Source organism: Saccharothrix sp. 6-C, from assembly GCF_016695385.1.
GTDB lineage: Bacteria > Actinomycetota > Actinomycetes > Mycobacteriales > Pseudonocardiaceae > Actinosynnema > Actinosynnema texasense.
The window spans coordinates 6,431,319-6,488,989 of record NZ_CP064192.1; the positions used below are offsets into that span (position 1 = coordinate 6,431,319).

Consider the following 57,671-nt stretch of genomic DNA (forward strand, 5'->3'; position numbering starts at 1 on the left):
GTCGCGGGCGTCCACCACCTCGGCCCGCACCGCGCCGCCGGCCAGCGCGCGCTGCCGGAACGCCTCCGGGTCCTCGCCTCGGTCGAGGTCCACCGCGACGGCGACGACCCCGGCGCCGGTCTCCTCGGCGAGCCGGTGGATCCCGACCGCGCTCGTCGCGCCGCCGGGGCACACGAGGACGACCCGCTCACTCATCGGCGTCACCCTGCGGCGACTGGTCGTCGCCCGCGGCGAGGGCGGTGACCCGGGCGGCCAGGTCGGCGCCGGTGAGGGGTTCCCTGGCCACGGCGAGGATGGTGTCGTCGCCGGCGATGGTGCCGACGATGTCGTGCAGCGCGGCCCGGTCCAGCGCGCTGGCCAGGAACTGGGCCGCGCCGGGTGGGGTGCGCAGCACGGCCAGGTTGCCTGAGTGGTCCACCGACACGAGCAGTTCGGCGAGCACCCTGGTGAGGCGGGACGTGCCGCCCTGCACGCCCCGCACCGGGCTGCCGTCCTCGGGGATGACGTAGACGGGCGCGCCGCCGTCGGGTCCGCGCAGCTTGACCGCGCCCAGTTCGTCCAGGTCGCGCGACAGCGTGGCCTGGGTGACCTCGATGCCTTCCACCGCCAGCGTCTTCGCCAGCTCCGACTGGCTGCGGATGGCGCGTTGGGCGACCAGTTCGACGATGCGGGCCTGCCGCGCGGTCCGGGTCATCGGCGCGTTCCGCCCGAGTTCTCCAGCAACCACACGAGCAGGGCCTTCTGGGCGTGCAGCCGGTTCTCCGCCTCGTCCCACACGGCGCTGTCCGGGCCGTCCAGCACGTCGTCGGTGATCTCCTGGCCGCGGTGGGCGGGCAGGCAGTGCAGCACGGTCGTCTTCACGCCGGTCGCGGCCACGAGGTCGGCGTTGAGCTGGTAGGGCCGGAACGGGCGCATCCGGTCGCGGCCGTCGTTCTCCTGGCCCATGGACGTCCACGTGTCGGTGACCAGCACGTCGGAGCCGTCCACCGCCTCGCGCGGGTCCTCGATGACGGTCACCGAGCCGCCGGTGTCCGCGGCGCGTTCGCGGGCGTCGTCCAGCACCCACGGCAGGGGCTGGAACAGCGCGGGCGCGGCGATCCGCACGTGCATGCCCGCCGTGACGCCACCGAGCAGCATCGAGTGGGACATGTTGTTCGCGCCGTCGCCCAGGTAGGTGACGGTGAGGCCGGCGAGCCTGCCGTGCACGCGCCGGATGGTCTGGAGGTCGGCCAGCACCTGGCAGGGGTGGAACTCGTCGGTCAGCGCGTTGATCACCGGGATGCGGGACACCGACGCCATCGCGTCGATGCGCTTCTGCGCGAACGTCCGCCAGATCACCGCGTCCACGTACCCGGACAGGATGCGGGAGGTGTCCTCGATGGTCTCCTCGCGGCCGAGCTGCATGGACCGGCCGTCGATGATCACCGGGTTGCCGCCGAGCTGGGCGATGCCCACCTCGAACGACAGCCGGGTGCGGGTGGAGTTCTTCTCGAAGATCACCGCGACGGACTTGGGCCCGGTCAGCGGCTTGGCGGTCAGCCGGTCGGCCTTGTAGTCGTCGGCGAGGTCGAGGACCGCGGCCTGCTCGTCGGGGGTCAGGTCGTCGTCACGCAGGAAGTGGCGCACCATCACGGCTCCTGGCCTGGGGAGGGGAGGAACGACGGCAGGTCGGCCACCAGCCGGTGGGCGTCCGCCTCGTCCAGCACCAGCGGCGGCGCCAGGCGGATGACGTCGGGCTGGATCGGGTTGATCAGGTAGCCGGCCCGCTGCGCGGCCGCCGCGGCCTTCGCCGAGACCGCCTCGCGCAGCGTGATGCCGAGCAGCAGGCCGGCGCCCCGCACACCGGAGATGAGCGGGTGGTCCAGCGCCTCGACACCGGACGCGATCTCCTTGCCGACCGCGGCGGTGTGCTCCAGCAGGCCGTCGGAGGCGATCGTGTCGAGCACCGCGAGCGCGGCGGCGCAGCACACCGGGTTGCCGCCGAACGTGGTGCCGTGCTGGCCGGGCTCGAACAGGTCCTTGGCCGCGCCGACCGCGATGCACGCGCCCAGCGGCAGCCCGCCGCCGAGGCCCTTGGCCAGCGTGATGACGTCGGGCACGATGCCGACCTGCTGGAACGCGAACCAGGTGCCGAGCCGGCCGACGCCGGTCTGCACCTCGTCGAGGATGAGCAGCGCGCCGTGCTCGGCGGTGATCCGGCGGGCCTCCTGGAGGTAGCCCTCGGGCGGCACGACGACGCCGTTCTCGCCCTGGATCGGCTCCACGATGAACGCGGCGGTCTCGTCGTCGACCGCGGCTTCCAGGGCGGCCACGTCGCCGTACGGGACGTGCACGACGCCGGGCACCAGCGGCTCGAACGGCTCGCGCTTCTTGGGCTGGCCGGTCAGCGCCAGCGCGCCCATGGTGCGGCCGTGGAAGCCGCCGTCGGTCGAGACGACCTTGGTGCGGCCGGTGCGGCGGCTCAGCTTGAACGCTGCCTCGTTGGCCTCCGCGCCGGAGTTGGCGAACAGGACCCGGCCGTCACCGTCCACCCCGGACAGGTCGAGCAGCCGTTCGGCGAGGGTGAGCGCGGGCTCGTTGATGTAGAGGTTGGAGGTGTGGCCGATCTTGCCGATCTGCTCGGTCACCGCGGCCACGATCGCCGGGTGCGCGTGGCCGAGCGCGTTGACCGCGATGCCGGTCAGCAGGTCCAGGTAGCGGTTGCCGTCGGCGTCCCAGACGTGCGCGCCCTCGCCCCTGGTCAGGGTCAGGCCGGGCGTGCCGTAGTTGTTCATCATCGCGGCTTGCCACCGCTGCTGGTCGCTCATGCCTCGTCCGCCCCAGTCCGCTCGGTCACCATCGTCCCGACACCCTCGGAGGTGAAGACCTCCAGCAACACCGAGTGCGCCAGCCTGCCGTCGATCACGTGCGCCTCGGGGACGCCGCCGCGCACCGCGCGCAGGCAGGCCTCCATCTTCGGCACCATGCCGCTGTCCAGGCCCGGCAGCATCTCCTCCAGCCGGTCGGCGTCCACCCGGTGCAGCAGCGAGCTCCTGTCCGGCCAGTCGGCGTACAGGCCCTCGACGTCGGTGAGCACGACCAGCTTCTCGGCCTTCAGCGCCACCGCCACCGCGCCCGCCGCCGTGTCGGCGTTGACGTTGTGCACCACGCCGTCGACGTCCGGCGCGACCGTGGACACGACCGGGATGCGGCCCGCGCGCACGATGTCGAGCACCGCGTCCGGGTTGACGTCGACGATGTCGCCGACCAGCCCGATGTCGACCGGCTCGCCGTCCACCACGGCCGGTCGCCGGGCGGCGGTCAGCAGGTGGGCGTCCTCGCCGGACAGGCCGACCGCGAGCGGGCCGTGCGAGTTGATCAGGCCGACCAGCTCGCGCTGCACCTGGCCCACCAGCACCATCCGGACCACGTCCATGGCCTCCGGCGTGGTCACGCGCAGGCCGCCGCGGAACTCGGACTCGATGCCGAGCCGCTTGAGCATCGCGGCGATCTGCGGCCCGCCGCCGTGCACCACGACCGGGTGCAGGCCGGCGAGCTTGAGGAACACCATGTCCTGCGCGAACGCCCGCTTCAGCTCGGTGTCCACCATGGCGTTGCCGCCGTACTTGACGACCACGATCGCGCCCCGGAAGCGCTGCAACCACGGCAGCGCCTCGATCAGGATCCCGGCTTTGGCCTGCGGTGTGATCACGAGCTGTACGCGCTGTTCTCTTCGACGTACCCGTGGGACAGGTCGGTGGTCAGCACGGTGGCCGTGCCGTCGCCCAGGTTCAGGTCCACCACGATGGCCACGTCGCGGCCGGACAGGTCGGCCTCGCTGCGGTCGGCGGCCTTGTGCCCGTCCGCGAACAGCGTGACGCCGTTGATCGTGATGCCGAGCTTGTGCTGGTCCACGGTGGCCTGCGAGCGGCCGACGGCCATCGCGATGCGGCCCCAGTTCGGGTCGGAGCCGAACAGCGCGGTCTTGACCAGGTTGTCCTCGGCGACGGTCTTGGCGACCACGACGGCCTCGGCCTCGGTGAGCGCGCCGTTGACCGTGATGGAGACCTCCTTGGTGACGCCCTCCGCGTCCCCTTGGAGCTGCTTGACCAGGTCGTTCGCCACGGCGGTGAGCACGTCGGCGAACTGCTCGGCGCTCGGCGCGACACCGGAGGCGCCGGAGGCGAGGACGAGCACGGTGTCGTTGGTGGACGTGCCGCCGTCCACGTCGAGCCGGTCGTAGGTCTTGGCGGTGACCGCGCGCAGGGCCGCGTCCAGGGCGTCGCCCTCGATCACCGCGTCGGTGGTGATGACGCTGAGCATCGTGGCCATGTTCGGCGAGAGCATCCCCGCGCCCTTGACGAACCCGCCGACCGACCACCCGTCCGGGTGGTCCTGCCAGCTCTGCTTGGGGTGGGTGTCGGTGGTCATCACGGCGGTGGCGGCGTCCAGGCCGGACTGGTCGCCGGCGCCCAGCTCCTGGGCCGCCTTCTCCACGCCCGCCTTGAGGTTGTCCATCGGCAGGCGCTCGCCGATCAGGCCGGTGGAGCACACCGCGACCTCGACCGCGCCGATGTCCAGCACCTCGGCGACCTTCTCGGCGGTGGCGTGGGTGTCCTGGAAGCCCTCGGGCCCGGTGCACGCGTTCGCGCCGCCGGAGTTCAGCACGACGGCGTGGAGCTTGCGCTCCCGCAGCACCTGCTGGGACCACAGCACGGGCGCGGCCTTCACCTGGTTGGTGGTGAAGACGCCCGCGGCGGCCTGGCCGGGACCTTCGTTGACGACCAGCGCCAGGTCGAGCGCGCCGGACTCCTTGATGCCGGCCGCGACACCGGCGGCCTTGAAGCCCTTCGGTCCCGTAACGCCTTTGTTGCGGTTCAAGGTGCTACTCCCACGGTGGACAGGCCGGTGGTCTCCGGCAGGCCGAGTGCCAGGTTCATGCACTGCACCGCGGCGCCCGCGGTGCCCTTCGCCAGGTTGTCGATCGCGGCCACCACGACCAGCCGGTTCACGTCGCGGTCGACGGCCACCTGGAGCTGCACGGCGTTCGAGCCGAGTACCGCGCCCGTGGTCGGCCAGTGGCCTTCCGGCAGCAGGTGCACGAACGGCTCGTCGGCGTAGGCCTTCTCGTACGCGGCCCGGACGTCCGCGTCACCGTCCTCGAGCGTCGCCGAGCAGGTCGCCAGGATGCCGCGCGGCAACGGCGCCAGCACCGGGGTGAACGACACCCCCACCGGCCCGCCGGCGACCTTGGCGAGGTTCTGCGCGATCTCCGGGGTGTGCCGGTGCGCGCCGCCGACGCCGTAGGCGCTGAGCGAGCCCATCACCTCGGAGCCGAGGAGGTTCGGCTTGAGCGCCTTGCCCGCGCCGGACGTGCCGGACACGGCCACCACCGTCACCTCGGGCTCGACCAGCCCCATCGCGGGGGCCAGGGCCAGCGAGGACACGGTCGGGTAGCAGCCGGGCACGGCGACGCGGCGGGCGCCGCGCAGCTCGTCGCGCTGACCGGGCAGCTCGGGCAGGCCGTAGGGCCAGCTGCCCGCGTGCGCGCCGCCGTACCAGCGGTCCCAGGCGGCGGGGTCGGTGAGCCGGTGGTCCGCGCCGCAGTCGACGACGAGCGTGTCGTCGCCCAATCGGGCGGCGATCTCGGCCGAGCGGCCGTGCGGCAGGGCGAGGAAGACGACGTCGTGGCCCTTGAGGGTGTCGGCGGTGGTCTCCTCCAGCACCCGGTCTGCCAGCGGCAGCAGGTGCGGCTGGTGGGCGAGCAGCGGGGAGCCCGCGTTGCCGCCGGCGGTGAGCGCGCCGATCTCCACGTCCGGGTGACCGAGCAGGAGGCGCAGCACCTCTCCCCCGGCGTACCCGCTGGCCCCGGCGACCGCGATCCGTACCGTCATGCGGATAAGTATGCACGCTGATGCAAAGGTACTCAAATCCTTTGCGGATCGGCTGGGGCGGCGCGGGCCCCCGGTGTCGTGCTTTCCTGGAAGCGGACTGGGGGGTTCATCGTGATGCACCATCCGCACGACCACGCACGGGGGCGGGTTTCAGCAGGCAGGCGACGGCCGCGCGACGGCCATCCGGTCGCCGCACGGCCGTGGGTGAAGGCGCTCGCCTGGGTCGGCGTGCTCACCGCGATCGTGGGCATGACCGTCATCGGCCTGGACGTGGTGTGCGACGCCGCCCCGACGCCCGACCTCCGCTCGATGCACGCCAACGGGTTCCCGGGCCGCGACCCGTTCCCGGGCGCGCCGATCCCCGCCGACGACCGGCTCGACGGCCACCCGCCGACCGGGGCCCGACCGGCGCGGCCGGGCGACGCGGGCGTCGGCCTCGCGCTGGTCTTCGGCGGCTTCGCGCTGGCGGCCGGCGCGGGCCTCGGGCACCCGCGCCGCCGTCACCACGTCACGGGCAGCGACCCCAGGCCGTAGACGACCTGCTGGGAGCGGTAGTCGGGGTCGGGTCCCACCGCGCGCAGCCCGGGGAACCGGCGGGCCAGGGCGGGGAACGCGATCCGCATCTCCATCCTGGCCAGCGGCGCGCCGAGGCAGTGGTGCACGCCGTGGCCGAACGCGACGTGGCCGCCCGCGTCCCGGGTGATGTCCAGCACGTCGGGGTCCGGCACGAGGCCGGGGTCGCGGTCGGCGGCGGGCAGCGAGCAGACCACCAGCTCGCCGGGACCGAGGACCTGACCGCCCAGCTCCACCTCCGCGACCGTGACCCGGGGCACGCCGGTGTGCACGACGGTCAGCCACCGCAGCAGCTCCTCCACGGCCGCGTCGGCGCGTTCGGGCTCCTCGCGCAGCAGCCGCAGCTGGTCGGGGTGGCGCAGCAGGGCGAGCACGCCGAGGCCGAGCATGTTGGCCGTGGTCTCGTGGCCGGCCAGGAGCAGCAGGTCCGCGACGCCGACCATCTCCCGGTCGTCGAGGGCGGCGGTCTCGTCGCGGGCGAGCACGCCCAGCAGGTCGTCCCCCGGCTCGACCCTGGCCCGCGCGACCAGCTCGGCCAGGTAGGCCTTGGACTCGTACTGGATGGCGAGCCGCTGCTCGAACGTCAGCGTCACGTCGAAGAACCTCGTGTAGCGGTCCTGGAAGGCCTCGCGGTCGGCGAAGGGCACGCCGAGCAGCTCGCAGATCACCAGCGCCGGCACGGGCAGCGCGAAGTCGGCCACCAGGTCGGCGGGCGGCCCCTGGCGCTCGATCGCGTCGAGGTGGTCGCGCACGATGTCGTGGATCCGCGGTTCCAGCCGGCGCATCCGGCGGGCGGTGAACTCCGGCGCCAGCGTCCGCCGCAGCCGGGTGTGCTCGGGCGGGTCGAACGCCAGCAGGTTGCCCGGCCGCACGGCGGCCAGCTCCTCGTCGCTCAACGCGGGCGCGCCCGGCACCAGGTGGTGGGCGGAGATGCGGAAGCGCCGCGTGTCGCTGTAGACGAGCCGGACGTCCTCGACGCGGGTGACCAGCCACACCGGCCCGCCCAGGGCGGGCGAGTCGACCCGGCGCACCCCGCCCCGGTCGCGGATCTCCGCCAGGTCGGGGTGGGGGTCGAACCCCAGCCGGCGGAAGTGCAGGGGCGTCGTCGGCATCGCGGCCATGCCGCCTCCAACCGTCGAGGGTCCTGCGAAAAAAGTAGCGACCCGGCGGAGTGGTGCGCGAGCCTTCACCCGAGTGAGGCCCAGCTACTCACCGTGACCACAGGGAGTGCCCGATGACCGGACGCCTGCGCGCCGTGATCTTCGACTGGAGGGGGACGCTGGTGCTCGCGCCCACGTTCCGCGGGTGGGTGTCGGAGGCGTTGCGCCGGCTCGGCCGCGACACCGACCGGACCTCCGACGTGATCGCGTCGCTGGACCTGTCCTCACTGGACGTGCCCGGTCTCGACGCGGACGCCGCGCTGCACCGGGCGACGTACTACCGGGCGTTCCGGGCGGCCGGGCTGGACGAGGAGCTGGCCGACTCGCTCTACGCGGTGGAGGCCGACCCGGCGTTCACCCCGTTCGCGGTGGACGCCGGGCCGACGTTGCGGGAGCTGCGCGCCGCGGGCGTGCGGATCGGGGTCCTCAGCGACATCCACTTCGACCTCCGGCCCGCGTTCGCCGACCTGCCGGTCGACGCGTTCGCGCTGTCCTTCGAGCACGGCGTGGCGAAGCCCGACCCGGCGATCTTCCACGTCGCCCTGCGCGAGCTGGGCACGGCGCCCGGCGAGACGCTCATGGTCGGCGACCGCTCGACGCACGACGGCGCGGGCGTCGAGGCCGGCCTGCCGACCTTGCTCGTCCCGCCGCTGCGGGACGTCGAGGACGCCCGGCTGCACCTCGTCACGAGACTGCTCGGGTGATCAGGAGCCGAAGCGCTCCAGCGCGCGCATCTTGTTCGTGGCGTCCAACGCGGCCACCTTGTACGCCTCGGACAGCGTCGGGTAGTTGAAGACGGTGTCCACCAGGTAGTCCACCGTGCCGCCGCACGCCATGACCGCCTGGCCGATGTGGACCAGATCGGTCGCGCCGGTGCCGAACAGGTGCACGCCGAGCAGCTTGCGGTCCGCAGTGGACACCAGCAGCTTGAGCATGCCGTAGGCGTCGCCGACGATCGAGCCGCGCGCCAGCTCGCGGTAGCGCGCCAGCCCCACCTCGTACGGCACCGCGGACGACGTCAGCTCGGCCTCCGTGGCGCCGCAGTAGGAGATCTCCGGGATGGTGTAGATCCCGATCGGCTGCAACGCGGACAGCTCGCGCGCCCGCTCGCCGAACGCGTGGTAGGCGGCGAGACGGCCCTGGTCCATCGACGTGGCGGCCAGCGCCGGGAAGCCGATCACGTCGCCGACCGCGTAGATGTGCTCCACGGGCGTGCGGTAGTGCTCGTCCACGGCCAGCCGGCCGCGGTGGTCGGCCTCCAGGCCCGCCTGGGCCAGGTCCAGCGCCTCGGTGTTGCCCTGCCGGCCGGCCGAGTACATCACCGCGGCGGCCGGGATGCGCTTGCCGCTGGCCAGCGTGGTGACCGTGCCGGAGTCCGACACGTCGACGTTGACGACCTTCTCGCCGAACCGGAAGGTCACCGCCAGGTCGCGCAGGTGGAACTTCAGCGACTCCACGATCTCCGGGTCGCAGAAGTCGAGCATCCGGTCGCGCTGCTCGACCACCGTGACCCGGCTGCCCAGCGCGGCGAACATCGACGCGTACTCGATGCCGATCACGCCCGCGCCCACCACGACCAGGGACGACGGGATCTCCTCCAGCGCCAGCACCTCGTCGGAGTCCAGCACCCGGACCTCGTCGAAGTCCACCTGGTCCGGTCGCGCGGGCCGGGTGCCGGTGGCGATCACCATGTGCCCGGCGGTGACCACGTGGTGCTCGCCGCGCTGCCCGCCGTCCACCGCGACCGTGTGCGGGTCGACGAACCTGGCGGTGCCGGTGAGCAGGTCGACCTGGTTGCGGTGCAGCTGCGCGCGCACGACCTGGACCTCGCGGCCGATCACGTGCTGCGTGCGGGCGAGCAGGTCGCTGATCGTGATGTCCTGCTTCACCCGGTAGCTCGCGCCGTACAGGTCGCGCTGGCTCAGGCCGGTCAGGTACATCACCGCCTCGCGCAGCGTCTTCGACGGGATGGTGCCGGTGTTCACGCACACCCCGCCCACCATGTCCGCGCGGTCCACGATCGCGACCCGCTTGCCGAGCTTGGCGCCCGCGATGGCCGCTTTCTGCCCGCCCGGGCCCGAGCCGATCACCAGCAGGTCGTAGTCGTACTCGCTCATACGCCGAAGCGTCGCACACACCGCCGTTCCGCGGTGGCCGCGTGAGCGGACTCGTGCCGGCGATCCGGCAGGCCTGGCCAAGCCGTTCCCCGGCGTGCCCGAGCCGGTGCGGGCGCGGGCTGTCGGCGCCGGCCAGGCGGGAGGCCTTGGAGCACCTCTAGGTGCGGGCCGCCCGACCCGAGTACGTCAGCGGGAACACGAGGTCCGTGCACGCGTTCGGCACGTCGTGCGCGATCCGCACGACCATCGCCACGTCGACCGCGCCGGCCGGCGGGATGGTGACCGGCTCCGCCATCGGCGCGACGGACAGCACGGCCGACGGGCAGCCCGGCACCCGGTTGTGCGCCGCGTCCAACGGCTGGCCCGGCTGCGCCTCCAGCGTGAGGACCACGATCTCCACGTTGTTCGGGTTCGACAGCCGCACCGTGCGGGCGCCCTCGCTGCCCGGCGTCAGCTCGACCGCGCCGCCGGAGATGTCGGTGATCCCGAACGGTTCGAGCTCGGACACCTCACCGCCGCTGATCGAGTACGCCATCGCGGGCAGCTCGGGTTCCGGCCAGGTCAGGTGCATGGCGGTGACGACGGCGGCGCCCACGCCGAGGATGGTCATGGCGACGGCGACTTCCATCCGCGGGCCCAAGCTGCGCATGAGGCAACCTCACTCGATTGCTGCTCCAGGCGGTGGGTTCGCCGTTAGCTCCCCGTCGGACCGGCGACCAGACTCGCCCGGCGGTTCATCGCTTCGCCCCTCGGCCCAGCGGGCCGCGAACCAATCTTGGAGAACGTTCAACCTGTGCGCAAGGACCTGGCCGGCCCGGAAAGAAAGGTCTTTGGGCCTCTTGACACGACACGCGACACCGCGTGAGCTGCACGTTCGCCTTTCACCACCGCCGGGCGGTTCACCCGGGCGGCGTAGTCCCGGACCCGCACTGGTGCGGATCCGGGACGTCTTCCGTCAGCTTCTCAGCACCGCGCCGAAGCGCTCCGCCGCGGCGGCCACGGCCGCGTCCCGCGCCGCCGTCGCCTCCTCCACGGTCAGCGTGCGGTCCGGCGCGCGGAACCGCAGCGAGTACGCCAGCGACCGCTTGCCGTCGCCGACCTGGTCACCGGTGTAGACGTCGAACAGCCGGATGTCCTCCAGCAGCGCGCCACCGCCGCCGCGCAGCACCCGCGCCACCTGCTCGGCGGGCACCTCCGCGGGCACGACCACGGCCACGTCCAGCAGCACCGGCGGGTACGCCGACACGACCGGCGCGGGCCGGTTGTCGCTCAACGGCAGCGCGTCGAGGTCCAGCTCCATGGCCACGGTCCGCTTCGGCAGCCCCAGCGCCTCCACGACCTTCGGGTGCAGCTCGCCCGCGTGGCCCACCGGCCAGTCGCCGACGCGCAGCTCCGCGCACCGGCCGGGGTGCCACGGCGCGAGGTCGGAGGCGACCGCGGTCAGCTCCACCCCGTAGGCCTGGCCGACCAGCCGCGCGGCCTGCACCGCGTCCGCCCAGTCCGCCGGCCTGCCCTTGCCCCACCAGCCGGCCTGCTCGCGGTGGCCCGCCAGCACGGCCGCCACGTGCACCGGCTGCTGCGGCAGCGCCGCCAGCAACGACGCCACCTGCGCGTCCGAGGGCCGCTCGCCGACACCGACCTGCGGCACCGGCACCTGCTGCGTGCGCGGCAGCGTCACCTGGGCGACGGTGTAGACCGCGACGTCCTTCTGGCCGCGCGCCAGGTTGCGCTGCACCGTCTCCAGCAGCCCCGGCACCAGCGTGGTGGCCAGCGCGTGCTTGTCCGACTCCAGCGGGTTCAGCACGCTCACCGTGTTGCGGCGCACGTCGCCCTCGGGCAGGCCCAGCGCGTCGAACGCCGCGGGCGCCACGAACGGGAACGGCTTGACCTCGACGAACCCGTTCTCCGCCAACGCGCGCGACACCGTGCGGCGCCGGCGCTGCTGCTCGGTCAACCCGCGACCGGCGGGCGCGGGCGGCAGCGTGGACGGGATCGTGTCGTAGCCCTCCAGCCGCAGCACCTCCTCCACCAGGTCGGCGGGCTGGGTCAGGTCCGAGCGCCACGTCGGCGGCACCGCGGTGACCATGGTCGCGCCGTCGTCGCCCGTGGTGACCTCGACCTGGCAGCCGATCTGGCCGAGCCGGCGCGCGGTCACGCCGCGGGCGTAGTTCACCCCGGCGACCCTGTCCGGCAGGTTGATCGGCATCGACACCGGCCGGGGCGCCGCGGGCGTGCCCACGTCCGTGCGGCCGGGCTTGATGCTGCCGTCGCCGAACATGTCCAGCAGCCGGGCCGCGCGCTCCAGCGCGACCGGCGCCAGCGCCGGGTCCACCGTGCGCTCGAACCGCTTCGCCGCCTCGCTGGGCAGCTTGTGCCTGCGCACCGTGCGGGCGATGGACGCGGGGTCCCAGTTCGCCGCCTCCAGCAGGATGTCCGAGCTGGTCGTGGACACCTCGGTGCTCGCGCCGCCCATCACGCCGGCCAGCGAGATCACGCCGCTGTCGTCGGCGATCACGATGTCGTCCGGGTCCAGCGCCCGCACCTGCTCGTCCAGCGTGGTCAGCTTCTCGCCGGCCGCCGCGCGCCGCACCACCAGGCCGCCCTTGACCGACGCCGCGTCGAACGCGTGCAGCGGCTGGCCCAGCTCCAGCATCACGTAGTTGGTGACGTCCACCGGCAGCGAGATCGACCGGATGCCCGCCAGCATCAGCCGCCGGCGCATCCACCACGGCGTCGGCGCGGTCGGGTCCACCCCGCTGACGCGGCGGGCCACGAACCGGGAGCACGCCGCCGGGTCCTCGATCGCGACCGGCAGGACCTCGCCCTCGCCCTCGGGCACCTCGGCCGTGCCGGGGTCGCGGTAGGGCACGTCGAACGCGCACGCGATCTCGCGGGCCAGGCCGCGCACGGAGAACGCGTAGCCGCGGTCGGGGGTCGGCGCGACCTCGATCACCGTGTCGCCGAGGCCGAGCAGCTCCAGCGCGTCGTCACCGGGCTGCGCGGTGCCGCTGGGCAGCACCATGATCCCCGCGTGGTCGTCGCCGAGGCCCAGCTCGCGGGCCGAGCAGATCATGCCGTTGCTGGTCTTGCCGTAGGTCTTGCGCGCGGAGATGGTGAAGTCGCCGGGCAGCACCGCGCCGGGCAGCGCCACCACGACCGTGTCGCCCTCCTGGAAGTTCGACGCGCCGCAGACGATGCCGTTGACCTGGTCCGGGCCGACCTCGACCTGGCAGTAGCGGATCGGCTTCTTGAACTCGGTCAGCTCCTCGATCTCCACCACGCGACCCGCGACGAGCGGACCGGTGACCGAGTCGAGCCGGCTGACGTCCTCGACCTCGATGCCGATCCGGACGAACGCCTCGGCGAGCTGCTCGGGCGTGGGGGTCTCGGCGAACTCGAGGTTCTCGACCAGCCAGGTAACCGGAATGCGCACCGGTCAGGCCTCCGTTCCGAATGGCTGGGTGAAGCGGACATCGCCTTCGACCATGTCCCGCATGTCGGGCAGGCCGTTGCGGAACTGCAGCGTGCGCTCCAGGCCCATGCCGAACGCGAACCCCGAGTACACGTCGGGGTCGACGCCGCAGTTGCGCAGCACGTTGGGGTTGACCATGCCGCAGCCGCCCCACTCGACCCAGCCCGCGCCGCCCTTCTTCTCCGGGAACCACACGTCCACCTCGGCGGACGGCTCGGTGAACGGGAAGAAGCTGGGCCGCAGGCGGGTCTTGGAGTCCTCGCCGAACATGGCGCGGGCGAACGCGTCGAGCGTGCCCTTCAGGTGCGCCATCGTCAGGCCCTTGTCCACGGCCAGGCCCTCGACCTGGTGGAAGACGGGCGTGTGGGTGGCGTCCAGCTCGTCGGTGCGGAACGTGCGGCCGGGGCACACCACGTAGACGGGCGGCTCGCGGTCCAGCAGCGTCCGCGCCTGCACCGGGCTGGTGTGCGTGCGCAGCACCAGGCCCGAGTCGGCGGGGCCCACGTAGAAGGTGTCCTGCATGGTGCGCGCCGGGTGGTCCTTGCCGAAGTTCAACGCGTCGAAGTTGAACCACTCGGTCTCCAGCTCCGGGCCTTCGGCGACCTCGTAGCCCATGGCCACGAACACGTCGGCGATGCGTTCGGCCAGGGTGGAGATGGGGTGGCGGGCGCCGCGCGGCACCCGGTCCCACGGCAGCGTGACGTCGACCGTCTCCTCGCGCAGCACCCGGTCGTCGCGCTCGGCCTGCAACCGGGCGCGGCGCTCCTCGAACGCGGCCTTGACCGCGTTCTGCGCCTCGTTCACCCGCTTGCCCGCCTCCGCCTTCGCGGCGGGTGGCAGCGCGCCGATCTCGCGGCGGGCCAGCAGGACCGGCGAGCGGTCGCCCAGGTGGCTCGGCTTCACGGCGGCGAGCTCGTCGAGGTCGGCCGCCTTCGCGAACGCCTCACGAGCCTGCTCGACCGCCGCGCCGAGCGCTTCCGGGGAGAGCGCCGCGACCTGCTTGGGGTCGTACGGGTCGTTGGCTCCGGACATGGTTGGTGGACAGCTCCCGTCACGGACAACTGGTGGTCAACCCTCCGCACGGCATGCGGAGCGGCGGGTCGATCCTAGGTGATCGGCGGAACCGCGGGTCCACCGCCGCCCACCGGGGGCGCATCACGTGACGTCGCCCTCACCGCGGGCGGCGCGGTCCCGGCCGGTGCGCCCCGTGACGCGTCACGAACCGGGGTCGTTCGACCGGATGGAGGCCGGGCCCGGCCGGGTGACCGCGCGACTGGCCGCCGCGAGGCGGGCCACCCCGGACCGGCGCCGCGACGTGCGGCCGCCGTCAGGTGGACAACGAGGACGAGGAGTCATCATGCGCGGAGCGACTGGTGTGCGGCGGCGGATCGCGGTGACCGCGGCCGCGGCGGGTCTGGTCGTCGGCACGGCCCTGGCCGCGGCCGGCACGGCCTCGGCGGACCCGGGGCTCATCAGCCCGGAGAGGTGCGAGGCCGGCGGCGGCATGGTGGTCGGGCACCCCGTCGAACCGCCGCCGTCCTACGGGTTGTGCGTCGGCGGGATCTTCGACGGGTGGATCGTGGTCCTGTGAGGTGACCGCCGGGGAGGGTGCGGCGACCTCTGGCCGCCGCACCCGTCCGCTCGTTCCGAGTCGTCGGGGTCGCGGCCGAAGTGGTGGTGCCCGGCGGTCATGCCGTCGGCCGCGCCGAGCACGGCTTCGCACTCCTTCAAGCCCGTCTCGTACATGGTCCACACCAGGACCCCGGCCCTCCCGAACACCTTCACCGCGGTGACCGCGTCGCCCCGGGAACCGACGCCTTCCAGGGGCACGCCGTCGGCGTCCGCGGCGGTGAGCCTCGACGAGAGGTCGGCGCAGCCGGGACCGCCGAGGGTCGGCTTGTTCTTCCAGTAATCATCGCCGGTCAGGTCGTGGAGCATCCAGTCCGGTGGCGCCCGCGGCGAGGGCGCGGCGCGACCGTCCCTCCCACCCGTCACCGGTGACATCGCATTCCTCCCGGTGCGCACCCGCGCCAGGCGTGCGCGGAACCGCCGGGGCGAACGGCGGGCGAGCACCGCGGCCGGGGCGGCTCCCGCGCGCGATCCGTCCCGGTCGGCCGGAATTGTCGGTGGGCCGTGGCAGTCTTGACCCCGCGAGCAGGACCCCGGCGGGCGATCAGCGGAAAACCGGGTCACAAGCCGCCGGCACGCCCTTAGAATCTCGTCCCTCCCCCGTGACCTGACCCGAGGTGAACTCCAGTCCCATGGCACACACCTTCGGTGTCGACCTGCGCGGGATCATCGACCTGCTCAGCCACCACCTCTACAGCAGCCCTCGCGTGTACGCGCGCGAACTCCTGCAGAACGCGGTGGACGCGATCACCGCCCGCCGCGCGCTGGAACCGGACGCGCCGGGCGAGGTCGTGATCGAGCCGGTCGGGTCCTCCGGCGGCACCCTCCGCATCACCGACACCGGCATCGGCCTCACCGAGCGCGAGGTGCACGACCTGCTGTCCACGCTCGGCCGCACCTCCAAGCGCGACGACCTGGGCTTCGCCCGCCAGGGCTTCCTCGGCCAGTTCGGCGTGGGCCTGCTGTCGGCGTTCCTGGTCGCCGAGCGCATCCGGCTCGTCAGCCGCTCGGCCAGGGGCGGCCTCGCGGTGCGGTGGACGGCCGACGCGGCGGGCAACTACGAGGTCGAGGTCGTCGGCGCGGACGCCGGGGTCCCGGTCGGCACCACCATCGAGCTGGTGCCGCACCGCGACTCCGAGCACTGGCTCGAGCACGACGTGGTGAAGGCGCTCGTCACCGAGTACGGCGCGCTGCTGCCGGTCACGGTCCGGGTCGGCGACGAGGTCGTCACGCACGGCGGGCTGCCGTGGGCCGAGGACGCGCTGGGGTACGGCGAGCAGGTGCTCGGCGTGCGCCCGTTCGACGCGATTCCGGTCGAGGTGCCCGCGGTCGGCCTGAAAGGCGTCGCGTACGTGCTGCCGAGCGGCGTGCACCCCGGCGCCCGCCAGTCCCACCGCGTGTACCTGAAGCGGATGCTCGTCGGCGACTCCATCGAGGGCCTGCTGCCGGAGTGGGCGTACTTCGTGCGCTGCGTGGTCGACTCGTCGTCGCTGCGGCCGACCGCGAGCCGCGAGTCGCTCTACCAGGACGAGACGCTGCTCGCCGTGCGCGAGGAGCTGGGCCGCCAGGTCCGCGACTGGCTGGTCCGGCTCGACGCGACCGACCCCGACCGCACCCGCGCCCTGCTCGACGCCCACCACCTGGGCATCAAGTCCCTGGCCAGGGTGGACGACGAGATGCTGCGGCTGGTCGAGCGGTGGCTGCCGTTCGAGACCACCGACGGCCCGCAGTCGCTGCGCCAGTTCCGCCGCAAGCACGGCGTCATCGCGCACGTGCCGGACGTGGACGAGTTCCGCCAGCTCGCGCCGGTCGCGCACGCGCAGGGCATGGGCCTGGTCAACGCGGGCTACGCCTACGACGCGGAGATCATGGAACGGCTGGTCGCCCTGGACGGGCCCGCCGCCGCGCGCCGGGTCGCGCCGAGCGAGGTGCTGGCCGCGCTGGGCGACCCGGACGCCGAGCTGGAGCGCGCGTTGCGCGAACGGCTCACCACCGCCAAGGACGTGCTGGAGCGGCACGACTGCGAGGCCGTGCCGCGCGACTTCGACCCGGGCTCGCTGCCCGCGCTGCTGGTCACGAACGTGGAGGCCGAGCGCAAGCGGGACGCGCGGCAGGTCGGCGAGCAGGCCGACCCGCTGTGGGCGGAGCTGCTGGGCAGCCTGGTCGAGTCGACGTCGGACGCGGCGCAGCGGCTCGTGCTCAACTGCCGCAACCCGCTGGTGCGGCGGCTCGCGCAGCTCACCGACCCGGCGCTGGTCGAGCTGACCGTGGAGTCGCTGTACGTGCACGCGCTGCTCCAGGCACGGCGCCCGATGCGCCCGAAGGACACCGCGGCGCTGAACCGTTCGTTCCTGGAACTGCTGGACCGCGCTGTGGGTAGCCAAAAAGGGTGATGCCGCTGTGAACGAGGACAAGGACGCCGCCGAGCGGCAGTTCGTCGAGGCGTACCACATGCCGGAGGGCATGGCGCGGCACGAGGCGCTGGAGCGCGCGGCCCGGTCCGCCGACGCCCTCGACCACCTGCCGCTGGCCGTGAGCTGCCGGATCGCGCTGATCCGCTCCGCCTACGACCTGGGCCGCTACGACCTGATGCTGGCGCCGTTCGCCTGGTGCGGCACGGCCGAGCAGCGCGACCCCACGGCGTTCGACGAGTGGGAGACGCACAGCTACGACTGGGCGCACAAGTGGATCGTCAGCGGCCTGATCGCCGACCCGCGGTTCACGCTGGCGCAGATCGGCTCGTTCGTCGACCAGCTCGCCGAGCGCTACCAGCGGCTCGGGTACTCGATGCAGCCGGTGCACGGCGCGCGGGCCGACCTCGCCGCGCACGTCGGCGACGACGAGGCGTACCGGGAGCACTTCGCGAAGTACCTGGCGATGGACCGCGGCCCGATGAGCGACTGCGAGGCGTGCGTCATCGAGGAGCAGGCCGGGCACCTGATCCGGCAGGGCAGGCACGCCGAGGCCGTCGCGCACGCCGAGCACCAGCTGGAGCAGGACACCGGCTGCGCGACCCAGCCGCAGGGCATCCTGACCACGTTGACGCCCGCGTTCGTGGCGCTGGGCGACGTGGACCGGGCGCGGCAGGCGCACGTGGTGGCGTACCGGCTGGTGCGCGACGACCTGGTCGGCGGCTACCTGGACGACCACCTGGAGTTCTGCGCCACGTCGGGCAACGTGCGGCGCGGGGTGGAGCTGCTGCGCGGCCACCTGCACCGGGTGCACCACTCGACCAGCCCGTCCCGGGCCATGCACTTCGCCGCCGGTGCGGCGCTGCTGCTCAGCCGGGTGTCCCCGGACGAGGAGTTCGCCGTGCCGCGCGACGGGCGGACGACCGTGCTGACCGCGCCGGAGCTGCGCGAGCTGCTCCAGGCGCAGGCGCTGGAGATCGCCGCCAGGTTCGACCAGCGCAACGGCAGCGACGCGGTGAGCACCCGGGTCCGGCGGACGCTGGCCGCCGAGGACACGATCCCGGTGGCTCTGGCCGTGCCGATCTCGTCCGCGCCCGCGCCCGCCGCGGACGAGGAAGACCCGGTGACCGTCGCCGACCCGGTCGAGCTGGCGCAGCAGCTGTGCGACGCGTTCGACAGCGGCGAGTTCGTCACCGGCATGCGGCTGCTGCGGTCGTTGCCGGAAGACCTGGACCCGCTGCTGCCCGAGACGCTGGGCGCGCTGGTCGCGGCACGGCGGGCGATCGTCAGCGCCCACCTGCGGCCGAAGGAGGAGGTGCTGGCCGAGCTGGACGCGGCGGTCGATCGGCTGGTCGCGTGCGGCGAGCACGACCTCGCCAACCGGTTCCGGGCGCGGGGCGCGGGGCTGCGCGCCGAGGAGGACGGGCCGGCCGAGTCCGTCGCGGCGGCCCGCACGTGCCTGGCCGAGGCGGAAGCCGCGGGCACCCCGTACACGCGGGTGCTCACCCGGCTGCTGCTCGCGGACCTGCTGGTCGACGACGACGAGACCGACGAGCCGGAGGCGTTGACCGCCGAGGCGCTGGAGCTGGCCCGGGCCGAGGTGCCGGAGCTGGTGTCACGGGCGCGGTGCGACCGGGCGCAGCACCTGGCCACCGCGGGCCGGCTGGACGAGGCGCACGCCGAGGTCGTGGACGTGCTGTCGGACTCGCCGTCCGCGTCGGTGCGGTTCGACGCGCTGCGCCTGCTGCTGAAGATCCAGACCGTGCGCGGTGACGAGGAGGCGGTGCGGGTGGCCGCCGAGTTCGTCGGCGCGTTCAGCTCGCCGCGCGGGCCGTGGACGGCCGAGGCGCACCGCCAGCGGGTGGCGTCGGTCGAACGGCTGGGCCTGGAGGCCGAGCACCTGGCGGACCTGCGTGACGCGGTCGCCATCGGGCACGACGTCGGCGTGCCGGACGACGTGGCGAAGGCGTGCTACGCCCTGGCCGGCGGCTACCTGAAAGCGGGCCGTTTCGTCGAGGCCGCGGAAGCCCTGGAGGAAGCCGTCCGCGTGATCGACGGCGGCGACGTGGACCCGGACGTCGTCGTCCCCGTCCGCTACCGGCTGGGTCAGGTGTGCGCCCGGCTGGACGAGACCGAGACCGCCCGCCGACACCTGGAAGTGGCCCTGGGCCTGGTCCCCGCCGACGAGCCGTGGCGGCGGGCCATGGTCCTGGACGTCCTGGCCGGTGTCCTGCGCCGCCTGGACCTGCCGCTGGAGGCCGCGTCCGCCTACCAGGGCGCCGCGGCGGCGTGGCAGGCGGTGTCCGAGCCCGCCGAAGCCGCCGGTTCCCTCGTCGAAGCCGCCGCCGCGCTGCCGAACGAGGAAGCCGCCGAGTGCGCCACCACGTTGACCGAGGCGGAACAGCTGCTGCCCGAGGTGGACGACCCCGACCACCGCACCCACCTGACCGCGAGGATCGCCGCGATCCGGGCGTTCCTGCACGTCCAGGCGGGCGAGCACGCGGCGGCGATCGAGCAGAACGGCATCGCCGAGGAACTGGCCGCCCAACTGGGCGACCTGGACTGGCAGACGTTCCTGGTGGCCCGGGGAGCCCGGTTCCTCCTCGAGTCGGGCGACCAGGTCAACGCCGAAGCCGAAGCCCGCCGCGCCGGGAGCCTCATCACCGACGAGACCCCGCCGCAGATCCTCGGCGACATCGCGAACGTGCTCGAAGAGGCCCTGCGGACCCGGGGCAAACCGACGTCGGGCGACCCCCTGCTCCGCGGCCTGACCAGCCGGCTGGACTCGTGAGACCAGCGGCGTGCCGCCCACCGGACCCGCTGGGCAGCACGCCGCCGCGGTCGAGCGGAGCACACGCCACGGAACCGAGCGCGGTCCGGCTGAGCCGCGGACCCGCCGGACCTCAGGCCCGCTGAGCGCGAGCGGAGGCGTAGAGGCACACGGCGGCGGCGGTCGCGAGGTTCAGGCTTTCCGCCTCGCCGTAGATCGGCACCTTCAGCGACGCGTCCAAGGCCGCGACGACGTCATCCGGCAGACCGTGCGCCTCGCTGCCGAACACCCATCCCGTCGCCACCGCGAGATCACCGCGCAGGTCGGCCGTCACCAGGTCCTCCGGCGCGTAGCCGTCCGCCGCGACCAGCCGCAACCCCGCGTACCGGCACGCCGCGAACGCCTCGTCCGCGTCCCGGACCCGCGCGATCGGCAGGTGGAACACGCTGCCCGTGGACGCGCGCACGCACTTGCCGTTGTGCGGGTCCACCGCGTCACCCGCGAAGATCACCGCGTCGGCGCCGGCCGCGTCCGCCACGCGCACCACCGTGCCGGCGTTGCCGGGGTCCGCCACGCCGTGCAGCACCGCCACCAGCCGCACACCCGGCGCGAGCGCCTCCGCCACGGGCACGTCGACGAGCGAGCACACGGCCACGATGCCCTGCGGCGTCACGGTTTCCGACAGCGCGGCGGCGGCCTTGTCGGTCACGGCGCTCACCGGCACACCGGTGTCGACGGCGGCCCGCACCAGCGAGTGGTTGCGGGTGGCGGCGTCGGCGGTCGCGAAGAGCTCGTGCACCCGGCCGCGCCCGGCTGCCGCCCAGGCCAGGGCCTCGCGCACGGCCTGCGCGCCCTCGGCCAGGAAGCGTTCGGCGCGGTCGCGACCGGAACGCCTGGTCAGCCGCTTAGCGGCAACGACCCGGGGTGTCCGTTCGGTGAACGGAGCATCCCCGGGTCGTGGTGCGCGATCGTCCGCGCTCAGGCCTTGTCCTCGACGGGCGCGTTGACGTCGCTCGGCAGAGCGGCGCGAGCGGCCTCGACCAGCGCGGCGAACGCGCCGGCGTCGCTGACGGCCAGCTCGGCGAGGATCTTGCGGTCCACCTCGATGCCGGCGAGCCGCAGGCCCTGGATGAAGCGGTTGTACGTCATGCCGTTGGCGCGGACACCGGCGTTGATGCGCTGGATCCACAGCTTCCGGAAGTCACCCTTGCGGGCGCGACGGTCCCGGTAGGCGTAGTTGAGCGAGTGGAGCACCTGCTCCTTGGCCTTGCGGTACAGCCTCGAACGCTGGCCGCGGTAGCCGCTGGCGAGCTCAAGGGTGGTACGGCGCTTCTTCTGGGCGTTCACTGCCCTTTTGACGCGTGCCACGGGTCCATCCTGTCGATCTCGTGGGGTCGGTGGGGGCCGACCCCGTGGTGTTCAAGGGGGTGAAGGTCTGGCCTCGGAGGCTCGGACGGCCTCGGACGATCAGAGGCCGAGCAGCTTCTTCAGCCGCGGCACGTCGTTCTTCGCGACCTCGGTCGTGCCGGCGAGACGACGCGTCAGCTTGCTGGACTTCTTCTCCAGCAGGTGGCGCTTGCCGGCCTTCTCGCGGACGAGCTTGCCGCTGCCGGTGACCTTCACGCGCTTGGAGGTCCCGCTGTGGCTCTTGTTCTTGGGCATTTCCGTCCTCAGTCTCGTGCAGCCACCGGGGATGGGGGCGGCCATGCTGGCTCCCGGCCCGGAGGCCGGGAGATCACTCTTCGACAGACTCGTCCGTCGCCTCGTCGGCGCCGTCGTTCCTGATCGGACGGGTCTTCGTGGTCTTGTGCGGCGCCAACACCATGATCATGTTGCGGCCGTCCTGCTTCGGATTCGACTCGACGAACCCCAGCTCCGCGACGTCCTCGGCGAGCCTCTGCAGCAGTCGGTAACCCAGTTCCGGCCGGGACTGCTCACGGCCGCGGAACATGATGGTCACCTTGACCTTGTTCCCGTGCGACAGGAAGCGGGCCACGTGGCCCTTCTTCGTCAGGTAGTCGTGCGGGTCGATCTTCGGCCGGAGCTTCTGCTCCTTGATGACCGTCAGCTGCTGGTTGCGGCGCGATTCACGGGCCTTCTGCGCGCTCTCGTACTTGAACTTGCCGTAGTCCATGAGCTTGCAGACCGGCGGCCGAGCCTGTGCGGCGACCTCGACGAGGTCGAGATCCGATTCCTGGGCGAGTCGGAGCGCGTCCTCGATGCGAACGATCCCGACCTGCTCGCCGTTCGGCCCGACCAGACGAACCTCGGGCACGCGGATGCGGTCGTTGATGCGCGGCTCGGTGCTCACCGGAGCACCTCGGTTCGAGGGACTTGTCATTCACGTCCTTTGTGACTCGTTGTGCGCCAAAGACAAGAGGCCCCACACCTGCCCGGTGTGAGGCCCGCTTCCTACCGATCGCACAACGAAGGGCGCAGTCGACCCCTCGATGGACCGGACCCGGCCACCTGCACGAAGCGGCAGACTCGGGTGGGAGCGGGGCTCCACTTGCCGTCCCCACAGGTGCGGGGACTGGTCGCGCGGAGAATAGTAGCAGATGGCCTTGTCAACCCCCGAATCGGCGACCGGTCGGGGGCGGTTGCGAGAATGGCTCCCGTGACCGACCTGCCTTCGAACAACGTCCGCGACCTGTCCGATGTTCCCAGCGTCGAGGTGATCAGCAAGGCGGCGATCATGCTGCTCTCCTCCGCCGCCGAACGCCTCGGCCTGGCCGACGAAGACCCCGAGCACAGCCCGCGCCGCGACCTCGACGAGGCGCGCCGCCTGATCACCGCGCTGGCCGGCCTGGTCACCGCGTCCGCCGAGTACCTGGGGCCGCACGCCGGGCCGCTGCGCGAGGGGTTGCAGTCCGTGCAACGGGCGTTCCGCGAGGCGTCGGCGTACCCGGACGAGCCGGGCCAGGGCCCGGGCGAGAAGTACACCGGCCCCGTGTACTGAGCCCGCCGGACGTGCCGGAGCGCCGACATGCCGGTGCGTCGGGGTGCGAGCGTTCAACTCGGGGGTCCTGAACGTAGGACACGCGCGTTCCGAACGTAGGACACGCGCGGTGGGGAGGTAGGGCTCCCGAGGCCGAAGGGTCGTGCGCGGGCGCCGAAGGGGTGGCGCGCGGGGTCTGGAGGATCGGCGCGCGGGCGTGCCAGGGTCGAAGTGGTTCGCGCGAACTCCTGATCCTCGACCCCTGCACGAGGGAGAACCCGACATGGGAGAGTTCCGCGCGCCCTGGATCCGATGGGCCCGAGCGGTCGGCGTCGGTGCGTCGGCGGTGCTGGTGGCGGCGCTGGCGATGACGCCGGCGCAGGCCGCCGAGCCGCAGATCCGCGACGCCGGCGGCCCGACGGCCGTTCCGGGCAGCTACATCGTGGTGTTGAAGGACGGCGCCGGCGTGGACGTGGCGGCGGCCAAGGTGGGCGCCCGCGTCACCCACCGCTACCGCTCGGCGCTGAACGGTTTCGCCGCGACCATGAGCGAGGGCGCGGCCAAGCGGTTGGCGGCCGACCCGGCGGTGGCCTACGTCGCCCAGGACCGGCGGGTGGAGGCCCTGGCCGACCAGCCGAACCCGCCGTCGTGGGGCTTGGACCGCGTCGACCAGCGCGACCTGCCCCTCAACGCGAACTACGGCTACGCCACCACGGCGGGCAACGTGCACGCCTACATCATCGACACCGGCATCCGCACGACGCACGCGGACTTCGGCGGGCGGGCCAGCTTCGACGCCAACACCACCGGTGACGGCAACAACACGGACTGCAACGGTCACGGCACGCACGTCGCGGGCACGGTCGGCGGCGCGGCGCACGGTGTGGCGAAGGGCGTCCGGCTGCACGGCGTCAAGGTGCTCTCGTGCTCCGGTTCGGGCACGATCGCGGGCGTCGTGGCCGGGGTGGACTGGGTCACGGCGAACGCGCAGAAGCCGGCCGTGGCGAACATGAGCCTCGGCGGCGGCGCGAACGACGCGCTGGACGAGGCCGTGCGCCGGTCCATCGCGTCGGGCGTCACGTACGCCGTGGCGTCCGGCAACTCGAACGCCAACGCGTGCTCGTACTCGCCCGCGCGGGTGGCGGAGGCGATCACGGTGAACGCCACGGACAGCTCCGACGCGAGGGCCACGTTCTCGAACTGGGGCACGTGCACGGACGTGTTCGCGCCGGGTGTGGGCATCACGTCGACGTGGAGCACGAGCGACACGGCCACGAGCACGATCAGCGGCACGTCGATGGCGTCGCCGCACGTCGCGGGGGCCGCCGCGCTGGTGCTGGCGGGCAGCCCGGGCGCGTCGCCGCAGCAGGTGCGGGACGCCCTGGTGTCGGCCGCGACGCCGAACAAGGTGGGCAACCCGGGCACGGGCTCGCCGAACGCGCTGCTGTTCACCGGGTCGGCGCCGGCGCCGCAGCCGGGCGCGGACACGCTGGTCCGGGGCGAGAGCCTGGGGGCAGGGCAGGCCAAGGTGTCGCAGGACGGCCGGTTCACGCTGGTCATGCAGGGTGACGGCAACCTGGTGCTGTACACGGCGGCCGGTCAGGCGCTGTGGCACACGAACACGCACGGCACGGGCGCGGCGTACGTGGTCCTCCAGCTCGACGGCAACCTGGTGATCTACACGGCGGCCGGTCAGCCGGTGTGGCACACGAACACGCACGGCACGGCGGCCGACCGGCTGATCGTGCAGAACGACTCGAACGTGGTGCTCTACGGCCCGACGGGCCAGGTGTTCTGGCACCGCATGGCCTGATCGCAGCGTGACGCCGGGGTCGGTGGCGGCCCCGGCGTCACGGCCGGACGCCGCTGGCCCGCAGTCGTCGGGCGGCGAGCGCCTCGACGACCTCGGGGTCCTGACGCCGCCAGCCCTCGGCCGGGTCGCCGGGGAACGCCGCCAGGTCGCGCAGCGACAGGGTGGTCAGCGCGTGCAGCGCGAGCAGGTCGAGCCGGCCCTGGTCGCGCAGCCGGCGCGCCACGGCGGCCCGCCGGGCGAACCGCAGCCGCAGCGGCAGCCAGGTGATCAGCACGAACGCCAGCGGGATGGCGATGAGCGCGACGGTGAGCCACAGCGCGGTGGACTCGACGGCCTGCACCTGGGCCTGGCCCGCGTCGGTCAGGGTGCCGCCCGCGGACCGGCCGCGTTCCAGCGCGTCGGCCAGCCTGCCGCCGACGAGGGGCACCTCGCGGGCCTTGGCGGCGGCTTCGCCGAAGGTGTCGGACAGGTTGTGCCCGGCATCGGACAGGCCGTCGCCGGGCGCGCGCAGCGCGCGGACCGCGTCGCCCGCCGCCGTGGCGACCTTCACCCAGGTCAGGGTCCAGACGAGTGCGAGCAGGTCGGCGAGCACTTGCCACACCAGCCGGGCCGGGCGATCCGCGTACCACTTCATGAGGTGTGGTCTTACCACCTCGGCGTTACCGGGAACCGACGTGACGGTCGTCGCCGCGACCGCGGGTCGGTGTCGCGGCCGGTGGCACTAATGTCGAAGCGTGGGGATGACGTTCGGTGAGCTGCTGCGCGCGCACCGGTTGCGGGTCCGGTTGACGCAGGAGGAGCTGGCGGAGGGTTCCGGGGTCAGCGTGCGGGCGATCAGCGACATGGAGCGCGGTCGCGCGAAGGGACCCCAGCGGCGGACGGTGGAGGCGCTGGCCGGGGTGCTCTCGTTGGCGGAGCAGGAGATCCGGGAGCTGCTGGACGCGGCCAAGGAAGGCCGGGCGCGGCGCGTGCCGTCGCCGGTCACGCCGTCGGCGCTGCCGCCCGACGTGGCCGACCTGACGGGTCGCGAGGGCGAGCTGGCCGAGCTGGCGGCGGTGGCGGAGCGGACGCGGACCACGTCGCTGGTCGTGGTGCACGGCCCGCCGGGCGCGGGGAAGACCGCGTTGGCGGTGCGGGCGGCGTACCGGTTGGCGTCTCGTTTCGCGGACGGGTGCTTCTTCTTCAACCTGCGCGGGATGGACGTGCGGCCGGTGCACCCGTCGGAGGTCGTGCACCGGATGCTGCTGGCGCTGGGCGTGCCGGAGAAGGAGGTCCCGGCGGGCGAGGCGGAGCGCTCGGACCTGTACCGGGCGCGGTTGCGGGACCGGTCGACGTTGCTGGTGCTGGACAACGCGTCGGACGAGGCGCAGGTGCGGCCGTTGTTGGCGACGGGCTCGGGGTCCTTGGTGCTGGTGACGTCGCGGCTGGTGCTGGGCGGGTTGGAGGCCGGCCGGCGGCTGGGGTTGGACGTGCTGGACCCGGGCGAGTCGTTCGACCTGCTCGGCGCGATCGCGGGGCGGGCCAGGGTGGGCGCGGAGCCGGTGGCGACGGCGCGGGTGGCGAAGTTGTGCGGTCACCTGCCGCTGGCGCTGCGGATCGCCGGCAACCGGCTCGCGAGCCGTCCGAAGTGGACGATCGGGCACCTGGCCGGGCAGCTGGTGGACGAACGGCGGCGGTTGTCCGCGTTGACGGCGGGGGACCTCCAGGTGCGGACGGCGTTCGAGATGTCGTACCGGCAGCTGGGGGCGAAGGCGGCGGTGCTGTTCCGGCGGTTGTCGCTGGCGCCGGGCGCGGACTTCGGGCCGGACCTGGCCGCGGTGCTGGCCGACGTGGACCGGTTCACCGCCGAGGACACGTTGGAGGAGTTGGTGGACATGAGCCTGCTGGACACCGCGGAGGTGCCCGGCCGGTACGTGTTCCACGACCTGATCCGGGTGTTCGCCGGTGAACGGCTGGTCGACGAGGAGCCGGCGCCGGTGGTGGCGCAGGCGCGGCGGCGGATGGCGGACTGGCTGCTGGGCACGGCGGTGGCGGCGGCCGGGTTCTTCGGCCCGGACGCGCGCACGACGCCGTCGGGGCCGTTGAGCAGCCAGGAGGACGCGGACGCGTGGTTGACCGCGGAGGCCGCGAACTGGTTGGGCGCGCTGCGGTGGGCGGGTGCGAACGGGCTGCACGCGGAGGTGGTGCGGCTGGCCACGGCGATGCACTGGTACTCGGACCAGCGGGGGCGGGCCGAGACGTGGGTGGAGGTGTTCACCGCGGGGGTGGCGGCGGCGCGGGCGTTGGGCAGCGTGCGCGACGAGGCGGTGCAGCTGAACTTCCTGACGTGGACGTTGTCGGTGCTGATGCGCCGGTACCCGGAGGCGTTGGCGTTGCACGACGAGGCGTGGCGGGCGGCGGTGGCGGCGGGTGACGTGACGGAGCAGGGCTGGGCCGTGCACTACCGGTCGGTGTCGGAGCTGCGGACGGGCCGGTTGGAGGAGGCGCAGGTCAGCGCGCGGCGGGCGCAGGAGCTGTTCCGGCGGGCCGGGTACCCGTTGGGTGAGCAGATCTCGTTGTCGTGCCTGGCGCTGGTGCTCGACGGGTTGGCGCGGCACGAGGACGCGGTGCAGGTGCACCGGGAGCTGCTGGCGAACGTGCGGTCGGGGAGGCCGGCGCTGGCGCCGGTGATGGCGAGCGAGATGTCGGCGACGCTGCTGGTGCGCACGGCGGACAGCCTGGGCCGGTTGGCGCGGTGGCCGGAGGTGCTGGCGGCGGCGGACGAGGCGTTGGAGCTGCTGCGGGCGGCGACCGCGCCGCCGAGCCTGTGCGACGCCCACTACCTGCGCGGGTTGGCGTTGCACCGGCTCGGCGATCCGGGAGGTGCGCTGGTCGAGCTGACGCGGGCGGCGGCGTTGGCCGCCGAGCACCGGCACCACCGGCTGGCGGTGGTGCTCGGTGTGCTGGCCGAGGTCCACGAGGCCCTGGGCGACCCGGTCGGGGCTGGGGTGTCCCGCGACCGGGCCGCGGCCGTGGAGTCAGCCGATCGGTGATGCGTTCCTAGCCATCGCCGGGTCCTTCCATGACGTGCTCTCGGGGGTGTCACCAGTCAATCGCCCGCGCGCGCCCGACACCACGCAGAACAACCGGCAGAAGTACGTGCGGTCCCCCGTCCGGGTGGCGGTGTGCTCGCAGGGTGATCGGCACGAGGGACGCCCCGCCGCCGCGACGGCTACTCGATCACGGCGAGCGCGTCGATCTCGACCAGCAGCCGGTCGGGCAGCCCGACGTACACGGTGGTGCGCGCGGGGAACGGCTGGTCGGTGACGAACTCGCCGTAGGCGGCGTTCATCTCGGCGAAGTGGGCGGTGTCGGTGAGGTAGACGCGGAGCATCACCACGTCGGTGAGGGTGGCGCCGCCGGCCGCCAGCACGGCGATCACGTTGCGCATCGCCTGCCGGGTCTGCTCGGCCACGGTGTCGCCGACGACGGCGCCGGTCGCCGGGTCGAACGCGACCTGGCCCGCCACCTGGAGCACGGGGCCCTTGCGGACGCCCTGGGAGAACGCGGCCACGGGGGTGGGCGCGTCGGCGGTCCTGATCTCGGTCTTCGCCATGGGTTGTGCGTTTCCTCTCTGGTGGTTCCTCAGTCGCGCGGCGACCAGCCGCACTCGACGGAGGCGGCTCGCGCGGTGGCGAGCAGGTCGGGCAGGTGGCCGAGCAGGCCGTCGTAGTCCAGCAGCACCTTGGGCACGGACATCGACACGGCCGCGACGACCTCGCCGCGGGCGCCGCGGACGGGCGCGGCGACGCAGTGGATGAAGTCCTCGTGCTCGGCGTTGTCGACCGCGTAGCCGGCGGCGCGGACGCGGTCGAGCTCGGCCAGGTAGGCGTCGGGGGTGGTGATGGTGTTCGCGGTCAGCGGCACGTAGTCGATGGACCGGGCGACCTCGCGGCGGCGCGGCTCGGGCAGGTCCGACAGCAGCACCTTGGCCACGGCGGTGCAGTGCAGCGGGGCCCGTCTGCCGATGCGCGAGTACATCCGCATCGGGTGGGTGCTGTCGTACTTGTCGATGTAGATGACCTCGCCGTCCTCGTAGGAGGCGAGGTGGACGGTGTAGCCGGTGCGGGCGTTGAGGTCGCGCAGGGCGTTCTCGGCGCTGCGCCGCACGTCCCGCTCCTCCAGCGCCCGGTTGGCCAGGTCGAACAGGGCGGTGCCGAGCCGGTAGTGGTGCACGCCCTCGCGCTGCACGAACCGGTGCGACTCCAGCGTGCGCAGCAGCCTCATGGCGGTCGACTTGTGCACGTCGATGACGCCCGACAGCTCGTCCAGCGTCTTGGGCCCGGTGGCCAGTTCCCCCACCAGGGTCAGCGCCCGGTCCAGGCTTTGGCTCATCGACGTCTCCTCAGGTGTGCGGCGGCCCACGTGCGGGAATCGGCGTCCAGCAGTGGCACGGTCACCGCGGGCGGCAGCGACTCGCCGACATCCTCCCTGGTGAGCAGCGCGGAGGCGGCCAGGAGGTGCCCGACGCGCAGTCGCCGGGCCGGTGGCTCGCCGGCGAGGTGCGCGGCGAGGTAGCCGGCGGCGAACGCGTCGCCCGCGCCGACGGGTTCCACGACGTCCACGCGCAGGCCGGGCTGGAACGTCGACGTGCCGCCTTCGAGCACGGTCGCGCCCCGTGCGCCGTGCTTGACCACGAGCGTCGTCGGGCCGGGCAGCAGCGCCCGCAGCTCGGTCGGGTCGCCGACGCCCCACACGGCGTGCGCCTCGTCGGAGCCGGCGAGCACGACGTCCGCCGCGTCGGCGAGCTCCCGCAGCACGGACGGGTCGCGGTCGTGCCACAGCGCGGGCCGCCAGTTCAGGTCGAACGACACGGGCGCGGCGCGCGGTCGGCGCAGGACGGCCCGCAGCAGGTCCAGGCAGCTGTCCGAGAGCGCCGCGGTGATGCCGCTGACGTGGACCAGGGCCACGTCGTCCCAGGTCATCCGGTCCAGCGCGTCCGGTCCCATCGCGGACGCCGCCGAGCCGCGCCGGTAGTACCGCACGGGGCTGCCGGCGGCGTCGGCTTCCTTGACGTAGAGGCCGGTCGGCCGGTCGGGGTCGACGCGCACGCCGGTGACGTCCACGCCCGCGCCGCTCACCGCGTCGAGGACCGCGCCGCCGAACGCGTCGTCGCCCACCGCGCCCACCCAGCGGCTGCGCACGCCGAGGCGGGCCAGGTGGATGGCCACGTTGGACTCGGCGCCGCCGATCGCCCGGGTCCAGGTGCGCGCCGCGCGCGCCGGGCCGGGTTCGGCGGGCACCAGCACCGCCATGGTCTCGCCCAGGCACACCACGCCGCCCGGCAGGTCGAACCGCATCCGAACTCCTTGATTGACGGCGGCGGTGACCGAATGTTACACACTCCAACATCACATCGCGCAATAGCCGTTGCATTCTACGCAACGTTAGGAGCGGGAGACGTGGATCTCGACGCTGTGGCCGCCCTCCGCGACGAGCGGGTCGACTGGCGGTTCAAGGGCCTGCCCGCCGACGCGTTCGGCGCCACGATCGGCGACGTGGCGGCCCGCCGGCTCGACCTGTTCACCGACGGCTTCGTCGGCCCCCTGGTCGTGCTGGACGCCGCCGCGCTGGAGCACAACCTCGCCACCATGGCCCGCTGGTGCGCCGACCACGGCGTGCTGCTGGCCCCGCACGGCAAGACGACCATGGCCCCGCAGCTGTTCGCCCGCCAGTTGGCGCACGGCGCGTGGGGCATCACCGCCGCCAACACCAGCCAGCTGCGGGTCTACCGGGCGTTCGGGGTGCGGCGGGTGCTGCTCGCCAACCAGCTCGTGGACCCCGCCGGGCTGCGCTGGCTGGCCGCCGAACTGGCCGCCGACGACACGTTCGAGTTCACCTGTTGGGTCGACTCCGTCGCCGGGGTGGCGCGGATGACCGAGGCGCTGGGCGCGGTCGCGCGGCCGGTCGACGTGCTGGTCGAGCTCGGGGCGCGCGGCGGGCGGACCGGCGCGCGCGACCAGGCCACCGCGTCGGAGGTGGCGCGGGCCGCCGCCGCCAGCCCGTCGCTGCGCCTGGTCGGCGTCGGCGGCTACGAGGGCGCGCTGGCGCACGACGCGTCGCCCGAGGCGCGCTCCGTCGTGGACGGCTACCTGACCTCGTTGCGGGACCTGGCGATCGCGCTGCGGGACCTGTTCGACGTGGACGAGCCGATCGTCACCGCCGGTGGCAGCGCCTACTTCGACCAGGTGGCGGCGAAGCTCACCGAACCGTGGCCGTTCCCGGTGCGGCCGGTGCTGCGCAGCGGCGCGTACATCACCCACGACGACGGGTTCTACCGCGGCATCTCGCCCCTGGGCCGCACGCCCGGCGCGCAACCGTTCCGCAGCGCGCTGCGCGCGTGGGCGCAGGTCACCTCACGGCCGCAGCCGGACCTGGCGCTGCTGACGCTGGGCAAGCGGGACGCGTCGTTCGACGAGGGCCTGCCCGAGCCGCAGGTCGTGCGCGGCCGCGACGGCGTCGAGCGCCCGTTCTCCGCCGAGGTCACCGCGCTCAACGACCAGCACGCGTTCGTCCGGCTGTCCGGTGACGAGGTCGAGGTCGGCGATTGGGTCGGCCTCGGCCTGTCCCACCCCTGCACGGTGTTCGACAAGTGGCCGCTGATTCCCGTGGTCGACGGCACCACCGTCGTCGACCTGGTCCGCACCTACTTCTAGGAGGCACGACGGCGTGGACATCGTCTTCAGGGGCGCACGGGTCGTGGACGGCACCGGCGCGCCCTCCTACCGGGCGGACGTGGGCGTGCGCGACGGGCGGGTGGCCGCGATCGGCGACCGGCTCGACGGGCGGCGGGTGATCGACGCCGACGGCCGGGTCCTCGCGCCCGGCTTCATCGACATGCACTCCCACTCCGACCTGCGGGTGCTGGCCGAGCCGGACCACCTGGCGAAGGTGTCCCAGGGCGTGACCACCGAGGTCCTGGGCCAGGACGGGCTGTCCTACGCGCCCGTGGACGACGACGTGCTGGCCGTGCTGCGCGCCCAGCTGGCCGGGTGGAACGACGACCCGCCCGGCTTCGACTGGGACTGGCGGTCGGTCGGCGAGTACCTGGACCGCCTCGACCGGGGCATCGCGGTCAACGCCGCCTACCTCGTGCCGCAGGGCACGCTGCGGATGCTGTGCGTCGGCTACGACGACCGGCCCGCCACCGACGCCGAGCTCGACCGGATGCGGGAACTGCTGGCGCGGTCGATGCGCGAGGGCGCGCTGGGCATGTCGTCCGGCCTGACCTACACCCCCGGCATGTACGCCGACACCGCCGAGCTGACCGAGCTGTGCCGGGTCGTCGGCGAGCACGGCGGCTTCTACAGCCCGCACCACCGCAGCTACGGCGCGGGCGCGCTGGAGGCGTACGCCGAGATGGTGCGCGTGTCCCGGGACGCCGACTGCCCGCTGCACCTCGCGCACGCCACGATGAACTTCGAGGTCAACCGGGGTCGCGCGGGCGAGCTGCTCGACCTGCTCGACCGGGCCATCGCGGACGGCGCCGACATCACCCTCGACACCTACCCCTACCTGCCCGGCGCGACGTACCTGTCGGCGTTGCTGCCGAGCTGGGCGGGCGAGGGCGGCCCGGAGGCGACCCTGGCCAGGCTGTCCGACGCGGGCACGCGCGAGCGGATCCGGGTCGAGGTCGAGGAGACCGGCTCCGACGGCTGCCACGGCGTGCCGGTCGACTGGTCCACCATCGAGGTCAACGGCGTGCGCGAGGCCCGCAACGCGCACCTGGTCGGGTTGTCGATCGCCGAGTCCGCGCGGCGTGCCGGGCGTCCGCCGGCCGAGCTGTACTTCGACGTCCTGCTGTCCGAGCGGCTGGGCACCTCGTGCCTGATGCACGTCGGCCACGAGGACAACGTCCGCGCGATCATGCGGCACCCGGCGCACACCGGCGGCAGCGACGGCCTGCTCGTCGGCGACCGGCCGCACCCGCGCGCGTGGGGCACGTTCCCCCGCTACCTCGCCCGGTACGTGCGCGAACTGGGCGTGCTGGGGCTGGAGGAGTGCGTGGCCCACCTGACCGGGCGGGCCGCGCGGCGGCTCCGGCTGGCCGACCGGGGGCTCGTCCGCGAGGGCTGCGCCGCCGACCTCGTGCTGTTCGACCCCGACGCGGTCGCCGACACCGCGACGTTCGACGAACCCCGGCAGGCCGCCGCGGGCATCAGCCACGTCGTCGTCAACGGGGTGCCCGTGCTCGACGAGGGCGCGCGGACCGACGCCCTGCCCGGCCGTTCCCTGCGACACCACCGGAGCCGCGCGTGATCGACTGGTTGCAGCACACCACCGGAGGGCTGCTGACGCTGTCCGCGATCAGCATCGCCCTCCTGCTCGCGATGATCATCAGGTGGAAGGTCGAGCCGTTCATCGCGCTGCTCATCGTCGGCCTGCTCGTCGCTCTCGCCGCGGGCCTGCCCGTGGAGACGCTGGTCGGTTCGGCGCAGAAAGCGTCGGAGTCGTTGGTGGAGAAGGGCTTCGGCGGCATCCTCGGGCACGTCGCCGCGATCATCGGCCTCGGCACGCTGCTCGGCTCCATCCTGGAGGCGTCCGGCGGCGCGGAGGTGCTGACCCGGTCGCTGCTGCGGGCGTTCGGCGAGAACCGCGCCCCGCTGGCCATGGGCCTGGCCGGGTTGATCTTCGGTGTGCCGGTGTTCTTCGACATCGGCATCTTCGTGCTCGCTCCCCTGGTGTACGTGGCTGCGAAGCGCAGCGGCCGGTCGATCGTGCTCTACGCGATGCCGCTGCTGGCGGGCCTGTCGGTGATGCACGCGTTCATGCCGCCGCACCCCGGGCCCGTCGCGGCGGCCGGGCTGCTCGGCGTCGAACTCGGCTGGATCATCATCATGGCGCTGGCCGTAGCGCTGCCCGCGTGGTTCATCGGCGGCGTGCTGTTCTCCGCGTGGATGGGCAAACGGCTGCACGTGCCCGTGCCGGAGGAGATGCTGGCCGCCGCGGCGAAGACGCGGGACGACCAGGCCAAGGGCGAGCCGCCGCTGTCGCTGGTGCTGGGCATCATCGCGGTGCCGCTGGTGCTGATCCTGGCGGGCACGTTCGGCAGCATCCTGCTGCCCAAGGGCTCCACCGTGCTCGGCGTGTTCACGTTCTTCGGCACGCCCGCGGTGGCGTTGACGATCGCCGTGCTGCTCGCGTTCTGGCTGCTGGGTTCCCGGCGCGGGATGACGCGGGCCCAGCTGACCGAGCTGTCCGCCGCGTCGCTGCGGCCGGTGGCGATGATCCTGCTCGTGGTCGGCGCCGGCGGGTTCTTCGGCGCGGTCCTGTCCGCGACAGGGGTCGGCAAGGTGCTCGCCACGTCGCTGGCCGACATCGGGCTGCCGGTGATCGCGCTGTCGTACGTGATCAGCTGCGGGATGCGCATCGCGCAGGGCTCGGCCACCGTCGCGATCGTGACCACGACCGGGATCGTCGCGCCCGTGGTGGCGGACCTGGACTACTCGCAGCCGCAGTTGGCGCTGCTGGTCATGTCGATCGCGGCGGGCTCGATCATCGCCTCGCACGTCAACGACGGCGGGTTCTGGATCGTGTCCCGCTACTTCGGCCTGTCGGTGAAGGAAACCCTCCAGACGTGGACCGTGCTGGAGACCATCCTGTCCGTGGTCGGCTTCGTCGTCGCCGCACTGCTCAGCTTGGTCGTGTAGCTCGGCGGCGGTGGGCAGACGCCAGGCTCGGCCCCTGCCCACCGCCGCCAGGTCTACGGGTGATCGGTCTCCGGGTGATCGGTCTCCGGCTTTCAGCCTCCCGACAGCGTTCAGCGCTCAGCGCTCAGCCGCCGGCCTGCACACCGTCCGGCCGCGAGCCAACCGGTTCACCGGAACCTCGCTACCCCTCCCCCAACGCCGCGTGGAACCCGGCCAGGTACGTGCGCAACCCCCGCTGGCCGCTGCGCATCATCAGCTCGTGGTTGGCCAGCAGCAACGGCCGGGCGACGACCGAAAGGCGCCGCAGCAACCGTTTGCGCACCACGACCTCCTGCTCGTAGACCAACCGCGACCCGGCCCCCTCAGCGAAGATCCGCCAACTCGCCGTCCCGTCGAGATCCCCGACCAGGTCCGCGCGCAACAACCCCACCCCCGGCTCCCGCGCGTTGTGGCGCGCCTGGAACACCAGGTCGTACGGCAACACCGAACGGCACCGGAGCTCGGCCACCTCGTCGGCGACCCGACGGGCCGCACGCACCTGCGGCCACCAGCTCGGATAGCTGCCCAGATCGGCCAACACCTCAAACGCCCGCTCGGGTGTGCTCTCCACCGACCAGACGCTGCGGAAGCGGTACGAGTTCAGCGGCATGCAGCCATAGTCACGCACACCGGCCGCCGCAGTCACCTGCGCGAGCCGATCACCTGCCCGAGCCGCCCGCCAGGGTCACCTGCACACGAACCGCGTGCCTGCCCAGGTCACGTCCACGAGCCAGGTCCGTCCACGGGCCAGGTGCACACGAGCCGCGCACGTGGCCGTCCCACCTACCCCAGCACACACGCGCAACGGGTGCGCCCGGCGCTGGGCCGAGTACGCGCGAGCCGCGGGGCGTCCGAGTCGCGTAGGGCGGTGCAGGTGGACGGCGGCCCGAGTGGTGAGGCCCGAGTGGACGGCGGCTCGGGTGGTGGGCGGCTCGGGTGGTGGGCGGCTCGGGTGGTGGGAGGTTCGAGGGATGTCGGCATGATGATGTGCCTGGCCGTCGCGCCTCCCTTTATTCCGGCAACGTATTCCGTGTTTCCATTCATACCCGCAGGTCCGTAACGCTTTCGGGTGATCTTGGTTCAGCTCACGGCGGCTTCGGCGGGGAGGGCTTCGCGGAGGAATTGGCCCGTGTAGCTGTCGGTGACGTCGGCGACCTGTTCCGGGGTGCCCTCGGCCACCACCATGCCGCCGCCGGACCCACCTTCCGGGCCCATGTCGACCAGCCAGTCCGACGTCTTGATCACGTCGAGGTTGTGCTCGATCACGATCACCGTGTTGCCCTTGTCGACCAGGCCGTTGATCACGCCGAGCAGTTTGCGGATGTCCTCGAAGTGCAGGCCCGTGGTGGGTTCGTCGAGGATGTAGACGGTCTTGCCGGTGGACCGCTTCTGCAGCTCCGCCGCGAGCTTCACCCGCTGCGCCTCACCGCCGGACAGGGTGGGCGCGGGCTGGCCCAGCCGCACGTACCCGAGACCGACGTCGACCAACGTGCGCAGGTGCCGGTGGATGGCGTTGATCGGCTCGAAGAACGTCGCCGCCTCCTCGATCGGCATGTCGAGGACCTCGGAGATCGTCTTGCCCTTGTAGTGCACTTCCAGGGTCTCGCGGTTGTACCGGGCGCCCTTGCACACCTCGCACGGCACGTAGACGTCCGGCAGGAAGTTCATCTCGATCTTGATCGTGCCGTCGCCCGCGCACGCCTCGCAGCGCCCGCCCTTGACGTTGAACGAGAACCGGCCCGGCTGGTAGCCGCGCACCTTCGCCTCGGTGGTGGCCGCGAACAGCTTGCGGATGTGGTCGAACACACCGGTGTAGGTGGCCGGGTTGGACCGCGGGGTGCGGCCGATCGGCGACTGGTCGACCTGCACGAGCTTGTCGACCTGGTCCAGTCCGCGCACGCGTGTGTGCCTGCCCGGGACCTGCCGCGCGCCGTTGAGCTTGTTCGCCAGCACGGTCGCGAGGATGTCGTTGACGAGCGTGGACTTGCCGGAGCCGGACACGCCGGTGACCGAGACGAGGCAGCCGAGCGGGAACGACACGTCGATGCCGCGCAGGTTGTGCTCGCGCGCGCCGACTACGGTGAGCTGCCGCTTCTTGTCGACCTTGCGGCGGGCGGCGGGCATGGGGATCTCCTTGCGCCCCGCCAGGTACGCGCCGGTGATCGACTCCTTGTTCTTCAGCAGCTCCTTGTAGGTGCCGCTGTGCACGACCTTGCCGCCGTGCTCGCCCGCGCCGGGGCCGATGTCGACCACCCAGTCGGAGGTGCGGATGGTGTCCTCGTCGTGCTCGACCACGATGAGCGTGTTGCCCAGGTCGCGCAGCCGGATCAGGGTTTCGATCAACTTGTGGTTGTCACGCTGGTGCAACCCGATCGAGGGTTCGTCCAGCACGTAGAGCACGCCGACGAGCCCGGAGCCGATCTGCGTCGCCAACCTGATCCGCTGAGCTTCTCCACCCGAAAGTGTGCCGGACGCGCGGTCCAGTGACAGGTAGTTGAGGCCGACGTCGAGCAGGAAGTGCAGCCGGGCCTGGATCTCCTTGAGCACCGCGCCCGCGATCATCGACTCGCGCTTGCCGAGCTTGAGCCCGTCGAGGAAGTCGGAGCACTCCGACACCGACATGGCGCACACCTCGGCGATGGACTTGTCGCCCTTGCGCCCGTGGTGCAGCGTGACGGCCAGGATCTCCGGCTTGAGGCGCGTGCCCTGGCACGTGGGGCACGGCACCTCCCGCATGTAGCCCTCGTACTTCTCCCGCATGTACTCGGACTCGGTCTGCTCCTGCCGCCGTTCCAGGAACGGGATCACGCCCTCGTAGTTGGCGTAGTAGGAGCGTTCGCGACCGTAGCGGTTCTTGTAGCGGACGTTGACCTGCTCGTCCACGCCGTGCAGCACGGCCTTCTGCGCCCTGGCGGGCAGCTGCCGCCACGGCGTGTCCATCCGGAACCCGATGGCGAGGCCGAGGGACTCCAGCAGCCGGGTGAAGTACTCGGCGGTCTGGCCGGACGCCCACGGCGCGATCGCGCCCTCGCCCAGCGACAGCTCGTCGTCGGGGACGACCAGCTCCGGGTCGACCTCCTTGCGCACGCCGATGCCGGTGCAGGCGGGGCAGGCGCCGTAGGGCGAGTTGAACGAGAACGACCGCGGTTCCAGGTCTTCGATGGCCAGCGGGTGGCCGTTCGGGCAGGCCAGGTGCTCGGAGAAGCCGCGGACGCGGCCCGGGTCGCCCTCGGGCACGTCCACGAACTCCAGCTCGACCAGGCCGTCGGCCAGGCGCAGCGCCGTCTCCACCGAGTCGGTCAGCCGCTGCTTGGAGCTCGCCTTGACGCTGAGCCGGTCGATCACGACCGCGATGTCGTGCTTCTCCTGCTTCTTGAGCTTCGGCACCTCGCCGAGGGCGTGCACCACGCCGTCGACCTTGGCGCGCGAGTAGCCCTGGGACTGGAGCGTGGAGAACAGGTCGAGGTACTCGCCCTTGCGGCCGCGGATGACCGGGGCGAGCACCTGGAACTTGGTGCCCGACTCCATGGCCAGCACCTGGTCCACGATCTGCTGGGGCGTCTGCTTGCTGATCGCCTCGCCGCAGGTGGGGCAGTGCGCCTTGCCGGCGCGGGCGTAGAGCAGCCGCAGGTAGTCGTAGACCTCGGTGATGGTGCCCACGGTCGACCGCGGGTTGCGGCTGGTCGACTTCTGGTCGATCGACACCGCGGGCGACAGGCCCTCGATGAAGTCGACGTCGGGCTTGTCCATCTGGCCGAGGAACTGCCGCGCGTAGGCCGAGAGCGACTCGACGTAGCGGCGCTGGCCCTCGGCGAAGATCGTGTCGAAGGCGAGGCTGGACTTGCCCGAGCCGGACAGCCCGGTGAACACGATGAGGCTGTCCCTCGGCAGGTCGAGGTCCACCCCTCGCAGGTTGTGCTCGCGCGCCCCGCGAACGACAAGCCGGTCGGCCACAACGGTTCCCTTCGGTTCTTGACCTTTCCCCGAACAGACGTTCGAAAAGCGTATCGGACCACTGCTTCGGCCCTGTCGGGGAGGGCGTCCACCATGCTAGTAGGACTTCGTTAGGTGCTGTTGAGCTGCGGCTTTGTTGGCGGTGTTCGGGTCTGGACGGGTTGTTGGCAGGTGTGGCAGTGGCCGGTCCAGACCGCGAGTAAGTGTTGGAGGTGGCGCAGGACGGCGTAGAGGGTCAGTCCCGCGCAGGGGCTTTTGGGGTGCGGCGGAGCTTGGTGCAGATGGCCTGGGCGAGGGAGGCGAGGGTGACGTGGCGGTGCCATCCGAGCCAACTGCGGCCTTCGAAGTGGTCCAGGCCGAGGCCGTCCTTGAGTTCGCGGTAGTCGTGCTCGATGCGCCAGCGGATCTTGGCGATCCTGACCAGGTCGCGCAGCCGGATGTCGGGTGGGAGGGTGGACAGCCAGTAGTCGGTGGGCTCGGCGGCGCCGGTGGGCCATTCCGCGAGCAGCCAGCACTCCGGGAGACTGCTGTCGGCGTTCTTCGGGATGTGGCGGTTGGCCGGGCGGACCCGCAGGGCCAGGAACCGCGACCGCATCCGTCCGGTCGGGTTGGCCGGGCTCTTGTGGGAGCCGTGGCGCCAGACCACGAACTTCCCCGCCGACCGACCTGCGGCCATGGCCAGGGTCTTCAGGTCGACGGGCGGGTCGGGGTAGCGGGGTTCGGGTCGTCGGCCGATTCCGCCGTGGGCGGGTGTGACCGGCGCCGCCGTGGCGGGATGGGCGGTGGCGATCGGGTTGACCGCGACCGCGTAGGTCAGTCCGCGGTCGGTGAGTCCCTGGCGGAAGCCGGAGGCGTCGCCGTAGCCTGCGTCGGCGACCACGGGCCGGGCGGGCAGGCCCCATCGGATGAGTTCGTCGATCATGTCCAGGGCCAGGCGCCACTTCTCCCGGTGCCGTTGGTCCTCGGGGATCGCGCACCGTTGCCGCCTGCGCCGGGTTTCGGCGGCCTGGTCCGGGGTGGCGGCCTTGTGGTCGTCCCAGGACTCGGGCAGGAACAACCGCCAGTCCAGCGCCGCCGACGCCCAGTCGGTCACCGCGTGCACGCTGACCCCGACCTGGCAGTTCGCGGTCTTGCCCAACGCGCCGCAGTACATCCGCGCCACTCCCGGCGACGAGGTCCCGTCCTTGGGGAACGCGGTGTCGTCCACCGCGAACGCGTCCGGATCGACGAAGTCCGCCGCCCACACCGCCAACCGCCGCCGCACCTCCACGTGATCCCACGTCGAGGTCGTGACGAACTGCTGCAACTGCTGGTGATCCACCCCGAGACGCTCGCCCATCGGCTGCATCGACTTGCGCTTGCCGTCCAACAACAGCCCACGCAGATACAGCTCGCCCTTCGCCCGCTGATCACGCCGGGCGAACCCACCGAACATGCCAGCAGCGAAGTCCTCGATCACCGGGCGAACCAGCGCCATCTCCTCCGGCCTCACCGCCACAGAAGATCACACAACCGACACACCCCCACACCCGACCTAACGAAGTCCTACTAGGACCGGGTACCGACAATTCGTGACGGGCACACTCCCCCGATCGTGCGCCAACGGCTCTACCGGTCGGTAGTGAACGCCCCTACGCTGGGGTGATAGGCCGTTCGGCCGCAAACGCCGGGATGAGGTGCCCATGAGCTTCGCTGATGCCGCCCAGGTCCGATCCGCCCAGACGAGCGTACCCGCGCCCCGCGAGCAGTCGGCCGCGGTCCAGGACGCGGTCGCCGGGCTCGCCGAGGTCGACCGGGCGACAGGCGTGTTGTACGAGGTCGTGGCGGCTTTGGACCTCTCCGCGTTGCGCGGTCCGAGCCTGCTGCCGGGGTGGAGCCGGGCGCACGTGGTGACGCACATCGCGCGCAACGCCGACGCCCTGGTGAACCTGCTCACGTGGGCGAAGACGGGCGTCGAGCACCAGATGTACCCGAGCGCGGCCGACCGCGACGCCGACATCGCCGAGGGCGCTGGCCGGTTGCCGCAGCTGCTGCGGGCCGACCTGGACGCGGCGTGCCAGCGGTTCGCCGTGGCCGCCCGGGAGCTGCCGGCCACGGCGTGGGAGGCGGAGGTCGCGCACCCGAAGTCGGGTCCGTTCCTGGCGCACCGGGTGCCGTGGCTGCGGCTGCGGGAGGTGTGGTTCCACCTGGTCGACCTCGACGGGGGCGTCGGGTTCGACGACCTGCCGCCGGAGCTGCTGGAGCACTTCCTGGAGGACGCCGTCGGCCAGTACGCCGACCGGGCCGACACGCCGTCGGTGCTGGTGGAGGCGGTGTTCCCGAACGGCGGTCAGCGCAGCTGGGCGTTGACCGCGGCGGACGGCGCGACCTCGCCCGCGGTGGGCGGCGCGGCGGCGGACGTGCTGGCGTGGCTGACCGGGCGCCACAGCGGCGCCCGGCTGAACGGGACGGCGCCGACGCTGCCCAAGTGGCTCTGAGCGGCGTGCAGGCGGGCGGTGAGCAGCAGGCCGGCCAGGGTCGGCCTGCTCGCGGTCAGCGCCCGGTGCGCCGGGCGTTCCACGAACTTGGTCAACAGCCAGCCGAGGAACACGGCCGAGGCGGTGAAGAACGCGAGCTGGGTCCACGGCCCGCCGTAGGGCGCGACCTCGGCCATCACGACGTAGCCGAGTTCCTGGTGCACCAGGTACACGCCGTATGAGATGCCCGCCAGCCACTTGATCGGTCGGGAGAGCAGGCGCACGGGCGCGACGTCCCAGTCCGGGCCGCCCGCCGCGGCGCACACGCCGATCAGCAGGACGCCGAACCCGATGGTCGACCCGAGGTCGCCGCTGTGCCCGGCCTGCGCCAACAGGGCGGCCGTGAGCAGGGCGAACAGGTGCCGGTCGCCGAGCCGTCCCTTGGACCACAGCCAGATGGCGATGCCGATGGCGAACAGCTGCGCCCGTTGCGCGCCCAGACCGTTGTAGAGGACGTGGACCAGGCCGGGGTCGGCGGTCCAGTCCCTGATGACCAGGGGGACCACGACGAGGGTCCAGAGCAGCGCCTTGACCGCCCGGCCGCGGATGCGCGACGCCAGCAGGGCGCCCGCGACGAACCCGGTGATCTGGATCGGGAGCGTCCAGTAGGCCACGTCGACCAGGCGTGCCTCGGGGAACCAGCTCTGCAGCATGAGGACGTTGACGAGCAGGTCGCGCGGTTCGAGCTCGCTCCAGCCGTCCGGGGTGAAGTGGCGCAGCACGGTGTAGGTGCAGACGACGGCGACCAGGTAGGCGGGCAGCAGTCGGGCCAGGCGGTTGCGCAGGAAGCGGCCGGGTTCGCCCTTGGCCAGGGAGGCGCAGGCGAAGAAGGCGGAGATCACCACGAGCGTGCTGGCGCCGAACTCGAAGCCGAACACGAAGGCCGGGCGGCCGAGCTCGGGGTGGTTGGCCGGGCCGACGCGGGTGGCGTGCTGCAGGAGCACGCACAGCACGGCGAGGATGCGCAGGACGTCCCAGTTGATCCGACGTTTGGTAGGCACGAGGAAGAAGGACCCTAATCAGACGAAATCGGAGGGGCGACGGTGACCGTTACCAACCCTATGGGGTCGACCTGTGGGGACCCTGAAGGGTGCCCGGTCGGATACGGTCGGCCATTGTGGACGTACTAGAGGACTACACGGGGCACGTGTCACCGGGCGGACCGGCGGCTCGGCGCACCCTCGACGCGCTGACCATCACCAAGGTCTCCGTCGGCCCGATGGACAACAACGCGTACCTGCTGGTCTGCCGCGCGACGAACGAGGGTCTGCTGATCGACGCGGCGGCCGACCCGGAGCGGCTGTCGGACGTGGTCGGCCACGAGGTGGACCGGCCGAGGTTGAAGACGGTCGTCACCACCCACCGCCACCAGGACCACTGGGGGGCGCTCGGCGCGGTCGCGGGCGCGAACGGCTCCAACACCATCGCGCACGCGGCGGACGCGGACGTGCTGCCCATCCCGCCGGACGTGCTGGTCGGGCACGGCGACGTGGTGAACGTCGGCGAGGTCCCCTTGACGGTGATCCACCTGCGCGGCCACACGCCGGGCTCGATCGCCCTGCTGTACCGCGACCCGACCGGCCACGCCCACCTCTTCACCGGGGACTCGCTGTTCCCCGGCGGTCCTGGACGGACAACAAGCCCGGAGGACTTCAAGAGCCTGATGGACGACTTGGAGACCCGGGTCTTCGGGGAACTACCCGATGACACCTGGTTCTATCCCGGTCACGGGGATGATTCCACGCTCGGAGCAGAGCGTCCCAAGCTCGGCGAGTGGCGTTTGCGCGGCTGGTGAGCTGATGGACCTCCCGGACGGGGCCGCCTGACTTATCAGGCGGCCCCGTCTGCTGTTGGCGCAGCGCGACGGGGCCTTGATCGGACGCTGGAGGTCCGACCGTGCGCACATCGTGCCAGGTCCACAGCTTGCAGGCGGTGCTGTCGTGAGCATCGAAGCGATCAACTGGGCGCTCAACCACGCCCCCATCCCCACCGACCGCAAGGACGCGTCGACGCTGGCGATCACCTTGATCGCACTCGCCAACCACGCCGGCCCGGACGGCACCGACGCCTTCCCGTCGGTGGACCTGATGACCACCTACACCCGCCTGTCCCGCCGGACCGTTCAGCGCTCGCTGCGGTCGCTGGAAGACCTGGGCCTGATCCGCAAGGGCAACACCCGCGTACGGGATGCCCGGATCGAGCGGGCCGACTGGCGCCCGCAGGTCTACAACCTGGTCCTGTCCGCGCGGTTGTCCACAGGTCAGCCAACGGAGCGCCAGGATGGCACCCCGCTGACCAGGACGGGGCGTCGCCAGCGCACGAACGGGGTGTCAGGAGCGACCAAGCGGGGCGTCAGCACGACGCCCGAACCGTCCTTTAACCGTCCAGGGAACCGTCCCGCGCCGAGCGCGCCCGGTGGGCGCTCGGCGGTGTCGCCGGAGTGTGGGCAGTGCGACGCCCGTCCGGGTGACCCGATCTCCGCCCGTGTGATCTGGGCCGACGAAGACCGCACTCGGTCCACGCCATGCCCGCGCTGCGCGCCGCAGCGGCTGGGAGGTGCGCGATGAGTGGGCGCGTCCACCTCGTCTACCGGGAGCCAGCCACCATATTTCACCCGAATGGGTGGACTTCGGCGCCGTACTGCCTGGATGACCAGGCCACCGCAGAGCGGCTGCGTGACGCGACCAACTTCTTGTCCGGGCGGAGTGCCGCTGGACGTCGCACCTGGCACATCACCGACTGCCCCGGAAACGACTGCGGGGTGCGGCGATGAATACGGCACCTCCGATGCCCGAACCGAGCGACGACGACGTGGAGCGCACTGTGACCGAGCTGGAGAAGTACATAGCCGGCCATGCGCGGGCCGTCGAGCCAGCGGAGTCGAAGCGGGTTCGCGACCTGCGGTCCGAGGTCGCCGAGGCGCACGCGCTGCTGGCGTTGCAAGCCGACACAGCGCCGTTGCTCGTGGATACCGACCGTGTGCGGCGGACCCGTAAGCGGGCCGCTGAGGCTGCTCGGCTGCACGCCCTCGCACAGAACCCGGCGGCGCGGGCGTGGCAGGCCGCACGAGCGCGGCTCGTCCTGACCGCCGTCGCGTTGGCGGCACTCGTCGGCGCGCTGGGCTGGTCCACCACGGGAGTGCACTACACGCTGACCCGGAGCATGGCCGAGCGGAACGCGGCGTGGTGGGGCGCGTGGGCGGTCGAGCCGGTTATCTCCGCCGTGCTGCTGGTCGTGGTGGCGGCCAAGGCTTACCTCGCGACACGGGGCCGGACGCTGACGCACCGGCACCTGAGCGTCGTGGAGTTCGGCGCGCTGGCCGTCACGCTCACGCTCAACATCTGGCCCTACACCCCGTGGCAGGCCGACCGGTTCGACGCAATGCAGCTACTCGCCCACGCGATCGGCCCTCTGGTCGCCATCGGCGCTGTCGCCGTCATGCCGGTCATCTGGACCGCCTTCTCCGACCTCGACCACGGCCTACCGGTAGCCGCTACCACCCCGGAGTACAAGCACAACGTCCCCGGAGATGCACCCAAGCCGGGGCGGGCTACCGACATGCGTACCGCTCTACTGGTGAGGCGCGCTCGCCGACTGATCACCGACGGACAACTGCCTGCGGACCCGTCGGCCACCCGCCTGCGCGAGGCCTTGGGATGCGGCACCGATGCCGCACGTGAAGTCCGCGACGCCCTTCGCACGAAGGGAACGGAGTGACCGAGCCACGGACGAAGGACCGGCCCATCGGTGGCGAATTGATCGTCAGTCCCTCCCCTGCTTCAGCCGCCCGCTCGGACAGCCAGACGTGCTGGACGGCGAGCTGATCACCGACACTGAGTACTCGCGCACCCGTCGACGATGACGCCCATAGCCCCAAGGGCTGCGGAGCCACCGGAGGTCTTGGCGCTGCTGGCCGACGAGTTGACCGACGACGAGCACGGCCTCGTCTCGACGGCCGAGTTGAGCTGGGTGGCGTGGGTCGGCACAGCATGTGCCGACCCGCCCGACCCACGCCAGAAGGTACAAACACGGTCATGATTGGCACCGACAGCTATAAAGACCACGGTGCTGCCCCAACCACGTCGACCGAATGGCCAAAGCCATCCACGTCCTTCAAACTACGACATCGCCGTAGGATGAAAGGCTCAGTGCGGACACCCGGTTGTGACGTCTGCATCACCGTGGCCACGCGTCAGTCGACTAGGTTCGTCTGCACCAGACGCCTGACTTCGTCGCTGCCTCCATGGACAATCCTGGCCGTTTCTTCGTCGGGATCAGCGCAGATGTACACGTACTCACCGACTTGCAGGCCGAACCGCCGGACGTAGATGCCGAAGCCGTGCGTGAATCCCGTCTCGTTGTTGTACGCGGCGGTACCACAGGGCTCGCCTCGTCCGTCGATCAGCTCGAACCTGGTGGATGGGGTGCCAGCCGGAAGCCACCGACGCAGCAGCACCCCCGTCAGCCTGAAGTTGGACGTCACGGCCATCATAACCCATGGGCAATCGTTTGACGTTACACCAGCGCGGAAGTCTCGGTTCTCCGTCAGAGAGCGTGCCCGCGCCTGTCTCTGGACGGTCGCAACCATGTCCGAGGCAACCTGCGTACCGCGGACCGTCCATACGTTTCGGTCCAACTGCACGAAGGCGGGATGGAAGGTCAGATACAAGCCGACCGTACTAAGATTCATGCCGAACGCCTCGGCGGTCTCCATCAGGCTAGTTCGGTCCAGGACACCGTTCGGCGACATCCTGATCAGCTCGACGAGAAGCGCCGCCTCGACACCGAGTTCCGTATTAGCATCCAGCGGGACCGTCGCGCTAATCTCGTTGCCGTCGAGCGCAAACTGTTCGTGCCATTCGCAGAATGCCCGCAGTCCGGTGATGGTCGGTGCCACCAGATCTGCCTGGTCTGCGGTGTGACCGGAATTGCGGTAGGCCCAGAAGTTTTCGACCGCCTGCCGTGCGCTGGATAGATCGACAGGCTGATGCACGGACAGAAGAGTGCGGAGTGTGTTGACCAAGCGGTTACGCGCTGAGGACGCCCAGGTGACGTGGTCCTCGTTGAGCCACACAACCGACTCCGACGCTGCCAATAGTGCTCTGACATCGTCCTCGGTGACGACGACACCGGAATCGAGTGCCTCGTCACTGACCTGAAGTAGCGTGGCGAGGCCCTGTCGTTCAGCAAGCCTGCGAGTTGCCCGGTACACGGCAGTGAGGGTGTCGGGATCGTCTGTGACGACTCCGTCCTTCACCTCCAGGTCGAACGGTCGTCCGGCGAACTCGGCGCACGCGCGCAGGCTGTCCAGGCTATACCGGATGGTGGTGATACCTCTGCGGATCAGTTCGTCAGCCAACACAAAATCCGCACAGGGCGCCAGCCTCTTCACAAGCTCCAACGCGGCGTCGAGCTGCGGCCACCACAGGTGCAGCCCGTATAGAGCCTCATGCTGCTTCTGGATCTGGCGGGCGCGTTCGCGAGTTACCCCCATGGCGAGTCCCGCCTTCTCCAAAGTGGAGGGTGGTTGCCCTAGCAGTCCATACCGTGCCGCCAAGCCGTTGATGATAGCCGGTCGACAGGGACGCCGTTCGCGGTGAATCACCCTATCCGCTTCAGACAGGATTCTGATGACCGTCGTCTCCAGCGGTTCGGAGTCGTCGAAGGTCAATTCGGCGAGCTTGCCGTGCACCCTTGCCAGGTCGGCTTGGAGGCCTGGCCGATCTGGTTCCTGGACAGCGTTGGTGCCGGTCATCAGGAATCCGTGTTCCCGGCCGGGGCGAAGCCGTTGTTCAAGGCGGCGTCATAGATCCTTCTGAGGTGATCGATCTGCTTGCCAGTTGGCGTCTTTCCTGCACTCAGCAGTGCTGAGGTGCCGGAGGCGATACGCCTGTCAACAGGGGTAAGTTTGTCATACTTGCTGGCCCAGTCAGCCAAATCCGACCATGGCACGAGGAGTAGGTCTTCGACGCTGATAGTGGACGCAACGATATGAGGTGAGTCCTTCGCGGTGAGCTGGGCGACAGTTGCCCCGCTGAGCTTCCACGGTAGGGCGCGCGCCTTCTCCCAGCATGCTGGCTTCTTCGCCCATTCGCTGATGTTGCCAGGCGCTCGGTCGAAGAACGACCGAAGCAGCCGAGCCAGCGCGGGGATCTCGCTGCGTAGCTCTTCCGGCAACTGTTGTGTGCGCCAGATTACGTCGAGGTCGAGGCGTCGGCTCGTACGGTTACTGATCAAGGAAACAGCGTAGGCGACGACCTGCGCCTTGTAACCCTCCAAGCCGTTCTCACGGAACGTCTTGGCGACTATCTTGTCGGTGTGTCGAAATAGGATCGCCTTCGCTACAAGATGCTCGAAGTACCGTCGATCCGGTTTCTGGTTTTGCTCCGGACGTTGCGCGAGCCGCAGTGCGAACTCGGCGAAGCACTTTTGACCACCGAGGCTGACGGCGTGCGGAACCTCGTCCCAGGCGAGTTCGAATTTCGCCAGGTCGGTCTTGATGAACTTCTGCGCTGGCGGGTGGGTCTCCTTGAACGCCTTCTGCCTGGCCGGCGTACCCGTCCTGGCCACCTCATCCTGGTACTGGCCGCGTGCCCGTTCGTAAAACCATCGGGTCTGCTTGTGGGTGCCGTTCGTGGCTGGCGCCCATACCGAGCGAGAGAGGCGTTCGATGTCGACGTGGAAGGGGTGATTGGTGCTGAAGTCCGCCTCTTGCACCTTGTTCTGACTGTTGGCATAGCGGGAGATCAGTGGGACCAGCTCGGTGAGCTGGTCTGGCGGAACGACGGTTAGCTTCATCTGGACGTGTATCCCGTCCAGTGTCGCCTTGTGCTTGACTGCCGCGTGGTAGAGCGACGCGGTGGTCTGCCCACCGTTGACGATCTGCAGGTCTTTCAGGCTAGCGATGGCACTGCCGCCCTCGCGCGTTTTGATTACGTCGACGGCGGATGCGGTTGCGGAGATACCGTTGTTGTAGGCGAGGAACCGGTGCGGCTCGTTGAGGATCGTGTCCCGGATGCCTTGGTTGACTTTGCCTCGTGCCTGCAGGAACGACCGTACGTTGAGTTCAAGCAGACGGGCGGAGTACGTCGCGTAGATTTCCTTCAACACGGCGCCGGGCACGATGGCTAGCATGGTGTGGCATCCCTGCTCGTCGAGGTCAGTGGGAAGGCAGGGGACTGGCGCACCGAACCAATTAACGAAGTCAATGTGGATGGGCTCCTGCTGCCGACCGGAGGTCACCAGTCGGTGCAACCGCACTACGTCCCAGACCTGGACCGACGTCGGCACATCACCGAACTCCGGCGTCGTCACGTCCTTCCTCGTAGCGACCACACCATCGGTGAAGACCCAGAACCGAACACGGGTGAGTTCCGGCAACGCTTGGCTGATGCTCTGCGCCATGTCGAACACTGGTGACGCCACCTCAAGCCCGGCTGCACCAGTCCGCGACACCTTCTCCAGGAAGCCCCGCAACCGTCGGAGACAAGTCTCGATGTCCGTCTTGCCTACGGGTGCGGGCGGCACTACTTGCCTCAGTATGACGCCGAACAGGTCGAGCGTCTCGCCATCGCCGCTGATGTTGTAGCCGGAGACCTCCTCACCGCGAGCTTGGTGAAAACATGCCTCTCCGCCCTCCAGTTCGGCGACATCGGCAAGCTCACCAACCATCCGTTCAAGGAAAACGTCGCGGATGCTCCGCTCCGCGCCCGGCACACCGGCCTCTGTGAGCAGGTCCTGCTGGAGCGACTCGGCGAACTGGTCGATGTCTGTGTCAGTCATGCCTTCATTTCCAGTACGGCGATCATGTCTTCGACGTTGACGAGGAACCGGACGGCGGCAAGCAGGTCGACCGTGTACACGATGTCAGACACCCCGACCGGCCTGGTTTGTTCGGTGATCCGGGGAAAGCCCTCAGTGACCCGGTGGACTGTCCGACCCCGCAGCGCGTATCGCCGGTCCTCATACAGCCGGCTCTGCGTGTCCAGATAGCCAGCACGTACCAGGCGCTGCTCCAGCTCGCCAGCGACACCGAGGTTGGAGGCCTGCTTGCGCACTTGGCGAACGAGTTCGGGAAGGGACACTCCACGTCCACCTTGTCGCACATCGAGCGCCAGCGTTACCAAGAACAACGCTCCGGGGCCAGCGTCGTCGAGCTGTCGTTCGCTGCTGACCCTTATCCGGTTGGCGTCGTGTCCGGTCGCGGTCTTGACCTCCACGCTGCCCTGCTCGAACTGGAAGTCCTGTAACTGCTGGTCGGGACCGGTCCATGCGTACACCGCGTTCGAGCCGAATCTCGGCAGGAACAGGTCGGACAAGGTGTGCAGCTCACCGAACAGCCCACGCTGCTGCTCCCGTGACAGCCCGTCGGGACTGACACCAGCGAGCATCCGCTGCCACTCACCCAATCGGTTCACAACCACGCCGCCTGGTTCCGCAGTGACCTGTGCGAGCCTCACGAGCAGATCGGCCACCAACGCCGTGAAGATGTCCGTGTAAGTACCTGCACGCAGTACGAGGTCCAACGTGGCGCCATGGTCTGGGAGGCTTCCTCGCTCGACCACCACGCCTGACGTGACAAGCAGCCCGTTGGTCGCATTGGCCGGAACATTGTCGGTGGCCACTGAGAAGACTCGCCGGGCGGCCGGATACTCCACGCCGACGAAACAGTGGTGCGGACTATCTGCCAGCACTCGCCGAACCCGTCGACCAGCCGACACCGCACCACTCTGCGTGTCGTGCAGCTCGCCCCAGAGCTCCTCAAGATCGGTGGTGGACGGCACCGCGGTCATGACTGCTCCTCGTCGGAGTCCTGGCTGCCGAACTCCTGATCCCACCACAGGTTCGTCACCCGGTACTTGATGGTCTTTGCGGTTCGGCTCCTCGGGAAGCTAAGGGCGAACCCTACGGGCGGCAGGTCAGGATGCATCCAGGCGTCGGGCATGAGCGGATACAGCAACAACAGTCCGCGACTCGGTGGGCGGACCTCACGGATGAAGAGTCCACCCGGCACGCTCGGCGCAGATGTCCTAGTCTTCGGGTCTAGCTGCCAAGCCTGCTTGGTAAGTTCAAGAGCCCGGTCGCCCTCGTCTTCGGAGAGGTCCAGTTTCTCGTCCCCCGGCGAGACGAGCCGACGGATCACGTAGCGGTCACGTCCGGCTCGAAGGCCAGCTTTGTACTCGTCGTCGGCGTACAGGCCTTCCTTGGACAGGAAGAGGCCGCGTTGCGCGAGCCCGACCTCGAGATCGCCGATCTTGAACGTCTTCTTGTCTTTGCCGGAGACCGAAACGAGTACCACCGTCCACGTCGTGAGTTCCGGTTTTTTCGTAGTCAGCAAAGTCCTGACGTACTCCGCCAATGCCCGCGGCTGCGCCTTTGTCGCAACATCGGAGGCCTGGTACTCATCCAGGAAGTCAAGGACGTCAGGCGCGGGCACGCCTTCCCACTTGATATTGCCGAGATCGCCCTGGCGGGACTTCGGGACACCCATGGCGTTGACGAGGCGTTCAGTGGCGGCCAGGTTGTTGCGAAGCACATCCTCGTCCGTCTCGAACGTGATTGACTCACTGATAGTCTGCGAGAATGTGATGTCAACGTCGGTACCGTTACGCATCTTTGTTCTGGCAGTGATCATCAGCCCGTCTGGATGTGCGCGGACCCGAAGCCCATACTCCTGTGGCGTCTTCCCGAGAGCTGCCATGTACTCGAACTCGCGTAGCAGCTCCTCGTTGGCCAGCGCGATGTCGCGGTACCACCCGGCGAGTTCGTCGGTCGTGTATAGGCGGCACAGGTCAAGGTAACCGGGTCGATAACCGAACCAGCGGCCCATCTGCATCAGCGTGTCGTACATCTTCGATGCGCGGAGGTAGTAGCTGACTGTCAGCCCTTCGAGGGTCAGACCACGGGAGAGCTTGTCTCCACCGATCGCGATCAGGGTCAGCGGTCGGTCGGCCTCGCTGTAGGTCAGGGCATCCTCGGACTTCCCGTTGAGCACGCGCAGTTCGACATCGTCGAGCACGCCTGGAAGCGCATCGCGGATCTGTGCCCAGTCGATCACCGCACCGACCTCCGAAGTCAGATCAGGGATCCGCAGCAGGGCTTCGGTGGTCGGTACGAAATCGGTTCGCCACAAAGACTCCAACGCGGGCCACGGGGAGTCGGGACTGGTGGGGTCACCGTGCCACACGCGCTGGCGCATCAGGTCCACATGCTCATGCAGAGCCCGGCGGACGAGCGCTTGCACGTCGGTAAAGCGGGTGACGTGCACGAGCATCGAGTTGTGATCTTCGTGACCGCGAACCCGACGTGCGGCTGTGGCGAGGAGGAACGCGTTGATCGCGGTTAGCAGCGATGCCGGCAGTCTGCCTGGGACAGTGTCTTTTTTGTGCTTATTCGGGAGCCACATCTCGTGGTCGTCGAACGTACTGATGATCGGCAGACCAGGCTGCCCCTCGATGCCCGAGTTCACATCGCTGTCCAGCCCGAAAACGGTGTTCACGCCGACGTAGTTGCTCGGTGGCCGGAGATTGATTATGAAGCTGCGCGGAAACAGGTCCTCGCCGTACTTGTCGGTCTTCTCGTCGGCGTCGATGAATATGTTTGCAAACGGCGTGGCAGTGTAAGCGAGGTAAGCTGATTTTTCGAACGTCCTCAGTAGTTTCCGGATCAGACCGTTGATCTTCGTTGGGTCGTAGTCATCGATCGGCTGTCCGTTCTCGTCCGTCGGCCGGGCCTTGGTGTTGACCGAGGCGTTATCCGCCTCGTCGTCGATCACCAGCAATGGAACGTTCCGTACAGTCTGCTGACCAGTCTCCGGGTCAAGCTCCTGATTCAGCCGGGTGGCCCACAAGTGCAAGTTCCGCAATACAGAGGCGTTCTTCTTGACCACCAGAATGACCGGGTCACTGCCACCCGCATTGAGCCAGACCTGCCTGGCGACCTTGACCTGAAAATCGCCCTTCTCATCGCTGCTGGTCAACGAGTGGACGTGGAGGAACTTCCCCTTCATCTGCCCGACCCCGACCTTGGCATTGGTCTGGTCGTAGCTGCGGTTGCTCCTGGTGTCGAACCCGAGGAACTCCATGTCCAAGCGGTGCTGAGTCTGGCTGCGCAGACTGTTGTGCAGACCGGCCAACACAACGATCAGGCGATAACCGGCGTCTGCGGCCTTGCAAATGACGCCTGTGTAGTTGGCGGTCTTGCCGGACTGCACTTGGCCGACAACCATTCCACGACGGTCCCACCTGCCAGGCCGGTCTGGTTTCTCGAACGAGCCTAGAATCCGGTCGGTAACCTGGTCGATGCTGCGGATCTGAGCTGGCGCCCAACCCTTCCGGCCCAGATACCGCCGATACCGGTCCCAAAAGTTCCACTCGATTTCGCCCCTGGCGACGTCCAGCCAGGGCACATGGTCCTCATGACCGTTGAGGACCTGTTCGGTCGGAAGCCAGACATTGCACCGGCTCTCCACGTCCCTCCGCAGCTTGTCGACGTCGACGTTTGCCTGCCCTATGGCACGCAACGCCTGGTCGACCGCCCGTGCGACAACGCTGGCCGTGACGTCGTCCTCGTAATCAAGCAACGTCAGGGCGATCTCCATCGCCTTGCGGTGGTCGGGGTTCATGCCATCTCCTGACCGAGTTCGCGTGTGCAGACCTCTCTGACGAGGTCGGGAAAGTCAGAGAACGGTTCCATTGTCAGCAGCCGACCTACAATTTCCTTGCCGGATGTCCCTGTGCGTCTCATCGCTCGGGCGACATCAGTCAGCACCGACCGGACCGCGTCCGGCGCGGTCTCCTCGAACGGTGCCGCTTGCCGGCCCGGTCCGTCCGCATGGTTGAGGATGATCAGCGGAACCGGAACAGTCTCCTCCAGCAGCCTGATCATGGCCTCGACGTCGCCGCCGCCCGCAGTCGTGAGCAACGCGGCCACAAGCGGGTGCTCACGATTGATCTGATAGGCGATCTTTGTTCCCCGCACAACCTGCAGCCAGGCTTGGACCACGTCACCTTGACTGGCACGCTGAAGTACCTTGCCGCGGTGTCGGTAGACATTCGCCGACCGCAGCCGAACGACCTCTGCGATCCGCCGCAACTCTGGGACGAGTGCGCCCGGTGCCCGGGCCACCGACTTGCGGACGTCGATCTGCCAGTCTGAGTCCATGTGGTTGGGCAGGTCGAGGCGGATCCGGGCCAGTGAGGTCAGCTCCTCCCGCCGGAATCCGAGCCCGAGCCAGCTTCCGGACACGATCAACCGTCGGTTCCGGTAGATGTAGAACCCCTGCTGGGATGCCCAGCCACGAGGGCCGCCAGCGATGATGTGGTCCCGAGACGTCATCCTGCTCACATGCGGCAGGACGAAGGACTTCACCTTGATCAGCTCGCTCCGGTACGGCAATGACTCGTCCGTGACCACCTGGGTCGTCTCGTGGGACTCCAGGAACGGGTCCCACGGCACGACGTTCCGGCCGTTCACCCGGATCGTGATCTGCCCGGGACCCGTGATGTACCGATGGAAGGTCATCCCGAGATGCTTGGCAACCCGGTCAGCGATGGTGTAAAAGTGTTTCTCTGCCTGCACATTCTGCGGATCTGGTGAGACAACAAGACGGTCCAGCTGTCGCCACAGCACCACCGTTCCCGGCTTGTCACCGTGTAGCTCCTCCCACAGTCGCCGGTCCTCGGTTGTCAGCTCCGTCAGCAGCTGCCAGCCACCGACGCGGACGACATGGTCGAGATCCCACGTCCGAGCCGCCAACGACGATGTCACTGTCACCGACATGACGACCAGCCGCCGGCACTGCGAGAATGACGCTGTCTTGAGTCCGAGTCCGAACCGCCCGAGATCACTCGCCTTTCTCGGCGTCGAAGGGCTGGTGGTGCCCGGCCGCATCGCCTCTCGGAGCCTTTCGCCGTCCATCCCGAGACCATCGTCGACGATCGCAATCCAGGACTCGTTGCCAGCCCATCGCAGGCGGACGTCGATCGTCGTGGCCTTGGCGGTGATGCTGTTGTCAACCAGGTCCGCGATTGCGGTCTCGGTGGCGTACCCGAACGCGCGAAGCGACTCCACCAACGATTCTGCGCGGGGTTCGACGATCTCGTAGCCAGTCACGTTTCCGCCACGTCAACGGTTTCCGCTTCATGCATGATCCGTAGCACGACCACGGGCCCCGTCTCGGCCGACAGCCTGGCAAGAGGCGGCGGGTTTGCGCTGCTGTCCACCCTCCAGGAAGCACCTGTCGCACGGGTGGGTGCTCGGGGTCCACCCCGCAGTTCAGCTGCCTCTTGTCGCGAGTCATCGTCCAGATACAAAGGCAGCCCACGTCGCGGGAGCATGCGGTGTTTCGCCCACGAGCCTGGAGTGTCTCCTCCGCAAGGCCGCAGGCGGCGACACTGATCCTGCGGAGGTGACCACGAGCCGCGATCGGCGGCGCCGTAGGGCCTTCGGACGTCGACGTTCCACTCCGCAGCAAGCGCTGCGAACCAGCTCAGTGAAGCTGGGCCCCCGACCGGATGCGGGTTGACGATCTCGTAGTAGGCGTTGTTCATCTCAACCCGCCACCAGCCACTACACCCCCGTCCGCGTCTGCTCGGCTCGACCGAGCCACCGACGCACCAAGCTTCCCCGGGTCAAACGACCAGCGTAAGGAGGTCCTACAGGTCCGTACGTACCATCTGCCCGTGGGCGTCACCAGCACAAAGAGTGATAACCCAGCTCAGCACACCGACCGACTGTTGCCGAACCGTTACACTGGCCGCGAGCGGTCCTGGCCAGGAATCGTCGGACCCCACCGCTATCGTTACAGTCGTCCATCGGCCCCGGTGACGGACGGCGACTCGGCACCGGAGATCATGGACGTTGTTGATCCAGGACGACGTCTGTGTTCTCCTGGTGCTCGTTGACGCAGATGTTCGGGGGAAAGGTACGGGCGGGTGTCCATCTACGGGGTCAAGCTGCAACGCAGCGACGATCTACGACTTGCCCGCCACCCTGACGGCTGCACCGAGCACACTTTCGAGCAGTGGTGCGCGCAGAAGCTGGCCGCTGGACAGCGGCTCGCCGTCGACCTGTTCTCCGGTGCCGGCGGGCTGAGCCTCGGGCTGGAGGAGGCTGGCTGGACCGTCGCGGTTTCCGTCGACAACGACGAGAAGGCCGTGCAGACACACAGTCACAACTTCCCGGGGTTGGTGCTGGATCTCGACCTCGGCGAGCCCTCACAGCGTCAGGAGCTGGTCGAGCTACTAAGCAGGACCGAGATCGATCTCCTCGCGGGCGGACCGCCTTGTCAACCGTTCAGCCGCGCCGGTCGCAGCAAGATCCGCAGCTTGGTGGTCGCCGGGCACCGTGAGGAACACGACCACCGGCGTGAGCTGTGGCAGGCGTTCCTCGATGTCGCGCTAGCTGTACGGCCTCGGGCCGTCTTGATGGAAAACGTTCCGGACATGGCCCTCGGTGACGACTTCGCCGTGGTGCGGACCATGGTTGATGCACTGGAACGCAGCGGTTACTACACCGAGTTCCGGCTGGTCGATGCCTGGCGTTACGGCGTTCCCCAGCATCGGAAGCGTCTCATAGTTCTAGCTCGACTTGATGTAGAGGAATTCGCTTGGCCAGCCGAGCAGAGCAAGCAGCCAACGCTGCGCGACGCGATCGGTGACCTCCCTGAACTCGGCGACACCACCGGCGGTCGCGAGCTTCCCTACAGCAAGCCCCGACGTCTGTCTGCCTTCGCCGAGACGATGCGAGTCGGTGCACGGAACGGTGTCGTGTGGGACCACATGACGAGGCCGGTACGTGACGACGATCGCACGATCTTTGGAATGATGGACGCCTCCACCCTGTACGCCGACCTTCCTGAGGATTTGAGGCGTTACTCGGCGGAGACGTTCGACGACAAGTACAAGAAGCTCGACTGGGAGTCAGTAAGTCGCTCCATCACCGCCCACATCGCCAAGGACGGCTACTGGTACATTCACCCACAGGAACTCAGAACTCTCACAGTCCGCGAAGCCGCCCGAGTCCAGACCTTCCCCGATCGCTTCCGCTTCGCGGGCACTCGCAGTGACGCATTTCGCCAAATCGGCAACGCCGTCCCTCCGCTCCTAGGACGCGCCGCGGCAGCTGCGCTCCGCCCGGTACCGACGCACGAACGTTCCGAAGAGCGGCTGGGGGAAGTTTCGCGCTGGATTGAGGCAAGGCAGGCGCTTACCAGTTGGGCAAAGCAACAGCAGCGCGGCCCTAGTTGGCATGCGTTGCCCGGTCAAGGTGTCACGCCGGCCGTGGCCGCCGTCGCAGCGCTTCTGATGAGTCGGTCCAACGCTCCAAGAGGCACCGACCGAGCGCTTGCCACGATCCGAGGCCGTACACGGCTGACGAAGGCGGAGCTCGACCAGATGCAACACGAACTCCCGACGCAGGCAGGGCGTCAGGTGCTGGAGCGATTCCGGCCGTTGCTGCCCAAGCGCAAGCTATGGACGGATCCAGAAGCGCTGATCGAGCACCTGGCCATGAAGGCAGCGGAAGAGCGAACCTTCCGACTCCTGGTAGGCGAGGACGTACTCCTTGCGAACCAGGCGACTCTCAGGGTTGCGGCACGGGTAGCGGGCAGTGGCTCGGACAGGACGAACAGGCTGAGCGACGGCCGTGTCGATCTGGCAAGACTGGTCGGAGCTGGCCCGGACGCGCCGCTGCGCGCGGCGGCGCTCCGTCTGCTCGGTAGTACGGTATGCAAGGCACCCAGCACGGTATGCGGCGACTGCCCACTCAGGCAGCAGTGCGTCGGCAGCTCAAGTGAGCGCGCTGTGCAGACCCTGTTCTAGCCGCCACCGCTCTGGTTCGGCGCGCAGGTGGTCCGCGACGGCCAGCCGGCTCCCGTCCACCCGGACCACCAGGGTCCAAGTGGGTCTGGTGTCCGACATCCGGGACGATGCCTACGATTCAATCGCCAGCCACATGGTCCTGTTCGATGCGCTCGAAGATGTCTGCGTCGGTCTCCTGCTGCCAGGCGGGCAACTCGTCCCAGTTGGCAACGTAGGAAGGCTTGGGGTCAGAAAAGTGCCGGTGGATCTGGCCGGTCCAGCAGGCGGCGATGAACTGGCCCTTCTGGGTACGAGTCAGCTTGGCGGCTTGACCAGCGGTGATGGTGAGAAAAGCCAGGACCTGCGAGTAGACCGCGGCGGCGGAGGCGCGTTCCCAGTCGGGGGTGTCCTCCCAGGCGGCGACGTAGCCGGGTTTCGGCTCGCCCGGGTAGTGCTTGCGGACCCCGGCGATCCACGCCTCCCGGAAGATCCTTCCACCTTCGGTGTTGCTCGCGGGCACGCGCGTTCTCCTTGGATCCTGACGGTGACGATTACGGTCGGCTCGATGGCGTCAGGCTGGTGATCAGGCGACGCCAGCACGGACGGCGAACTCGCGCAAGCCCGGCAGCGACGGCCCGGAAGAGCGCAGTTGCCGGGTCAAGCGGTGCGCCCACGGGCGCAGCCTGATTTCCTGCGGGGCGGCGCGTTCGGCGGCGAGCAGAGCGTGGAATGCCTGTTCTCGCTTGCCCCAGGCGCCGAAGGTCAGGGCAACGTCCTCCCAATAGCGCACCAGCCGCTCGGTGACGGTGATCGTGCCGGGACGGATGGCGCGGGCCGCCTCGATGGCGGTGCCGTAGTCGCCGAGCTTGCGGTGCACACTGATCTCGTACAACCCCAGGTAGCGGGCGTCCACCGCC

At 70.4% G+C, this 57,671-nt stretch carries 46 protein-coding genes and 2 pseudogenes (2 of these 48 cut by a window edge); 16 read left to right on the forward strand and 32 right to left on the reverse strand.

Going from position 1 to position 57,671, the window contains the following annotated elements; translation table 11 throughout:
* The 7 genes in view from IOD16_RS27000 to argC are tightly spaced (each overlapping or abutting the next) and all read right to left on the reverse strand, a layout consistent with a single transcriptional unit that may run on beyond the window.
* On the reverse strand, positions 1–195 hold the beginning of the coding sequence (locus tag IOD16_RS27000; RefSeq protein ID WP_201436612.1) for an argininosuccinate synthase domain-containing protein. The gene continues 747 nt to the left of window position 1, outside the view; 195 of the gene's 942 nt are visible here — the first part of the coding sequence; the start codon lies at positions 193–195; its stop codon lies beyond the left edge, outside the window.
* Positions 188–694 (reverse strand): arginine repressor, encoded by a 507-nt coding sequence (locus IOD16_RS27005; RefSeq protein WP_123746341.1) that lies wholly within the window; start codon positions 692–694, stop codon positions 188–190. Before IOD16_RS27005 ends, IOD16_RS27000 begins: the two co-directional genes overlap by 8 nt.
* Positions 691–1,629 (reverse strand): ornithine carbamoyltransferase, encoded by a 939-nt coding sequence (argF, locus tag IOD16_RS27010; protein WP_123746340.1) that lies wholly within the window; start codon positions 1,627–1,629, stop codon positions 691–693. The genes IOD16_RS27005 and argF overlap by 4 nt, the downstream gene beginning before the upstream one ends.
* Positions 1,629–2,807 carry an acetylornithine transaminase gene (locus IOD16_RS27015; RefSeq protein ID WP_201436613.1) on the reverse strand — a complete coding sequence of 393 codons (1,179 nt, stop codon included), beginning with the start codon at positions 2,805–2,807 and terminating at the stop codon, positions 1,629–1,631. The genes argF and IOD16_RS27015 overlap by 1 nt, the downstream gene beginning before the upstream one ends.
* Entirely contained in the window at positions 2,804–3,691 is an 888-nt protein-coding gene (gene argB / locus IOD16_RS27020) for an acetylglutamate kinase (protein WP_123746338.1), read from the reverse strand. Before argB ends, IOD16_RS27015 begins: the two co-directional genes overlap by 4 nt.
* A complete protein-coding gene (gene argJ, locus IOD16_RS27025) occupies positions 3,688–4,860 on the reverse strand; it encodes a bifunctional glutamate N-acetyltransferase/amino-acid acetyltransferase ArgJ (RefSeq protein ID WP_201436614.1) in 1,173 nt (390 codons plus the stop codon). The genes argB and argJ overlap by 4 nt, the downstream gene beginning before the upstream one ends.
* Complete coding sequence (gene argC, locus IOD16_RS27030; RefSeq protein WP_201436615.1) at positions 4,857–5,873, reverse strand: N-acetyl-gamma-glutamyl-phosphate reductase; 1,017 nt, start codon at positions 5,871–5,873, stop codon at positions 4,857–4,859. Before argC ends, argJ begins: the two co-directional genes overlap by 4 nt.
* Before the next feature lie 204 nt (positions 5,874–6,077).
* Here argC and IOD16_RS27035 point away from each other — a divergent pair, with 204 nt between their 5' ends.
* The gene (locus tag IOD16_RS27035; RefSeq protein ID WP_201436616.1) at positions 6,078–6,407 is read left to right on the forward strand and encodes a hypothetical protein; all 330 of its coding nucleotides are present in this window, start codon (positions 6,078–6,080) and stop codon (positions 6,405–6,407) included.
* Here the strand turns inward: IOD16_RS27035 and IOD16_RS27040 are convergent.
* A complete protein-coding gene (locus tag IOD16_RS27040; RefSeq protein ID WP_236594413.1) occupies positions 6,374–7,567 on the reverse strand; it encodes a cytochrome P450 in 1,194 nt (397 codons plus the stop codon). The two genes, IOD16_RS27035 and IOD16_RS27040, sit on opposite strands and share 34 nt — an antisense overlap.
* A gap of 113 nt (positions 7,568–7,680) precedes the next feature.
* Here IOD16_RS27040 and IOD16_RS27045 point away from each other — a divergent pair, with 113 nt between their 5' ends.
* The gene (locus IOD16_RS27045; protein ID WP_236594414.1) at positions 7,681–8,310 is read left to right on the forward strand and encodes an HAD family hydrolase; all 630 of its coding nucleotides are present in this window, start codon (positions 7,681–7,683) and stop codon (positions 8,308–8,310) included.
* On the opposite strand, the gene sthA is transcribed toward IOD16_RS27045, so the two are convergent.
* The 4 genes from sthA to pheS all read right to left on the reverse strand — a co-directional run bounded on the left by sthA (position 8,311) and on the right by pheS (position 14,227).
* Complete coding sequence (gene sthA / locus IOD16_RS27050; protein ID WP_201436617.1) at positions 8,311–9,723, reverse strand: Si-specific NAD(P)(+) transhydrogenase; 1,413 nt, start codon at positions 9,721–9,723, stop codon at positions 8,311–8,313.
* A 157-nt stretch (positions 9,724–9,880) separates the two neighbouring features.
* Positions 9,881–10,372: a hypothetical protein gene (locus IOD16_RS27055; protein WP_123746332.1), complete on the reverse strand. Its 492-nt coding sequence runs from the start codon at positions 10,370–10,372 to the stop codon at positions 9,881–9,883.
* Between the two features lie 306 nt (positions 10,373–10,678).
* Positions 10,679–13,156, reverse strand: coding sequence for a phenylalanine--tRNA ligase subunit beta (pheT, locus tag IOD16_RS27060; RefSeq protein ID WP_201436618.1), 2,478 nt, complete (start codon positions 13,154–13,156; stop codon positions 10,679–10,681).
* A gap of 3 nt (positions 13,157–13,159) precedes the next feature.
* On the reverse strand, positions 13,160–14,227 hold the full coding sequence (pheS, locus tag IOD16_RS27065) for a phenylalanine--tRNA ligase subunit alpha (protein WP_201436619.1): 1,068 nt from the start codon (positions 14,225–14,227) through the stop codon (positions 13,160–13,162).
* A 325-nt stretch (positions 14,228–14,552) separates the two neighbouring features.
* Here pheS and IOD16_RS27070 point away from each other — a divergent pair, with 325 nt between their 5' ends.
* Positions 14,553–14,786 carry a hypothetical protein gene (locus IOD16_RS27070; protein WP_201436620.1) on the forward strand — a complete coding sequence of 78 codons (234 nt, stop codon included), beginning with the start codon at positions 14,553–14,555 and terminating at the stop codon, positions 14,784–14,786.
* On the opposite strand, the gene IOD16_RS27075 is transcribed toward IOD16_RS27070, so the two are convergent.
* A complete protein-coding gene (locus IOD16_RS27075) occupies positions 14,735–15,190 on the reverse strand; it encodes a hypothetical protein (protein WP_201436621.1) in 456 nt (151 codons plus the stop codon). The two genes, IOD16_RS27070 and IOD16_RS27075, sit on opposite strands and share 52 nt — an antisense overlap.
* A gap of 266 nt (positions 15,191–15,456) precedes the next feature.
* Here IOD16_RS27075 and IOD16_RS27080 point away from each other — a divergent pair, with 266 nt between their 5' ends.
* Together IOD16_RS27080 and IOD16_RS27085 are read left to right on the forward strand one after the other, a co-directional pair.
* Positions 15,457–17,217, forward strand: coding sequence for an HSP90 family protein (locus IOD16_RS27080; protein WP_201436622.1), 1,761 nt, complete (start codon positions 15,457–15,459; stop codon positions 17,215–17,217).
* Between the two features lie 7 nt (positions 17,218–17,224).
* Complete coding sequence (locus IOD16_RS27085) at positions 17,225–20,026, forward strand: hypothetical protein (protein ID WP_201436623.1); 2,802 nt, start codon at positions 17,225–17,227, stop codon at positions 20,024–20,026.
* A gap of 112 nt (positions 20,027–20,138) precedes the next feature.
* Here the strand turns inward: IOD16_RS27085 and IOD16_RS27090 are convergent, their stop codons facing one another.
* From IOD16_RS27090 to infC, 4 genes are all read right to left on the reverse strand, one after another.
* A complete protein-coding gene (locus IOD16_RS27090; protein ID WP_201441596.1) occupies positions 20,139–20,987 on the reverse strand; it encodes a TrmH family RNA methyltransferase in 849 nt (282 codons plus the stop codon).
* Entirely contained in the window at positions 20,984–21,373 is a 390-nt protein-coding gene (rplT, locus tag IOD16_RS27095) for a 50S ribosomal protein L20 (protein WP_123746325.1), read from the reverse strand. Before rplT ends, IOD16_RS27090 begins: the two co-directional genes overlap by 4 nt.
* Before the next feature lie 99 nt (positions 21,374–21,472).
* Positions 21,473–21,667, reverse strand: coding sequence for a 50S ribosomal protein L35 (gene rpmI / locus IOD16_RS27100; RefSeq protein WP_123746324.1), 195 nt, complete (start codon positions 21,665–21,667; stop codon positions 21,473–21,475).
* Positions 21,668–21,740: 73 nt separating this feature from the next.
* Positions 21,741–22,346 (reverse strand): translation initiation factor IF-3, encoded by a 606-nt coding sequence (gene infC, locus IOD16_RS27105; RefSeq protein WP_053722439.1) that lies wholly within the window; start codon positions 22,344–22,346, stop codon positions 21,741–21,743.
* A 267-nt stretch (positions 22,347–22,613) separates the two neighbouring features.
* Here infC and IOD16_RS27110 point away from each other — a divergent pair, with 267 nt between their 5' ends.
* Complete coding sequence (locus tag IOD16_RS27110) at positions 22,614–22,964, forward strand: DUF1844 domain-containing protein (RefSeq protein ID WP_053722440.1); 351 nt, start codon at positions 22,614–22,616, stop codon at positions 22,962–22,964.
* Between the two features lie 262 nt (positions 22,965–23,226).
* Positions 23,227–24,756 (forward strand): S8 family serine peptidase, encoded by a 1,530-nt coding sequence (locus IOD16_RS27115; RefSeq protein ID WP_201436624.1) that lies wholly within the window; start codon positions 23,227–23,229, stop codon positions 24,754–24,756.
* Between the two features lie 37 nt (positions 24,757–24,793).
* Here the strand turns inward: IOD16_RS27115 and IOD16_RS27120 are convergent, their stop codons facing one another.
* Complete coding sequence (locus IOD16_RS27120; RefSeq protein WP_201436625.1) at positions 24,794–25,390, reverse strand: hypothetical protein; 597 nt, start codon at positions 25,388–25,390, stop codon at positions 24,794–24,796.
* A 106-nt stretch (positions 25,391–25,496) separates the two neighbouring features.
* On the opposite strand from IOD16_RS27120, the gene IOD16_RS27125 reads away from it, so the two are divergent.
* The gene (locus IOD16_RS27125) at positions 25,497–27,788 is read left to right on the forward strand and encodes an ATP-binding protein (protein ID WP_201441597.1); all 2,292 of its coding nucleotides are present in this window, start codon (positions 25,497–25,499) and stop codon (positions 27,786–27,788) included.
* Between the two features lie 179 nt (positions 27,789–27,967).
* Here IOD16_RS27125 and IOD16_RS27130 read toward each other — a convergent pair whose 3' ends face one another.
* From IOD16_RS27130 to IOD16_RS27140, 3 genes are read right to left on the reverse strand one after another with little or no spacing between them, the layout of a single operon-like run.
* Entirely contained in the window at positions 27,968–28,351 is a 384-nt protein-coding gene (locus IOD16_RS27130; protein ID WP_201436626.1) for a RidA family protein, read from the reverse strand.
* 29 nt (positions 28,352–28,380) lie between these two features.
* Positions 28,381–29,130 carry an IclR family transcriptional regulator gene (locus IOD16_RS27135; RefSeq protein ID WP_123746319.1) on the reverse strand — a complete coding sequence of 250 codons (750 nt, stop codon included), beginning with the start codon at positions 29,128–29,130 and terminating at the stop codon, positions 28,381–28,383.
* Complete coding sequence (locus tag IOD16_RS27140; protein WP_201436627.1) at positions 29,127–30,095, reverse strand: sugar kinase; 969 nt, start codon at positions 30,093–30,095, stop codon at positions 29,127–29,129. The genes IOD16_RS27135 and IOD16_RS27140 overlap by 4 nt, the downstream gene beginning before the upstream one ends.
* Positions 30,096–30,197: 102 nt before the next feature.
* Here IOD16_RS27140 and IOD16_RS27145 point away from each other — a divergent pair, with 102 nt between their 5' ends.
* From IOD16_RS27145 to IOD16_RS27155, 3 genes are read left to right on the forward strand one after another with little or no spacing between them, the layout of a single operon-like run.
* Positions 30,198–31,451: an amino acid deaminase gene (locus IOD16_RS27145; protein WP_236594415.1), complete on the forward strand. Its 1,254-nt coding sequence runs from the start codon at positions 30,198–30,200 to the stop codon at positions 31,449–31,451.
* A gap of 13 nt (positions 31,452–31,464) precedes the next feature.
* On the forward strand, positions 31,465–33,054 hold the full coding sequence (locus tag IOD16_RS27150) for an N-acyl-D-amino-acid deacylase family protein (RefSeq protein ID WP_201436629.1): 1,590 nt from the start codon (positions 31,465–31,467) through the stop codon (positions 33,052–33,054).
* Positions 33,051–34,445, forward strand: coding sequence for a GntP family permease (locus IOD16_RS27155; RefSeq protein ID WP_201436630.1), 1,395 nt, complete (start codon positions 33,051–33,053; stop codon positions 34,443–34,445). The genes IOD16_RS27150 and IOD16_RS27155 overlap by 4 nt, the downstream gene beginning before the upstream one ends.
* 181 nt (positions 34,446–34,626) lie before the next feature.
* Here the strand turns inward: IOD16_RS27155 and IOD16_RS27160 are convergent, their stop codons facing one another.
* The 3 genes and pseudogenes from IOD16_RS27160 to IOD16_RS27170 all read right to left on the reverse strand — a co-directional run.
* Positions 34,627–35,094, reverse strand: coding sequence for an SRPBCC family protein (locus IOD16_RS27160; protein ID WP_201436631.1), 468 nt, complete (start codon positions 35,092–35,094; stop codon positions 34,627–34,629).
* A gap of 470 nt (positions 35,095–35,564) precedes the next feature.
* A complete protein-coding gene (uvrA, locus tag IOD16_RS27165; RefSeq protein ID WP_123746313.1) occupies positions 35,565–38,438 on the reverse strand; it encodes an excinuclease ABC subunit UvrA in 2,874 nt (957 codons plus the stop codon).
* 198 nt (positions 38,439–38,636) lie between these two features.
* Positions 38,637–39,930: pseudogene (locus IOD16_RS27170) on the reverse strand (IS701 family transposase); the annotation flags it as partial.
* 190 nt (positions 39,931–40,120) lie between these two features.
* On the opposite strand from IOD16_RS27170, the gene IOD16_RS27175 reads away from it, so the two are divergent.
* On the forward strand, positions 40,121–40,915 hold the full coding sequence (locus IOD16_RS27175) for a maleylpyruvate isomerase family mycothiol-dependent enzyme (RefSeq protein ID WP_201436633.1): 795 nt from the start codon (positions 40,121–40,123) through the stop codon (positions 40,913–40,915).
* Between the two features lie 101 nt (positions 40,916–41,016).
* Here the strand turns inward: IOD16_RS27175 and IOD16_RS40655 are convergent.
* A pseudogene (locus tag IOD16_RS40655) lies at positions 41,017–41,955 on the reverse strand (acyltransferase family protein); the annotation flags it as partial.
* 116 nt (positions 41,956–42,071) lie between these two features.
* On the opposite strand from IOD16_RS40655, the gene IOD16_RS27180 reads away from it, so the two are divergent.
* From IOD16_RS27180 to IOD16_RS27190, 3 genes are all read left to right on the forward strand, one after another.
* Entirely contained in the window at positions 42,072–42,749 is a 678-nt protein-coding gene (locus IOD16_RS27180) for an MBL fold metallo-hydrolase (protein WP_201436634.1), read from the forward strand.
* A gap of 145 nt (positions 42,750–42,894) precedes the next feature.
* Complete coding sequence (locus IOD16_RS27185; protein ID WP_201436635.1) at positions 42,895–43,521, forward strand: helix-turn-helix domain-containing protein; 627 nt, start codon at positions 42,895–42,897, stop codon at positions 43,519–43,521.
* 256 nt (positions 43,522–43,777) lie between these two features.
* On the forward strand, positions 43,778–44,671 hold the full coding sequence (locus IOD16_RS27190) for a hypothetical protein (RefSeq protein WP_201436636.1): 894 nt from the start codon (positions 43,778–43,780) through the stop codon (positions 44,669–44,671).
* Positions 44,672–45,146: 475 nt separating this feature from the next.
* Here the strand turns inward: IOD16_RS27190 and IOD16_RS27195 are convergent, their stop codons facing one another.
* The 5 genes from IOD16_RS27195 to IOD16_RS27215 are packed head-to-tail and all read right to left on the reverse strand — an operon-like array spanning position 45,147 to position 54,067.
* Positions 45,147–46,709, reverse strand: a complete 1,563-nt coding sequence (locus tag IOD16_RS27195; protein ID WP_201436637.1) for a hypothetical protein — start codon at positions 46,707–46,709, stop codon at positions 45,147–45,149.
* Positions 46,709–48,736, reverse strand: a complete 2,028-nt coding sequence (locus IOD16_RS27200; protein WP_201436638.1) for an AIPR family protein — start codon at positions 48,734–48,736, stop codon at positions 46,709–46,711. The genes IOD16_RS27195 and IOD16_RS27200 overlap by 1 nt, the downstream gene beginning before the upstream one ends.
* Positions 48,733–49,746 (reverse strand): PD-(D/E)XK motif protein, encoded by a 1,014-nt coding sequence (locus tag IOD16_RS27205; protein WP_201436639.1) that lies wholly within the window; start codon positions 49,744–49,746, stop codon positions 48,733–48,735. Before IOD16_RS27205 ends, IOD16_RS27200 begins: the two co-directional genes overlap by 4 nt.
* Positions 49,743–52,577 (reverse strand): Z1 domain-containing protein, encoded by a 2,835-nt coding sequence (locus IOD16_RS27210; protein WP_201436640.1) that lies wholly within the window; start codon positions 52,575–52,577, stop codon positions 49,743–49,745. Before IOD16_RS27210 ends, IOD16_RS27205 begins: the two co-directional genes overlap by 4 nt.
* Positions 52,574–54,067: an ATP-binding protein gene (locus IOD16_RS27215; protein ID WP_201436641.1), complete on the reverse strand. Its 1,494-nt coding sequence runs from the start codon at positions 54,065–54,067 to the stop codon at positions 52,574–52,576. Before IOD16_RS27215 ends, IOD16_RS27210 begins: the two co-directional genes overlap by 4 nt.
* Positions 54,068–54,888: 821 nt before the next feature.
* Here IOD16_RS27215 and IOD16_RS27220 point away from each other — a divergent pair.
* Positions 54,889–56,775 carry a DNA cytosine methyltransferase gene (locus IOD16_RS27220; RefSeq protein ID WP_201436642.1) on the forward strand — a complete coding sequence of 629 codons (1,887 nt, stop codon included), beginning with the start codon at positions 54,889–54,891 and terminating at the stop codon, positions 56,773–56,775.
* A 118-nt stretch (positions 56,776–56,893) separates the two neighbouring features.
* On the opposite strand, the gene IOD16_RS27225 is transcribed toward IOD16_RS27220, so the two are convergent.
* Together IOD16_RS27225 and IOD16_RS27230 are read right to left on the reverse strand one after the other, a co-directional pair.
* Positions 56,894–57,274 carry a hypothetical protein gene (locus tag IOD16_RS27225; RefSeq protein ID WP_201436643.1) on the reverse strand — a complete coding sequence of 127 codons (381 nt, stop codon included), beginning with the start codon at positions 57,272–57,274 and terminating at the stop codon, positions 56,894–56,896.
* A 63-nt stretch (positions 57,275–57,337) separates the two neighbouring features.
* On the reverse strand, positions 57,338–57,671 hold the 3' portion of the coding sequence (locus tag IOD16_RS27230; RefSeq protein WP_201436644.1) for a helix-turn-helix domain-containing protein. 893 nt of this gene lie beyond the right edge of the window; only the last 334 of its 1,227 coding nucleotides appear in the window; its start codon lies off the right edge, out of view; it ends in the stop codon at positions 57,338–57,340.

Bases quoted from the DNA above. Each gene is read 5' to 3' on its own strand.
- IOD16_RS27005 (WP_123746341.1), bottom strand. From the start codon at position 694: ATGACCCGGACCGCGCGGCAGGCCCGCATCGTCGAACTGGTCGCCCAA.
- argF (WP_123746340.1), bottom strand. From the start codon at position 1,629: ATGGTGCGCCACTTCCTGCGTGACGACGACCTGACCCCCGACGAGCAG.
- IOD16_RS27015 (WP_201436613.1), bottom strand. From the start codon at position 2,807: ATGAGCGACCAGCAGCGGTGGCAAGCCGCGATGATGAACAACTACGGC.
- argC (WP_201436615.1), bottom strand. From the start codon at position 5,873: ATGACGGTACGGATCGCGGTCGCCGGGGCCAGCGGGTACGCCGGGGGA.
- IOD16_RS27040 (WP_236594413.1), bottom strand. From the start codon at position 7,567: ATGGCCGCGATGCCGACGACGCCCCTGCACTTCCGCCGGCTGGGGTTC.
- IOD16_RS27045 (WP_236594414.1), top strand. From the start codon at position 7,681: ATGACCGGACGCCTGCGCGCCGTGATCTTCGACTGGAGGGGGACGCTG.
- sthA (WP_201436617.1), bottom strand. From the start codon at position 9,723: ATGAGCGAGTACGACTACGACCTGCTGGTGATCGGCTCGGGCCCGGGC.
- IOD16_RS27055 (WP_123746332.1), bottom strand. From the start codon at position 10,372: ATGCGCAGCTTGGGCCCGCGGATGGAAGTCGCCGTCGCCATGACCATC.
- pheS (WP_201436619.1), bottom strand. From the start codon at position 14,227: ATGTCCGGAGCCAACGACCCGTACGACCCCAAGCAGGTCGCGGCGCTC.
- IOD16_RS27070 (WP_201436620.1), top strand. From the start codon at position 14,553: ATGCGCGGAGCGACTGGTGTGCGGCGGCGGATCGCGGTGACCGCGGCC.
- IOD16_RS27080 (WP_201436622.1), top strand. From the start codon at position 15,457: ATGGCACACACCTTCGGTGTCGACCTGCGCGGGATCATCGACCTGCTC.
- rpmI (WP_123746324.1), bottom strand. From the start codon at position 21,667: ATGCCCAAGAACAAGAGCCACAGCGGGACCTCCAAGCGCGTGAAGGTC.
- infC (WP_053722439.1), bottom strand. From the start codon at position 22,346: ATGACAAGTCCCTCGAACCGAGGTGCTCCGGTGAGCACCGAGCCGCGC.
- IOD16_RS27110 (WP_053722440.1), top strand. From the start codon at position 22,614: ATGGCTCCCGTGACCGACCTGCCTTCGAACAACGTCCGCGACCTGTCC.
- IOD16_RS27115 (WP_201436624.1), top strand. From the start codon at position 23,227: ATGGGAGAGTTCCGCGCGCCCTGGATCCGATGGGCCCGAGCGGTCGGC.
- IOD16_RS27120 (WP_201436625.1), bottom strand. From the start codon at position 25,390: ATGAAGTGGTACGCGGATCGCCCGGCCCGGCTGGTGTGGCAAGTGCTC.
- IOD16_RS27125 (WP_201441597.1), top strand. From the start codon at position 25,497: ATGACGTTCGGTGAGCTGCTGCGCGCGCACCGGTTGCGGGTCCGGTTG.
- IOD16_RS27130 (WP_201436626.1), bottom strand. From the start codon at position 28,351: ATGGCGAAGACCGAGATCAGGACCGCCGACGCGCCCACCCCCGTGGCC.
- IOD16_RS27135 (WP_123746319.1), bottom strand. From the start codon at position 29,130: ATGAGCCAAAGCCTGGACCGGGCGCTGACCCTGGTGGGGGAACTGGCC.
- IOD16_RS27140 (WP_201436627.1), bottom strand. From the start codon at position 30,095: ATGCGGTTCGACCTGCCGGGCGGCGTGGTGTGCCTGGGCGAGACCATG.
- IOD16_RS27160 (WP_201436631.1), bottom strand. From the start codon at position 35,094: ATGCCGCTGAACTCGTACCGCTTCCGCAGCGTCTGGTCGGTGGAGAGC.
- IOD16_RS27175 (WP_201436633.1), top strand. From the start codon at position 40,121: ATGAGCTTCGCTGATGCCGCCCAGGTCCGATCCGCCCAGACGAGCGTA.
- IOD16_RS27195 (WP_201436637.1), bottom strand. From the start codon at position 46,709: ATGACCGGCACCAACGCTGTCCAGGAACCAGATCGGCCAGGCCTCCAA.
- IOD16_RS27200 (WP_201436638.1), bottom strand. From the start codon at position 48,736: ATGACTGACACAGACATCGACCAGTTCGCCGAGTCGCTCCAGCAGGAC.
- IOD16_RS27205 (WP_201436639.1), bottom strand. From the start codon at position 49,746: ATGACCGCGGTGCCGTCCACCACCGATCTTGAGGAGCTCTGGGGCGAG.
- IOD16_RS27210 (WP_201436640.1), bottom strand. From the start codon at position 52,577: ATGAACCCCGACCACCGCAAGGCGATGGAGATCGCCCTGACGTTGCTT.